The sequence below is a fragment of the Streptomyces jeddahensis genome, from assembly GCF_001642995.1.
Classification (GTDB): domain Bacteria; phylum Actinomycetota; class Actinomycetes; order Streptomycetales; family Streptomycetaceae; genus Streptomyces; species Streptomyces jeddahensis.
In genome coordinates this window covers 1-57,671 of the sequence record NZ_LOHS01000200.1, presented here as the reverse complement: position 1 = coordinate 57,671, position 57,671 = coordinate 1, and the positions used below count along the sequence as shown (strand labels likewise).

At 70.7% G+C, this 57,671-nt stretch carries 46 protein-coding genes and 5 pseudogenes (1 of these 51 running past the window's edge); 23 read left to right on the top strand and 28 right to left on the bottom strand.

What is annotated here, in order from left to right; all coding sequences use genetic code 11:
• The 3 genes in view from STSP_RS35540 to STSP_RS35530 are tightly spaced (at most 58 nt apart) and all read left to right on the top strand, a layout consistent with a single transcriptional unit that may run on beyond the window.
• Positions 1–1,078: the 3' portion of an MCE family protein gene (locus STSP_RS35540; protein WP_067285284.1), read on the top strand. The gene continues 197 nt to the left of window position 1, outside the view; the window shows 1,078 of its 1,275 coding nt (coding positions 198–1,275); its start codon lies off the left edge, out of view; the stop codon is at positions 1,076–1,078.
• Positions 1,075–1,626 (top strand): hypothetical protein, encoded by a 552-nt coding sequence (locus tag STSP_RS35535; RefSeq protein ID WP_232789931.1) that lies wholly within the window; start codon positions 1,075–1,077, stop codon positions 1,624–1,626. The genes STSP_RS35540 and STSP_RS35535 overlap by 4 nt, the downstream gene beginning before the upstream one ends.
• A 58-nt stretch (positions 1,627–1,684) precedes the next feature.
• Positions 1,685–2,509: a hypothetical protein gene (locus tag STSP_RS35530; protein WP_067285282.1), complete on the top strand. Its 825-nt coding sequence runs from the start codon at positions 1,685–1,687 to the stop codon at positions 2,507–2,509.
• A gap of 28 nt (positions 2,510–2,537) precedes the next feature.
• Here the strand turns inward: STSP_RS35530 and STSP_RS35525 are convergent.
• Positions 2,538–3,071 (bottom strand): annotated as a pseudogene (locus tag STSP_RS35525) (LuxR C-terminal-related transcriptional regulator); the annotation flags it as partial.
• Between STSP_RS35525 and STSP_RS35520 the strand changes: the two are divergent.
• The 3 genes and pseudogenes from STSP_RS35520 to STSP_RS35510 all read left to right on the top strand — a co-directional run.
• Positions 3,071–3,730 (top strand): annotated as a pseudogene (locus tag STSP_RS35520) (FtsX-like permease family protein); the annotation flags it as partial. The pseudogenes STSP_RS35525 and STSP_RS35520 overlap by 1 nt on opposite strands.
• A gap of 100 nt (positions 3,731–3,830) precedes the next feature.
• A complete protein-coding gene (locus STSP_RS35515; RefSeq protein ID WP_067285278.1) occupies positions 3,831–4,688 on the top strand; it encodes a TIM barrel protein in 858 nt (285 codons plus the stop codon).
• A gap of 66 nt (positions 4,689–4,754) precedes the next feature.
• Positions 4,755–5,660, top strand: coding sequence for a 2-hydroxy-3-oxopropionate reductase (locus STSP_RS35510; RefSeq protein ID WP_067285276.1), 906 nt, complete (start codon positions 4,755–4,757; stop codon positions 5,658–5,660).
• Between the two features lie 430 nt (positions 5,661–6,090).
• On the opposite strand, the gene gcl is transcribed toward STSP_RS35510, so the two are convergent.
• A complete protein-coding gene (gcl, locus tag STSP_RS35505; RefSeq protein WP_107441495.1) occupies positions 6,091–7,860 on the bottom strand; it encodes a glyoxylate carboligase in 1,770 nt (589 codons plus the stop codon).
• A gap of 321 nt (positions 7,861–8,181) precedes the next feature.
• Here gcl and STSP_RS35500 point away from each other — a divergent pair, with 321 nt between their 5' ends.
• The gene (locus tag STSP_RS35500) at positions 8,182–8,892 is read left to right on the top strand and encodes a hypothetical protein (RefSeq protein WP_067285272.1); all 711 of its coding nucleotides are present in this window, start codon (positions 8,182–8,184) and stop codon (positions 8,890–8,892) included.
• A 175-nt stretch (positions 8,893–9,067) separates the two neighbouring features.
• Positions 9,068–9,580, top strand: a complete 513-nt coding sequence (locus STSP_RS35495; RefSeq protein WP_067285270.1) for a GNAT family N-acetyltransferase — start codon at positions 9,068–9,070, stop codon at positions 9,578–9,580.
• Between the two features lie 14 nt (positions 9,581–9,594).
• On the opposite strand, the gene STSP_RS35490 is transcribed toward STSP_RS35495, so the two are convergent.
• On the bottom strand, positions 9,595–11,202 hold the full coding sequence (locus STSP_RS35490; protein WP_067285268.1) for an AMP-binding protein: 1,608 nt from the start codon (positions 11,200–11,202) through the stop codon (positions 9,595–9,597).
• On the bottom strand, positions 11,199–12,878 hold the full coding sequence (locus STSP_RS35485; RefSeq protein WP_067285264.1) for an AMP-binding protein: 1,680 nt from the start codon (positions 12,876–12,878) through the stop codon (positions 11,199–11,201). The genes STSP_RS35490 and STSP_RS35485 overlap by 4 nt, the downstream gene beginning before the upstream one ends.
• Positions 12,879–12,988: 110 nt before the next feature.
• On the opposite strand from STSP_RS35485, the gene STSP_RS35480 reads away from it, so the two are divergent.
• The 3 genes from STSP_RS35480 (at position 12,989) to STSP_RS35470 (ending at position 18,158) form a co-directional block, all read left to right on the top strand.
• Complete coding sequence (locus tag STSP_RS35480) at positions 12,989–13,927, top strand: helix-turn-helix transcriptional regulator (RefSeq protein WP_067285262.1); 939 nt, start codon at positions 12,989–12,991, stop codon at positions 13,925–13,927.
• Positions 13,928–14,172: 245 nt separating this feature from the next.
• Positions 14,173–17,112: an AAA family ATPase gene (locus STSP_RS35475; RefSeq protein ID WP_067285418.1), complete on the top strand. Its 2,940-nt coding sequence runs from the start codon at positions 14,173–14,175 to the stop codon at positions 17,110–17,112.
• A 254-nt stretch (positions 17,113–17,366) separates the two neighbouring features.
• Complete coding sequence (locus STSP_RS35470) at positions 17,367–18,158, top strand: S1 family peptidase (RefSeq protein ID WP_067285260.1); 792 nt, start codon at positions 17,367–17,369, stop codon at positions 18,156–18,158.
• Between the two features lie 148 nt (positions 18,159–18,306).
• Here STSP_RS35470 and add read toward each other — a convergent pair whose 3' ends face one another.
• The 5 genes from add to STSP_RS35445 all read right to left on the bottom strand — a co-directional run bounded on the left by add (position 18,307) and on the right by STSP_RS35445 (position 22,989).
• A complete protein-coding gene (gene add / locus STSP_RS35465) occupies positions 18,307–19,440 on the bottom strand; it encodes an adenosine deaminase (RefSeq protein WP_232789930.1) in 1,134 nt (377 codons plus the stop codon).
• Complete coding sequence (locus STSP_RS35460; RefSeq protein ID WP_067285258.1) at positions 19,437–20,525, bottom strand: ABC transporter substrate-binding protein; 1,089 nt, start codon at positions 20,523–20,525, stop codon at positions 19,437–19,439. The genes add and STSP_RS35460 overlap by 4 nt, the downstream gene beginning before the upstream one ends.
• 123 nt (positions 20,526–20,648) lie before the next feature.
• Positions 20,649–21,431 carry an ABC transporter permease gene (locus STSP_RS35455; RefSeq protein ID WP_067285256.1) on the bottom strand — a complete coding sequence of 261 codons (783 nt, stop codon included), beginning with the start codon at positions 21,429–21,431 and terminating at the stop codon, positions 20,649–20,651.
• Positions 21,428–22,174 (bottom strand): ABC transporter permease subunit, encoded by a 747-nt coding sequence (locus tag STSP_RS35450; RefSeq protein WP_067285254.1) that lies wholly within the window; start codon positions 22,172–22,174, stop codon positions 21,428–21,430. The genes STSP_RS35455 and STSP_RS35450 overlap by 4 nt, the downstream gene beginning before the upstream one ends.
• Entirely contained in the window at positions 22,171–22,989 is an 819-nt protein-coding gene (locus tag STSP_RS35445) for an ABC transporter ATP-binding protein (protein WP_067285252.1), read from the bottom strand. The genes STSP_RS35450 and STSP_RS35445 overlap by 4 nt, the downstream gene beginning before the upstream one ends.
• A 216-nt stretch (positions 22,990–23,205) precedes the next feature.
• Here STSP_RS35445 and STSP_RS35440 point away from each other — a divergent pair, with 216 nt between their 5' ends.
• A complete protein-coding gene (locus STSP_RS35440; RefSeq protein ID WP_067285249.1) occupies positions 23,206–23,820 on the top strand; it encodes a TetR/AcrR family transcriptional regulator in 615 nt (204 codons plus the stop codon).
• Positions 23,821–23,955: 135 nt separating this feature from the next.
• Here STSP_RS35440 and STSP_RS35435 read toward each other — a convergent pair whose 3' ends face one another.
• Positions 23,956–24,789, bottom strand: a complete 834-nt coding sequence (locus tag STSP_RS35435; protein WP_067285247.1) for a TauD/TfdA family dioxygenase — start codon at positions 24,787–24,789, stop codon at positions 23,956–23,958.
• A gap of 280 nt (positions 24,790–25,069) precedes the next feature.
• Between STSP_RS35435 and STSP_RS38965 the strand changes: the two are divergent.
• Positions 25,070–25,159, top strand: a pseudogene (locus tag STSP_RS38965) (LysE family translocator); the annotation flags it as partial.
• Positions 25,160–25,231: 72 nt separating this feature from the next.
• Here the strand turns inward: STSP_RS38965 and STSP_RS35430 are convergent.
• Positions 25,232–26,353, bottom strand: coding sequence for a winged helix DNA-binding domain-containing protein (locus STSP_RS35430; protein WP_067285245.1), 1,122 nt, complete (start codon positions 26,351–26,353; stop codon positions 25,232–25,234).
• A gap of 128 nt (positions 26,354–26,481) precedes the next feature.
• Between STSP_RS35430 and STSP_RS35425 the strand changes: the two genes are divergently transcribed.
• The 3 genes from STSP_RS35425 to STSP_RS35415 all read left to right on the top strand — a co-directional run bounded on the left by STSP_RS35425 (position 26,482) and on the right by STSP_RS35415 (position 29,068).
• Positions 26,482–27,654 carry a magnesium and cobalt transport protein CorA gene (locus STSP_RS35425; RefSeq protein ID WP_232789929.1) on the top strand — a complete coding sequence of 391 codons (1,173 nt, stop codon included), beginning with the start codon at positions 26,482–26,484 and terminating at the stop codon, positions 27,652–27,654.
• Positions 27,655–27,948: 294 nt separating this feature from the next.
• The gene (locus STSP_RS35420; RefSeq protein ID WP_067285243.1) at positions 27,949–28,542 is read left to right on the top strand and encodes an aldehyde dehydrogenase family protein; all 594 of its coding nucleotides are present in this window, start codon (positions 27,949–27,951) and stop codon (positions 28,540–28,542) included.
• A 331-nt stretch (positions 28,543–28,873) separates the two neighbouring features.
• Entirely contained in the window at positions 28,874–29,068 is a 195-nt protein-coding gene (locus STSP_RS35415; RefSeq protein WP_067285241.1) for a hypothetical protein, read from the top strand.
• A gap of 139 nt (positions 29,069–29,207) precedes the next feature.
• Here the strand turns inward: STSP_RS35415 and STSP_RS35410 are convergent, their stop codons facing one another.
• From STSP_RS35410 to STSP_RS35400, 3 genes are all read right to left on the bottom strand, one after another.
• Entirely contained in the window at positions 29,208–30,251 is a 1,044-nt protein-coding gene (locus STSP_RS35410) for an ABC transporter ATP-binding protein (RefSeq protein WP_067285239.1), read from the bottom strand.
• Entirely contained in the window at positions 30,248–31,714 is a 1,467-nt protein-coding gene (locus tag STSP_RS35405) for an ABC transporter permease (RefSeq protein ID WP_232789928.1), read from the bottom strand. Before STSP_RS35405 ends, STSP_RS35410 begins: the two co-directional genes overlap by 4 nt.
• 165 nt (positions 31,715–31,879) lie before the next feature.
• Positions 31,880–32,926, bottom strand: a complete 1,047-nt coding sequence (locus STSP_RS35400) for an iron ABC transporter substrate-binding protein (protein ID WP_067285237.1) — start codon at positions 32,924–32,926, stop codon at positions 31,880–31,882.
• A 305-nt stretch (positions 32,927–33,231) separates the two neighbouring features.
• Here STSP_RS35400 and STSP_RS35395 point away from each other — a divergent pair, with 305 nt between their 5' ends.
• A complete protein-coding gene (locus STSP_RS35395) occupies positions 33,232–35,802 on the top strand; it encodes an AMP-binding protein (protein ID WP_232789926.1) in 2,571 nt (856 codons plus the stop codon).
• Between the two features lie 314 nt (positions 35,803–36,116).
• Positions 36,117–36,359: a 2Fe-2S iron-sulfur cluster-binding protein gene (locus STSP_RS35390; protein ID WP_067285234.1), complete on the top strand. Its 243-nt coding sequence runs from the start codon at positions 36,117–36,119 to the stop codon at positions 36,357–36,359.
• Positions 36,360–36,500: 141 nt separating this feature from the next.
• Here STSP_RS35390 and STSP_RS37995 read toward each other — a convergent pair whose 3' ends face one another.
• On the bottom strand, positions 36,501–36,629 hold the full coding sequence (locus STSP_RS37995; protein WP_269801072.1) for a helix-turn-helix domain-containing protein: 129 nt from the start codon (positions 36,627–36,629) through the stop codon (positions 36,501–36,503).
• A 449-nt stretch (positions 36,630–37,078) separates the two neighbouring features.
• Here STSP_RS37995 and STSP_RS35385 point away from each other — a divergent pair, with 449 nt between their 5' ends.
• Positions 37,079–39,388, top strand: coding sequence for a beta-L-arabinofuranosidase domain-containing protein (locus tag STSP_RS35385; protein ID WP_067285232.1), 2,310 nt, complete (start codon positions 37,079–37,081; stop codon positions 39,386–39,388).
• A 53-nt stretch (positions 39,389–39,441) separates the two neighbouring features.
• Here STSP_RS35385 and STSP_RS35380 read toward each other — a convergent pair.
• A pseudogene (locus tag STSP_RS35380) lies at positions 39,442–39,807 on the bottom strand (AbfB domain-containing protein); the annotation flags it as partial.
• Between the two features lie 370 nt (positions 39,808–40,177).
• Between STSP_RS35380 and STSP_RS35375 the strand changes: the two are divergent.
• A complete protein-coding gene (locus STSP_RS35375; protein ID WP_067285408.1) occupies positions 40,178–41,602 on the top strand; it encodes a family 43 glycosylhydrolase in 1,425 nt (474 codons plus the stop codon).
• Positions 41,603–41,784: 182 nt separating this feature from the next.
• Here the strand turns inward: STSP_RS35375 and STSP_RS35370 are convergent, their stop codons facing one another.
• The 12 genes from STSP_RS35370 to STSP_RS35320 all read right to left on the bottom strand — a co-directional run bounded on the left by STSP_RS35370 (position 41,785) and on the right by STSP_RS35320 (position 52,422).
• Positions 41,785–42,507, bottom strand: a complete 723-nt coding sequence (locus tag STSP_RS35370) for a FadR/GntR family transcriptional regulator (protein WP_067285228.1) — start codon at positions 42,505–42,507, stop codon at positions 41,785–41,787.
• A complete protein-coding gene (locus STSP_RS35365; RefSeq protein ID WP_067285227.1) occupies positions 42,498–43,511 on the bottom strand; it encodes an aldo/keto reductase in 1,014 nt (337 codons plus the stop codon). The genes STSP_RS35370 and STSP_RS35365 overlap by 10 nt, the downstream gene beginning before the upstream one ends.
• A 36-nt stretch (positions 43,512–43,547) precedes the next feature.
• Positions 43,548–44,585 carry a sugar kinase gene (locus STSP_RS35360; RefSeq protein ID WP_067285225.1) on the bottom strand — a complete coding sequence of 346 codons (1,038 nt, stop codon included), beginning with the start codon at positions 44,583–44,585 and terminating at the stop codon, positions 43,548–43,550.
• On the bottom strand, positions 44,582–44,878 hold the full coding sequence (locus STSP_RS35355; RefSeq protein ID WP_078067769.1) for a beta/alpha barrel domain-containing protein: 297 nt from the start codon (positions 44,876–44,878) through the stop codon (positions 44,582–44,584). The genes STSP_RS35360 and STSP_RS35355 overlap by 4 nt, the downstream gene beginning before the upstream one ends.
• A complete protein-coding gene (locus tag STSP_RS35350) occupies positions 44,875–45,636 on the bottom strand; it encodes an SDR family oxidoreductase (protein WP_067285224.1) in 762 nt (253 codons plus the stop codon). The genes STSP_RS35355 and STSP_RS35350 overlap by 4 nt, the downstream gene beginning before the upstream one ends.
• The gene (locus STSP_RS35345) at positions 45,633–46,676 is read right to left on the bottom strand and encodes a zinc-dependent alcohol dehydrogenase (RefSeq protein WP_067285222.1); all 1,044 of its coding nucleotides are present in this window, start codon (positions 46,674–46,676) and stop codon (positions 45,633–45,635) included. The genes STSP_RS35350 and STSP_RS35345 overlap by 4 nt, the downstream gene beginning before the upstream one ends.
• Positions 46,673–47,110, bottom strand: coding sequence for an RbsD/FucU domain-containing protein (locus tag STSP_RS35340; RefSeq protein WP_067285220.1), 438 nt, complete (start codon positions 47,108–47,110; stop codon positions 46,673–46,675). The genes STSP_RS35345 and STSP_RS35340 overlap by 4 nt, the downstream gene beginning before the upstream one ends.
• Positions 47,101–47,292, bottom strand: a complete 192-nt coding sequence (locus tag STSP_RS37990) for a hypothetical protein (RefSeq protein ID WP_232789925.1) — start codon at positions 47,290–47,292, stop codon at positions 47,101–47,103. Before STSP_RS37990 ends, STSP_RS35340 begins: the two co-directional genes overlap by 10 nt.
• Positions 47,285–48,619, bottom strand: coding sequence for an L-fuconate dehydratase (locus tag STSP_RS35335; RefSeq protein WP_078067768.1), 1,335 nt, complete (start codon positions 48,617–48,619; stop codon positions 47,285–47,287). Before STSP_RS35335 ends, STSP_RS37990 begins: the two co-directional genes overlap by 8 nt.
• A gap of 94 nt (positions 48,620–48,713) precedes the next feature.
• Positions 48,714–49,757, bottom strand: a complete 1,044-nt coding sequence (locus tag STSP_RS35330; RefSeq protein WP_067285219.1) for an ABC transporter permease — start codon at positions 49,755–49,757, stop codon at positions 48,714–48,716.
• Complete coding sequence (locus STSP_RS35325) at positions 49,750–51,312, bottom strand: sugar ABC transporter ATP-binding protein (protein ID WP_067285217.1); 1,563 nt, start codon at positions 51,310–51,312, stop codon at positions 49,750–49,752. The genes STSP_RS35330 and STSP_RS35325 overlap by 8 nt, the downstream gene beginning before the upstream one ends.
• Before the next feature lie 45 nt (positions 51,313–51,357).
• Positions 51,358–52,422 carry a sugar ABC transporter substrate-binding protein gene (locus STSP_RS35320; protein WP_067285215.1) on the bottom strand — a complete coding sequence of 355 codons (1,065 nt, stop codon included), beginning with the start codon at positions 52,420–52,422 and terminating at the stop codon, positions 51,358–51,360.
• Between the two features lie 463 nt (positions 52,423–52,885).
• On the opposite strand from STSP_RS35320, the gene STSP_RS35315 reads away from it, so the two are divergent.
• From STSP_RS35315 to STSP_RS39855, 3 genes and pseudogenes are all read left to right on the top strand, one after another.
• On the top strand, positions 52,886–55,117 hold the full coding sequence (locus tag STSP_RS35315; RefSeq protein ID WP_067285214.1) for an alpha-L-fucosidase: 2,232 nt from the start codon (positions 52,886–52,888) through the stop codon (positions 55,115–55,117).
• Between the two features lie 308 nt (positions 55,118–55,425).
• Positions 55,426–56,379, top strand: a complete 954-nt coding sequence (locus STSP_RS35310) for an expansin EXLX1 family cellulose-binding protein (protein ID WP_067285212.1) — start codon at positions 55,426–55,428, stop codon at positions 56,377–56,379.
• A gap of 749 nt (positions 56,380–57,128) precedes the next feature.
• Positions 57,129–57,254 (top strand): annotated as a pseudogene (locus STSP_RS39855) (beta-galactosidase); the annotation flags it as partial.
• Between the last annotated feature and the right edge of the window lie 417 nt (positions 57,255–57,671).

Sequence of the window (57,671 nt, the reverse complement as noted above, 5' to 3'; positions counted from 1 at the left end):
CCGCGTCGGCGATCTGCGGCTGAGCGGCGACAACGGGGTCTCCGTCGGTCTCGACATCGAGGACGGCACGCGGATCCCCGCGGACACGCTGGCAGTCGTCGCGAACCGTTCCGCGGTGGGCGAGCAGTACGTCGACCTGCAGCCGCGCGGCGACTCGGGTCCCTATCTGCTGAACGGCAGCACCATCGCGCGGGACAACACCCGGGTGCCGCTGCCCAACACGGATCTCGTGCTCAGCCTGGACCGGCTGGTCAACTCGGTGGGCAAGGACGACCTGAAGGTCACGGTCGACGAGCTGGGCAAGGCCTTCGCGGGCACGGGACCGCAGCTGAGCCGGCTTGTGGACTCCGGAAACGCGCTCGTCGAGTCGGCCTCCGACTCCCTCCCGGAGACGATCTCGCTGATCGAGGACTCGCGGAAGGTCCTCAAGACGCAGACCGACCAGGGCTCGGCCATCAAGTCGTTCTCCCGCGACCTGGCCACGTTCACCGCACAGCTGAAGGCGAGCGACGGCGACCTGCGCAAGCTGATCGGCAACAGCGCGCCCGCCGCGCAGGAGGTCAACTCGCTGCTGAAGTCGACCCGGACGGACCTGCCCGTGCTGCTGGCGAACCTGATCAGCGGCGGCCAGGTGACGGTGGCGCGGCTGCCCGGAGTGGAGCAGGCCCTGGTGACCTTCCCGGTGGTGGTCGCGGACAGTTACACCGTCATCCCCGGCGACGGCACCACGCACTTCGGACTGGTGCTCAATGCCGACGACCCGCCCGCCTGCACCCAGGGATACGGCACCCAGCGCCGCGCCCCCTCGGACACGAGCACCCGCAAGGCGAACACCAAGGCCCGCTGCACGGCCCCGCGCGGCAGCAAGACGTCGGTACGCGGCGCACAGAACGCGCCCGGCGCGTCGGCCGGTTCGTCCGGCACCAACCAGGCGGCGTACGTGACGCCGTACGACCCGGAGACCAACACCGCGGTCGGCCCGGACGGAACGGCCGTCCAGATCGGCTCGACGGGCGGCGAACAGAGCATGTTCGGAAAGGAGTCGTGGCAATGGCTGCTCGTCGGACCGATGGCATGACAGACAACTTCTTCGTACGGGCGATACGTCCCCTCCGGCGGCTGGCAGCCGGACCCGTGGACGGCACCGGCCGCGGCCGGGCGTGGTCCGCGGGACTCGCCGCGGCGACCGTGGCGACGACGGCGCTCACCGGCTGGCTGAGCGTCCAGCTGTACGAGCAGCACGAGGACGGGCAGCGGCGCCAGGACATCCTGGCCGCGGCCCGCCAGTCGGCGCTGAACTTCACCTCGATCGACTACCGGCACTACGACCGGGACAGCCGGAACGTGCTGAAGAGCGCGACGGGTGACTTCAAGGAGCAGTTCGCGGCGCAGACCGAGGAGCTGACCAAGCTGGTCGCCCAGAACAAGTCGGTGTCCGAGGGCCAGGTCCTCGAAGCCGGCATCACGCGCTCCGACGAGCGCTCGGCCCGGGTCCTGGTGGTCGCCGACAGCAAGGTGACCAACGCGTCGGTGCCGAGCGGCGAATCGCGCACCTACCGGCTGCAGCTCGACCTCAAGCTGGTGGACGGCCGCTGGCTGACGTCCGGCGTGGAGTTCGTCGGCTGACCGCGATCCCGTCCGGCCCCCGGCCGCCCGCCCCGTACGACCTGTGAGGAGAACAACCGTGGCGAATCCGACCACCCGAAGCCGCACCGGCACCACCGCCCGCCGGAGCCTGACCGCGGCCGCCCGTGCGGCCGCCAAGCGCGCGGAGCGCATCGGCCACGATCCCGTGGACAAGGCCGAGGCGCCCACGGCCGCGGACCTGGTGGAGGACGCCTCCGACGCACCCCCTCGGCGGCCGGAGGGACAGCAGGCCGGCCGCACCCTGCTCATCGAGCCTCCGGACGGCTGGGACGATCCGCCGGAGCCGCGCCTGGAGTCCGAGGACGCCGACGACGCCGAAGACGCCGAGACCGCGGACCCCGGCGCCGAGCGCACGGCGCGGCGGCGGAGCCTGCTCACCGCGGTGGTCGCCGTCCTCCTCGTGGCGGGTCTCGTCGCGGTCGGCGTGCTCGGGTGGCAGTACCGCGAGGGACGGCAGGCCGAGCAGGCGCGCACGCAGGCGCTCGCGGCCGCCCGGAAGGCGGCGCCGGTCGTGCTGTCGTACGACTACCGGCATCTGGACCGGGACTTCGCTGCGGCGCGGAAGCATCTGACCGGGGCCTTCCTCGACCAGTACGCGAAGACCACCAGGACGGTGGTGGGACCGACCGCGAAGAAGTACAAGGGCGTGGTGAAGGCGACGGTCGCCAAGCCCGCGGGCGGCGGGGACCCGGCGGCCTCCGTGGTGTCCGCCTCACCGGACAAGGCCGTGGTCCTGCTCTTCGTCAACCAGGTCACGCAGAGCACGCAGGTCTCCGGATCCCGCGTGGACCTGAACCGGGTGCGGATGACTCTGACCCGTACGTCCGACGGCTGGAAGGTGAGCGCCGTCGACGCGCTCTGACGGTCCTCTCGGGTGGGTGAGGGCGGGGTCACGCCCGCAGGTAGGCGAGCACGGCCAGGACCCTGCGATGGGTCGCGTCCGTCGGCGGCAGGTCGAGCTTGGTGAAGATGCTGCTGATGTGCTTGCCGACCGCGGCCTCGGAGACGACCAGCTCGCGGGCGATCGCGCCGTTCGACTTTCCCTCGGCGATCAGCGCCAGGACCTCGCGCTCGCGCGGGGTGAGCCGCTCCAGCGGGTCGCGGCGGCGGCGCAGCAGTTGACGCACCACCTCGGGGTCGACGACGGTCCCGCCGTCGGCGACCTCGTGCAGCGCGTCCACGAACTCCTCGACCTGGCCCACGCGGTCCTTCAGCAGATAGCCGACGCCGGATCCGTCGCCGGAGTCGAGGAGTTCGGCGGCGTACGTCCGCTGCACGTACTGGCTGGGGACCAGGACGGGCAGCGTGGGCCGCTTCTCGCGCAGACGCACCGCCGCGTGCAGTCCCTAGTCCTGGAACCCGGGCGGCATGCGCACGTCCGTCACGGCGATGTCGGGTGTGTGCGCCTCGACCGCGTCGGCCAGTGTGGCTCGGCGACGGCACGAGGAAGTCGCTGCGGATCGCCGCCGTGATGACCGTGGGCACCGGCGGCAACGGCGTCTACGTCACCCCGCGCAACGCCCCGGGCGCAACGGTCGACCGGGTCGACGTCAGCCTCGCGGTCGGTGCCGACGCGACCGCCGTGGCCGCCGGGCTGCGCGACGCGGTGCGCGCCTCCGGCGGGCACGTCCTCACCAAGGACCAGTGGACCGAAGCGAGTTACCCCGAGACGAACCGGACGACCCGGCTCGGTCTCCTGCTGGTCCTCGGCATCGCCCTCCTGTACACGGGCATCTCGCTGGCCAACACGATGGTCATGGCGACGTCCGACCGGGTCCGCGACCTGGCCGTACTGCGCTTGGCAGGAGCCACCAGCCGGCAGGTACTGCGCCTGGTCGGTGGCGAGGCTCTGATGGTGGTGGCCGTGGGCGGGGTGCTGGGACTCCTGGTCGCCGCCCTCAACCTCCTTGGCATGTGGAGCGCTCTGGGCTTCCTCTCGGTGTGGACCTCGATCCAGATGCCGTGGGCAGCCATCGGCACGGTCCTGGGTGCCTGCGCGGTCCTCGCCGTGGTCTCGGCAGTCGCCCCCGCCGGGCTCGCCCTGCGCCGGGGGGCGGTGGGGTCGGCGGGCGCCCGGGAGTGAACCGCATACCGGCCGGCGCCTTGACAGTCACACCGACCACAGGCAGCCTTCCATTAGACAGAATAAGACTTCCGCAATACGGAAGGAAACTCGACCGCTCATGCCTGGTTCTGAGACAGCCGCCGCCACCGACCAGCGCTTCGACGTCAACCTGTCGATCCTCTTCACCGAACTCCCGCTCCTGGAACGCCCGGCGGCCGCCGCGGCGGCGGGCTTCACAGCGGTCGAGCTGTGGTGGCCCTGGACCCACGCCCCCGTGCCCGATCAGTCCGAACTCGACGCCCTGAAGAAGGCGATCGAGGGCGCGGGTGTGCACCTGGTCGGCCTGAACTTCTACGCCGGGCAGCTGCCCGGCCCCGACCGCGGCGCGCTGTCGATCCCCGGCGAGGAGTCGGAGAGGTTCCGCGCCAACATCGACGTGGCGGCCGCCTTCGCCGAGTCGCTGGGCTGCAGGGCCCTCAACGCCCTCTACGGCAACCGGGTCGAGGGACTGGACCCGGCCGTCCAGGACGAACTCGCCCTCAAAAACCTGGCGCTGGCCGCCCGCGCCGCCGACCGGATCGGCGCGATCCTGCTGATCGAGACCCTCAACAAGCCGGAGTCACCCCACTATCCGCTGGTGAGCGCCCCGGCCGCCGTCGAGGTCGTCGACAGGGTCAACGAGGCGACCGGCCTCGGCAACGCCCGCTTCCTCATGGACCTGTACCACCTGTCCATGAACGGCGAGGACCTGCCCTCGGTCATCGAGCAGTACACGGCGAAGACCGGCCACGTGCAGATCGCCGACAACCCGGGCCGCGGCGCCCCCGGTACCGGTTCGCTGCCGCTGGAGGAGCTCATCGGAGGGCTCCGGAAGGCGGGGTACGACGGCTGGATCGGCCTGGAGTACAAGCCGGGCGACCGCCCGAGCGCCGAGGCGTTCGACTGGCTGCCCGCCGAGGCGCGTGCCGCGCGCTGACTGCTCTGCGCGCGACGCCCTTCGGCAACTCATCGACCTAGCACGGCTCTCAGAGGAGGCACCCTCATGAGCGACAACCTCCCCGGCAAGCTGCCCAACGTGGCATGGATCGGCCTCGGCATCATGGGCTCCCCCATGTCCGAGAACCTGATCAAGGCCGGATACCCGGTCACCGGCTACACGCTGGAGCAGGAGAAGCTCGACCGGCTCACCGCCGCGGGCGGCACCGCGGCCGGCTCGATCGCCGAGGCCGTCCGGGACGCCGATGTCGTGATCACGATGGTGCCCGCCTCGCCGCAGGTCGAAGCCGTCGCCTACGGCCAGGGCGGCATCCTGGAGAACGCACGGCCCGGCACCCTCCTGATCGACATGTCCTCGATCACCCCCGGGACGTCCATCGACCTCGCCAAGGCCGCGGCGGACAAGGGCATCCGCGTACTGGACGCCCCCGTCTCCGGCGGCGAGGCGGGCGCGGTAGAGGCCGTACTGTCCATCATGGTCGGCGGTGAGCAGGCCGACTTCGAGGAGGCCAGGCCCATCTTCGAGACCCTCGGAAAGACGGTCGTGCTGTGCGGCCCGCACGGCTCCGGCCAGACGGTGAAGGCCGCGAACCAGCTGATCGTCGCCGTCAACATCCAGGCCTGCGCTGAGGCCGTGGTCTTCCTGGAGAAGTCCGGCGTGGACCTCAAGGCGGCGCTCGAGGTCCTGAACGGGGGCCTGGCCGGCTCGACGGTCCTGACCCGTAAGAAGGACAACTTCCTGAACCGGGACTTCAGGCCCGGCTTCCGCATCGACCTGCACCACAAGGACATGGGCATCGTCACCGACGCGGCCCGTGCCGTCGGTGCAGCGCTGCCCGCCGCGGCACTGGTCGCCCAGCTCGTCGCCGCGCTGCGCGCGCAGGGCGACGGCGGCCTCGACCACTCGGCGCTGCTGCGCGGCGTCGAGCGCCTTTCGGGCGCCGAGGTCTGAGCCGCCCCGAGGTCTGAGCCACCCCGAGTCTCCGGGCCGTGGCCGGCGCCGACAACTGTCCCGTCGCGCCCAGGCGCCGCCGCGGCCCGGATCCCATCGCTCGCTCTACACTCTCAACTTGCCTTATACGGCGCCGGGTTCGGGCCATCAACCGGACTCGGCGTCCGCGCGCGTACGCCGGCACGCGTAGGTGGCCGACGTACTCCGACTACGGAAACCTCAAGTCTTCCTCTGAACTCGGCCCCGGGGGCTTCGCATCCGGCCACCGTTGGGCAGAACCTGAGCACACGAGGCCCGCCGGCACGGGGGCGGCGGGCCTCGACTCCCCCTCTTCGCCTATCGGCTCTCGGCCTCGACGCTCGGCGTCGGCTCCTCCGGCACTCGACCTCGGCACTCGACCTCGGCACTCGGCCTCGGCACTCGGCCTCGGTCAGACCGAAGTGGGCGCATGCCACGGCTCCGTGGCGATCTCCTCGAACTCGACCACATCGCTGATGTCCGCGGTCGTGGACATCGAGATGTCGGTGACCCGCTCCAGGATCGCCTCGACGACGACCGGCACCCGGTGCTCGGCCGCGAGCTTCCTGGCCTCCTCGAAGGCGGCGCCCAGCTCGTTCGGGTCGGTGACCCGGATCGCCTTGCAGCCGAGCCCCTCGGCGACCTTCACATGGTCGACGCCGTAGACGCCGAGCTCGGGAGAGTTGAGGTTCTCGAACTCCAGGTTCACCTGGAAGTCGATGCCGAGGCCGCGCTGCGCCTGGCGGATCAGCCCGAGGTAGGAGTTGTTCACCAGGACGTGGACGTACGGGATCCGGTGCTGCGCGCCGACCGCCAGCTCCTCGATCATGAACTGGAAGTCGTAGTCGCCGGAGAGCGCGACGACCTGGGCGTCCGGGTCGGCGGTGGCCACGCCGAGCGCCGCCGGGACCGTCCAGCCGAGCGGGCCCGCCTGGCCGCAGTTGATCCAGTGCCGCGGCCGGTAGACGTGCAGCATCTGGGCGCCCGCGATCTGCGAGAGACCGATGCTGGTGACGTACCGGGCCTCGGGCCCGAACGCCCTGTTCATCTCCTCGTAGACGCGCTGCGGCTTGATCGGGATGTCGTCGAAGTGCGTACGGCGCCGGAGGGTGGCCTTCTGCCCCCGCACGGAATCCGCCCAGGCGGAGTAGTCGGGCAGCCTGCCCGCCGCCTTCGACTCCCGGGCCGCCTCCACGAACAGCTCCAGTGCGGCCCCGGCATCGGAGGCGATGCCGTAGTCCGGGGCGAAGATCCTGCCGATCTGGGTGGGCTCGATGTCGACGTGTACGAACGTGCGGCCGCGCGTGTAGACGTCCAGCCTGCCGGTGTGGCGGTTGGCCCAGCGGTTGCCGATGCCGAGCACGAAGTCGGACTCCAGGAAGCTCGCGTTGCCGTAGCGATGCGAGGTCTGCAGGCCGACCATGCCGGCGTTGAGTTCGTGGTCGTCGGGGATGGCACCCCAGCCCATGAGCGTGGGGACGACGGGGATGCCCGTCAACTCAGCGAATTCCACGAGCAGTTCGCAGGCGTCAGCGTTGATGACACCCCCGCCCGCGACGATGAGCGGGCGCTCCGATGCGCTCAGCAGCGTGAGCGCCTTCTCGATCTGGGCGCGGGTCGCGGACGGCTTGTAGACCGGCAGCGGCTCGTACGTGTCCGGGTCGAACTCGATCTCCGTCAGCTGGACATCGATGGGCAGATCGATGAGGACCGGACCGGGACGGCCGGAGCGCATCAGATGGAAGGCCTGCTGGAAGACGCCGGGGACCTGCCCGGCCTCGAGGACGGTGACGGCCGTCTTGGTGACCGGCGTGGCGATCGCGGCGATGTCGACGGCCTGGAAGTCCTCCTTGTGGATCACGGCCGTCGGCGCCTGGCCGGTGATGCACAGGATCGGGATCGAGTCACCGGTGGCGGAGTAGAGACCGGTGATCATGTCGGTGCCCGCCGGACCCGACGTACCGATGCACACGCCGATGTTGCCGGGGCGGGTACGGGTGTATCCCTCCGCCATGTGCGACGCGCCCTCGACATGGCGGGCGAGGGTGTGGTGGATGCCGCCGGCCTCCTTCAGCGCCTTGTAGAAGGGGTTGATGGCGGCACCCGGCACGCCGAACGCATGGGTCACGCTCTCGCGCTTGAGGATCTCAACTGCCGCGCGGGCAGCGGTCATTCGAGCCATTGAGTACTCCTGATCCGGCTGTGGGATTCGGACTCCCGTCGCGCCCAGCGAAGAGTGGCCTGAAGAGTGGCCTGAAGAGTGTTCTTCCGCGGCCACTGACGCCGTCTACGCTCCTATTCCACATAGCGGAAATAATATTCTGTTATGTGGAATGCAATGTAGGTGGCAGTGCCGGGAGCGTCAAGAGACGGCTCCAGGGCGGCATCCAGCGGGGTACTGCATGGCGCGAACTCGTCCGACCGGCTGTCACAGCGGGGGTGGTTGGAGGACCATGGGAGGGCGTTCCTGCGTTCCGTCGCGAGTTCTGTTCTGGAGTGGGTCATGGCCGAGAGCGTGCCGGTGCGGTGCCCCGTCTGCCGCCGCGAGCAGCTCTACGCACCGCCGTCGTATCCGTGCACATGCGGCGCGCCCGTCCAGCCGCCCATGGCGCGCTCGGCCCCACAGCCCGTCACCCACCGGACCTGGGCCGACGACTGGGTGAGCGTGCAGTGCGAGGCGTGCGGCCGCAAGGACGAATGGCCGCAGCCGGAGCTGGGATGCGCGTGCGGGACGGTGCTCAGGATCCCCGTGGCGGAAGGGGCCACGACGCACGGCCGGCCGGCGCCGTCGCTCCCCGTCCACATCCCGCTGCCGCGCACCTCCTCGTCACCGCGCCCGGCGTTCCAGCCGGTCACGATCCGCTCCGCACGCGACGCGATCACCGCCGTCGCCCTGTATCTGCGCTGGCTCGGCTACCGCGACATCCGCAGCGCCGAGCATCGCACCTCGTCCGGGATCGGGCTCGTCGCCACGGGACTCGTCGCCCAGGTGGAGCCGTCCCTGCGGCCTGCGACGCTGCGCGACGTGGAGTGCCTCTGGCTCACGGGTACGGCCGAGTCCGCACTGTCCGTCTACTTCTCACTGTCGGGTTACGTGGCCGACGCCCGAGTCCGCGCCGACGAACTGGGCGTCCCCCTGTTCGTCGTCGACCTCACGGGGACCCCGCAGCCGGTCAACAGCCGGGCGGACGAGCTGTATTCGGCGGGGGCGTAGCCCGAGCGGTACGCGGCGGCAGGCGGAGCCGCCGTGACCAGCGCCACGGCCCGAGGCCGCTGCACCGGTACCCCGCGGCCCGAGGACCAGCCCGCCCGCTGAGTCCGTCCTCCGGGTCCGCCGGAAAGCCGCCGATGCGGGGGCGCGGATTCCCGGGCACCCGCATACTCGTCCCATGCGCATCCGCCTCGCCGCACCCGCCGAGCTGCCCCTCCTCCAGGACATCGAGCGCGCCGCCGGCGAACCCTTCCGTGCGCTGGACATGGCCGCCGTCGCCGACGACGAGCCGCCCGCCGTGGAAATGCTGGAACGTTTCCGGCGGGCCGGGCGCGCCTGGGTGGCCGTCGACGGCGAGGGCGACGGCGACCCCGTCGCGTATCTGCTCAGCGCGACCGTCGACGGCGCCGAGTACATCGAGCAGGTCTCCGTGCATCCCCGCGCGGCACGCCGCGGGATCGGCCGGCTGCTCATCGAGCACACCGCCGAACGGGCCCGCACCGAAGGCCTGCCGGCCCTCACCCTCAGCACCTTCGCCGACGTCCCCTGGAACGCGCCCTACTACGCACGCCTGGGCTTCCGGATCCTCGAGGAGGCCGAACTCACCCCGGGCTTACGGAAGATCCGCGCCGCGGAGGCCGAGTACGGCCTCGACCGGTGGCCGCGGGTGTGCATGCGCAGGCCCGTCTGACGGCAGGCCGGACACTACGCGCCGTACCCCTCCCTCAGCTCGATCTTCCGCACCTTCCCGCTCACCGTCATGGGGAAGGATTCGAGGATGCGGAGGCGGCTGGGGATCTTGTAGTGGGCGAGCTGTTCGTGGCAGTACGCGCGGAGTTCGTCGAGCGTGAGCGGGTCGGCGGGGTCGCGGGGGATGACGCAGGCCAGGACCTCCTCGCCGTACCGCTCGTCGGGGACGCCCACCACCTGGACGTCGGCGATCTTGGGGTGGCCGTAGAGGAACTCCTCGATCTCACGTGGGTAGATGTTCTCGCCACCCCGGATGATCATGTCCTTGATGCGCCCGACGATCTGGACGTAGCCGTCGTCGCGCATCACCGCGAGGTCCCCGGTGTGCATCCAGCGGCCGGAGTCGACGGCCTCCGCCGTCCGCTCGGGCTCGTTCCAGTAGCCGAGCATCACGCTGTAGCCGCGGGTGCACAGCTCGCCCGGCTCACCGCGCGGCAGCGTCACTCCGCTCACCGGATCGATGATCTTGACCTCGATGTACGGCAGCGGCCTGCCGACCGTGCCGGTGCGGCGCTCGAGGTCGTCGTCGCGGCGGGTCTGCGTGGACACCGGTGAGGTCTCGGTCATGCCGTAGCAGATGGAGACCTCCTCCATGTGCATTTCGGCCACCACCCGCTTCAACACCTCGACGGGACAGGGCGAGCCCGCCATGATCCCGGTCCGGAGCGAACTCAGGTCGTACGTCGCGAAGTCGGCGTGGTTGAGCTCGGCGATGAACATCGTCGGGACGCCGTACAGCGAGGTGCAGCGCTCCTGCTCGACGGCGTGGAGGGTGGCCGCGGGGTCGAAGGACGGCGCCGGGATCACGATGCAGGCGCCGTGGGATGTGGCCGCCAGGTTTCCCATGACCATGCCAAAACAGTGGTAGAAGGGCACGGGCAGGCACACGCGGTCCTGTTCGGTGTAGCCGATGGTGCGGCCCACCCAGTGGCCGTTGTTGAGGATGTTGTGATGGGAGAGCGTGGCACCCTTCGGGAAGCCGGTGGTGCCCGAGGTGTACTGGATGTTGACGGGATCGTCACAGCTCAACTCGGCGGCGTGCTCGGCGAGTTGCTGGTCGGTCACCGAGGCGGCGGCCGCCGTGAGCGCGTCCCAGGTCGGGTCGCCGATGTAGACCGTCTCGTGGAGGGCGGGGCAGTTCTCGCGGACCTGGTCGACGAGGGCGCGGTAGTCGCTGGTCTTGTGGCCGGTCGAGGCGATGAGGAGGGAGATCCCGGCCTGCCTGAGCACGTACTCCAGCTCGTGGGCCCGGTAGGCCGGGTTGATGTTCACCATGATCGCGCCGATGCGGGCGGTGGCGTACTGGACGAGCACCCACTCCGGGCAGTTGACCGCCCAGATGCCCACCCGGTCGCCTTTCGCCACGCTCTTCGCGAGCAGTCCGCGGGCCACCTCGTCGACCGCGGCGCCGAACTCGGCATACGTCCAGCGGCGTCCCGAGGGGACGTCCACCAGCGCGTCCCGGTCGGGGTACGCGGCGATCGCGCGGTCGAGGTTGGCGCCGATGGTGTCGCCGAGGAGCGGTGTCGTGCTCGTGCCGTGCGCGTACGACAGTCCGGTCACCGGAAGTCCTCCTCGCGGTACTCGTCGGCGGAGCCGGCCGCGGTGCGTTCGCGCAGTTCGATGCGGCGGATCTTGCCCGACACCGTCTTGGGGAGGTCCGCGAACTCCAGGCGGCGGATGCGCTTGTAGGGCGCGAGGACGGTGCGCGAGTGCTCGAAGAGCAGCTTCGCGGTGTCCGGTCCCGGCGTGTATCCGTCGGCGAGGACGACGTACGCCTTCGGTACGGCCAGCCGCAGCGGGTCGGGGGCGGGCACGACGGCCGCCTCGACGACCGCCTCGTGCTCGAGGAGCGCGCTCTCCAGCTCGAACGGGGAGATCTTGTAGTCGGACGCCTTGAAGACGTCGTCGGCCCGTCCGACGTAGGTGATGTAGCCGTCGGCGTCGCGGGAGCCGATGTCGCCGGTGCGGTAGTAGCCGCCGCCCATGGCCTCGGCGGTGCGCTCAGGGTCGCCGTGGTAGCCGGTCATGAGGCCCACAGGGCGGGCCGACAGGTCGAGTGCGATCTCGCCCTCGTCGGCACCTGGCGCGCCGGTGACGGGGTCGAGCAGCTCGACCTTGAAGCCGGGGCTCGGCCGTCCCATGGAGCCCGTCTTCAGCGGCTGCCCCGGGCTGTTGGACACCTGCACGGCCGTCTCGGTCTGTCCGAATCCGTCGCGGATGGTGACGCCCCACTCGCGCCGCACCTGCTCGATGACCTCGGGGTTGAGCGGCTCTCCGGCGGCGACGGCCTCGCGCGGCGGCGTACGCAGCTGCCCGAGGTCGGCCTGGATGAGCATGCGCCACACGGTGGGCGGCGCGCAGAAGCTGGTGACGCCGGCCTCGTCCATCTCGGCCATCAGTCGGCCCGCGTCGAAGCGCGTGTAGTTGTGGATGAAGACGGTAGCCTCCGCGTTCCACGGGGCGAAGAGGTTGGACCAGGCGTGCTTGGCCCAGCCGGGCGAGGAGATGTTGAGGTGGACGTCGCCCGGCTTCAGCCCGATCCAGTACATGGTCGCCAGGTGGCCGACCGGGTACGACACGTGGGTGTGCTCGACCAGTTTGGGGCGGGCGGTCGTGCCGGAGGTGAAGTACAGCATGAGGGTGTCGTCGGCGCGGGTGACGCCGTCGGGCTCGAAGGACGCGGAGGCGTCGTAGGCGTCCTCGTACGAGACCCAGCCGGAGGCGCCGCCGCCGACGGCGATCCGCGTGTAGTCCCCCGGCACGTCGTCGAACTTCGCCGTGTCCCCGGCCCGGACGATGACGTGCCGCACGGTGCCGCGGTCGACGCGGTCCCGCAGGTCGGCAGGGCCGAGGAGGGGTGTGGCGGGGATGACGACGGCCCGCAGCTTCATCGCGGCGAGGGCCGTCTCCCACAGCTCCACCTGGTTGCCGAGCATGACGAGGATGCGGTCGCCGGGGCCTACGCCCTGGGCGCGCAGCCAGTTGGCGGCCTGGTTGGAGCGGGCCGACAGCTCCGCGAACGTGAGGCGGGTGCGCTGCCCGTCCTCCTCGACGATGTGCAGCGCGATCCTGTCATTGCCGCGCGCGATGACGTCGAACCAGTCGAGCGCCCAGTTGAAGAACTCCGGCCGGGGCCAGACGAAGCCCTCGTACGCGGTGGCGTAGTCCTCCCGGTGCGTGAGCAGGAAGTCCCGGGCGGTGCGGAACTGCTCCGTGGCGCTCGTCGTCGCCGTCATGCGTCCTCCTCGTTGCGGACCATTGCCGGACAGCTGCCTGACATCGTCTAATCCGTGACGCGGGTCTCACCACCCCCGAACGGGGGGTGGGGTCGTGAAGGGACGAGCGCGTGGCGTCTGACGGAGTCGGGAGCGTGGAGATGCGCGCCGCGCTGCTGCGGCTGCGGCGCGCGACGGGGTTGCCCGTCGCGTTCGGCGGGCTGGTCGAGTCCGGTGGGCGGCACATGCGGATCAGTGAGCTGAGCGGCACGGCGACCGGTGCGCTGCGCGCGCTCGCGGTCTCGTCGGGCAACGGCCTGGGCGGGAAGACGCTGGCGCTGTCCCGCCCGTGCGCGGTCACGGACTACAGCGTCTCGCGGCAGATCAGCCATGAGTACGACGTGGCCGTGGAGACGGAGGGCCTGCGCTCGGTCCTGGCCGTGCCCGTCGTCGTACGCCGCCGGATGCGGGGTGTTCTGTACGGGGCGCTGCGCTCGGCCCAGCCGCTCGGGGACCGGATGCTGGGCGCTGCGGTGGCCGCGGCGCGGGACGTGGAGCAGGCGCTGGTCGTCCGTGAGGAGGCGCACGCGCTGCTCGCGGCGGCGGGGGCGGCCGACGTGGGGCAGGAATCCGGGGCGGGTGCGGCCGCGTGGGAACAGGTACGCGAGGCGCACGCCGAGCTGCGGGCCCTCGCCCCGCGTGTCGCCGACCCTGCGCTGCGGACCGAACTCCTGGCGGCCTGCGCCCGCCTGGCGACGGCGGCCACGAGACCGCGGGAGCGCGGGGCCGCCGTCGTGCCCGGGGCAGGCGCCTCAAACGCCTCATCGGCCGGGCCCGGTGGCCGCGGTGCCCCATGGCCCCCGCGTGGCGCCCCGGTCTCCCTGGCGCCGCGGGAGATCGATGTCCTCGCCTGCGTGGCGACGGGCGCGACGAACGCCACGGCAGCGGACCATCTCGGCGTCCGCCCGGAGACGGTGAAGGGCTACCTGCGTTCGGCCATGCGCAAGCTCGGTGCGCACACGCGCCTGGAGGCGGTGGTGGCGGCACGGCGGGCGGGGTTGCTGCCGTAGGGCGGCGAGGGTTTGGGTGTCATGCGGGGCGGAGGTTCGGTGTCGTGCGGGCGGGGGTTCGGCGTCGTGCAGGGCCGGAGATCCGCCACACGGCGGCCACGCGCAACACTTTGTTATTCATGCGGCAACATCGTGAAATCGCTTATGCCGAAGGGTTGTTATTCCGCTCACGCCCGCAACATCCCGAGTTCTCGAACCTTTTTGCTTAATATTGTCCCGGACACGATATGAGGGGAGCGGTGGTCATGCGACGGGATCCCGAGGAGCCTGCCAGATCCCGTCCCGAGCAGGTCACGGGCCGGTTCGGCGGCCTGGTCGCCGACCGGGTCACCGGACGGGACGACCTGCTCGCCCGGGCACGGGGACAGCTCTCCCGCGGCGGCAGCGTGCTGTTGCACGGCCCGGCCGGAATTGGAAAGTCGACCGTGTTGCGGACACTGGCCGCGGAATACGCCGGCACGGCACGGACCGTGCTGCGGTGTGCGGCCACCGAATCCGAATCCCATCTGCCGTTCCTCACGCTGGTCGACCTCCTGGGCCTCGTCGTGGACGAGGTGTCCGGCCAGCTGCCCGCGCCGCAGCGGGCGGCCCTCGAGGCGGCGCTCACTGGCCGGGGCGACTCGTCGCTGCACCACGACGGACTCGCGCTGCGGCTCGCGGTGCTGTCGGTGCTGCGGGCGCTGGCGGCCCGGGGCCCGGTGCTGCTCGTGGCCGACGACCTGCAGTGGCTGGACGCGGCGAGCGCCGAACTGCTGGGCTTCGCGGCCCGCCGCCTGGGCGGCATGCCGGTACGCATGCTCTGCGCGGCACGGACGGGCACGGAACCCCAGGGGCAGTCGTACGACCGGTATCTACGCGCGTCCCTCCCGGAGACGCTGACACTCCGCGTGCCACCGCTCTCCCGCACCGGAATCTCCGAACTCCTCACCCGGCGCGGGTATACGGGGCTGCCCCGCTCGACCGTCCGGGACATCCACCGCACCAGCGGCGGCAACCCGCTGTTCGCGCTCGAACTGGGCCGGGCCCTGGCCGAGAGCCCGACCCCGCCGCGCCCGGGCGAGCCCCTGCCCGTACCGACCTCGCTGCGCGCCCTCGTCCTCAGCCGGCTCGGCATGCTGTCCACCGAGGCCCGCAGAACACTCCTCGTCGCCAGCGCGGGTGCGCGCCCCACGCTGCAGCTGCTGCACGCCGCGGGCCGGAATGACGCGGAGGCGGAGACGGCACGCGCGGCGCGGCTCGGCCTGCTGGCGACGGACCGGGAGACATCCGGCGGGCAGGAGGGCGCCATACGGTTCGCGCATCCGCTCATATCGGCGGCGCTCTACGCACAGGCGTCCCCTCAGGAGCGGCGGGCCGCCCATGCGGCGCTGTCCACGGCCGCCTCCGATCCGATCGAGCGGGCCCGCCACCTCGCCCTGGCCACGCCGGGCACCGACCAGCAGGTCGCCGACCGGCTCTCCGAGGCGGCAGCCCTGGCCCGGGACCGCGGCGCCCCCTCGGTCGCCGCGCAGCTCGGGCTGCTCGCCGCCCGGCACACCCCGCCGGACGCCGTGCAGGAGGCGGACGAACGGCGGCTGCGGGCCGCCGAGGACGCGCTCACCTCCGGGGAGCAGGACCTCGCCCGCGAGGTCGCGCGCGAGGTCCTCGACCGCGCGACCGACCCGGAGATCCGCGTGCGCGCCTGGACGGTCGTGATCGACACGGCGGGACACGCCATGGCCGGGATCGACGCCGTGTTCCCCCAGGTGCTGGCGGACGCGGGCGACGACCCGCGGCTGCTGGCCCTCGTGCGCTACCAACTTGCCTGGCGGGCGCTGCTGGTGGAGGGCGCCATGGACAAGGGCCGTGCGGAGGCCGCCCGCGCCGCCCGGCTCGCCGCGCAGGCCGCGGACCGGCGTACGGAACTCATGGCCCTGGCCTTCCAGGCGCAGATGGAGACCCTTATGGGGCACCCGGGCGCCCCGGCGACCCTTGAACGCGCTCTCAGCGAGCCGCAGGACCCGGCCGTGGCGTGCGACCACAACGGCGCGGGCGCGGCCCGATTCCGCTGGCAGATCATGAGCGACCGGCTCACCGAGGCCCGCACCACCATCACCGGGCTGCTCCGCGAGGTGCGCCGCCGCGGCATGGCCGAGAGCGAGGTGCACTTCCTGCGCGGGCTCGCCGAGACCGAGCTGCGCTCTGGGCACTGCGGCCGGGCCCTCGAACTCGCCCACGAGAGCCTGCGGCTGGCGCGGGACACGGGGATCGGCGAGGGGGCCGCCGCCATGTTCGCGTCCCTCGCCGAGGCCGCGGGCGGTGATGCGGAACGGGCGCTGGCCCTGGCCGGGGAGGCGGTGCGGCGCGCCGAGGAGGACGGCGACCTGATGTACCAGTCGCGGGCCCTCGCCGCCCTCGGCCACGCCCACCTCGTGGCCGGGGACGACACAGCGGCGGCCCAGGCGCTGCGCCGCGTAAGGGAGTTGGAGCACCGCCTCGGCGTGTCGGATCCCGCCCGCGGCCGCTGGCACGGCGACCTGGCGGAGGCACTGGCACGGACCGGCGGGCTGGCCGAGGCCCAGGACGTCATCGATGCCACGCGCGTCCACGCGGCCCGGCTCGGGCGTGAGAGCGTGCTCGCCGTCATGGACCGCGCCGAGGCGCTGGTGGTGGCCGCACACGGTGAAGCGGAGGCCGCTGCGCTGCTGCTGGCCGCCGCGGCGGACCGCCTCGGGAGGCTGGGATACGGGCTCGAGGAGGCGCGTGCGGCCCTCGAGCTCGCCCGTCTGCGGGCGGTCGCGCCGGACACGGTGGCGGCGCGGAGCGCGTACGACGAGACGGCGCGGCTGCTGAGGCGCTGCAAGGCGCGGCCCTGGCTACGGCGTCTTGAGGCACTGGAGGGGGTGTCCTCCGCCGCCACCTCACCGGCCGCCCCGTCCCCCACTCTGGTGGGCCCAGCCGTAACGGGCAGGCAGCCTCGGCCGGGCCTCGCCGGGTCCGCTCCCCCGGCGCTCGACACTCTCGCCGCGACGGAACGTCAGGTCGCCGCGCTCGTACTGGAAGGCGCCACCAACCGCGAGATCGCCGCCCGGCTGTTCATCAGCGTCAAGACGGTCGAGGCCACGCTCACGCGGGTCTACCGGAAGCTGGGCATCCGCTCCCGGGTGGACATCGTGCGGCTGGCGGCGGGACAGCGTACGGGGTGACGGCTGCGGGAGCCGGGTCTGCCGCGGGAGCCGGGGGACGGGCGCCGGACCGAAGGTCCCCGAGGTGGCCGAAACATGGTCGAGGGTTTTCCCTGTGCCAACTCCCGCAGGGAGAACCCCTATTGGGCCGTTCCTGCAGCCGCCCCTAGCGTGAGGCGTGCCGCACGCTCGGGCACCGGCGCTCGCCTTCCCGCAGGCCCGGTGCACCACCCCCACCCGCGCATCACCCCCCACCGGCATTCCTGAGGAGATCCATGTTCGGGCTCACCCGTGTCAAGAAGGCCGCCGCCGTCTGCGTCGCGACCGCTGCCGCCGCCGCGACCGTCGCACTGGGCGCTCCCACCGCCGTCGCCGCGCCCCAGCCCATCGTCGGCGGCACGACCACGACGGCGTCCGCCTACCCGTACGTCATGCAGATCACCAACGCCTCGCAGAGCCAGTTCTGCGGCGGCACCCTGGTGTCGGCCACCAAGGTGGTCACCGCCGCGCACTGTGTGGACGGCAGGACGACCAGCAACACCAAGGTCGTCGGCGGCCGCACCTACCGCAACGGCACCAACGGCACCGTCGCGTCGGTCAGCAGAATATGGATCCACCCGGACTACACGTCCGCCGAGCAGGGCGACGACGTCGCCGTCCTGACCCTGTCCACCTCGATGCCGTACACGCCCATCGGGTACGTCTCCTCGTCGGACACCGGCGTGTACGCGGCCGGCACCACCGCCCGCATCCTCGGCTGGGGCACCACCTCCTCGGGTGGCTCGTCCTCCAACCAGCTGCGCACGGCCACCGTCCCGACCGTCTCCAACACCACCTGCTCGTCCGCGTACGGCTCGTCGTACATCGCCTCCGACATGGTCTGCGCGGGCTACGAGGACGGCGGTGTGGACACCTGCCAGGGCGACAGCGGCGGACCGCTCGTCATCGGCGGCAGGCTCGCGGGCATCACGTCCTGGGGCTACGGCTGCGCGGACGCGGAGTACCCCGGCGTCTACACGCGGCTGACCACCTTCTCGTCCCTGGTGACGGCGCAGATCAACTCCTGATCCACTCCTGATCGATCTCTGATCGGCTCGAGACCACTTCCTGATCACTCCTGAGAACCCTCAGGTGCGCCGGGGCGTCGCGAACCGCCACAAGCGGTCCGCGGCGCCCCTCCCTTTTCCGCCGATTGACCGTCGTCCGTCCTCTCGGTCAGTCCAGCCAGGCCCGTAGGCCCTTCAGTGCCTGGGCCACCGTGTCCGCGGGAGCGCCGGACGCCCGCAGGGAGTCTTCGGCGACGGCGGCGAGCTGGCGGTCAGTCAGGGCGAGGGCGGTGCGGGCCGTCTCGTACTCGTCGAGCAGGCCGGGCCCGAAGAGCAGGGAGTCGTCGGCGGCGATGGTGCAGCGCACCCCGGCGGCGAGCAGGTCGGGCAGAGGGTGGGCGGTGAGGGATTCGACGATGCCCAGGCGGGTGTTGGAGGTCGGGCAGACGTCCAGCACGATGCCTTCCGCCGCCAGACGCGCCAGCAGTCCGGGGTCTTCGACCGCCCGTACGCCGTGCTGGATGCGCTGTGCGCCGAGCGCGTCGAGGGCGCCGAGGACGCTGCCGGGACCGGCGAGTTCACCGGCGTGCGGTGCCGCGATCAGCCCACCTGCGCGGGCGAGCGCGAAGGCGTCGGCGAAGGGCTCGGGCGGGTACAGCGACTCGTCCGCGGCCAGCCCGAACGCGACCACCCCGGCATCCGCCCGTCGGGCGGCGAGCCGTGCCAGATCCACGGCCTCGCGCGGATCGAGATGCCGGAGCGCGGTGACGAGGAGCCCGCAGCCGATGCCGAGCCGGTCCGCCGTGCCGAGCGCCTCGTCGAGCATGAGGTCCAGCACGTAGGCCGGGCTGCGGCCGAACAGCGTCGCGTACCCCATCGGATTGACGGCCGGTTCGACCCACACCGCACCGTCCGCGGCCGCGTCCTCCACCACCTCCCGGACGATGCGGCGCAGGCCGTCCTCGTCCCGGACGAGCGACACGGCCTCCTGGTAGCGGAGCCCGAACTGGCCGAAGGTGCCGTACGCGGACACGTCCGGCACCGGCGCGCCCTGGCTCCGGGCGAGATCGGCGAGGGTGGCGGGCCGCATCGAACCCTCGAGGTGCAGGTGGAGATGCGCTTTGGGCAGCGCCCGGAGATCCCGTACCGGGGCCGTCGCGAGATCCCGTACTGGGGCCGTCGTGAGATCCCGTGCCGGGGCCGTCGTGAGATCCCGTGCCGGGGCCGTCGCGCCGTCCGTGACCGCCGCGGCTGCCTTGTCCCCCACACCCTCCGTGACGCCCGTCGCCTCCGGCACGGTCACACCGTCGCCTTCCCGTCGAACACGGCGTCCAGCACCGACTGGTCGACGATCTTCGAGGCGCTGGGCAGCTTCTTGACTCCGGCGGCCCTCAGTCCGTCGTACATGTCGCCGCCGAGCAGCTTGTCATCGATGCGCAGCAGGCCCTTTTCCTTCGTCAACGCGCTCTGGGTGAAGGGGATCTGCAGCTCGTTCTCCCTGATCTGCTGCTTGAGCTCGAGGCCGAGATCGACGCCGTACTTCGTGACGGCGAGCTTCGCCGCCTCCTCCGGGTCCTTCGCGTTGTCCTGCCAGCCGCGGATGGTGGCGCGCAGGAACCGTTCCAGGACGTCGGCCTGCCCGGTCAGCATGGTCCGCTTGCAGAACACGATCGACGAGTACGTGGGCAGGCCGAGGTCCGTGTACGTCACGACCTGGTAGCCCTTGCCCTTCTTCATGCCGTACTTGGTCTCCAGCGTGATCGGCTGGTTGGTGAGGAAGCAGGTGTACGCCTTGCCCTGCTTCTCCACGAGCGGGCTGACGTCGTATCCGACGGGGACGAAGTCGTAGTCCTTCTCCAGTCCGGCGCGGGTGAGGACCGCGTCGATCGTGGGCTGGGTGCCCTGCTGGCCCAGCACCTTGGCGCCCAGCAGGTCCTTCGGCTCGGTCACCGGGTCGGCGGCGAGCGAGAGCAGCCCGCCGGGGCTGGTCTGGAAGACGGCCCCGAGGAGGGAGAAGTCGTTGCCCTTGGGGATCGACTGGAGCAGCGTCTGCATGTTGGCGTGCACGCCGAGGTCCGCCGAGCCCGCCGACACCGACTGGGTGGGGTCGGGGGTGTTGGGGCCCCCGGCCTGGAACTCGACGGTGAGGTTCTCGTCCGCGTAGTACCCCTTGTGGTCGGCCAGCCAGAACCCCGCGAACTCGACGTTCTTGATCCAGCCGAGGGCGACCTTGACGGTGGCGGACTCGGCTCCGGCGGCCCCGGAGGCGCTGCCGGACGAGTCGGCGGAGCCACAGGCGCTGAGCAGCCCGCCGGCGCCGAGGGCGAGTCCGGAGGCGCCCGCGGCGCGCAGGAGGGCTCGGCGGGAGAGATCTTGACGTGGCGACACGGGCGTTCCTTCCACAGGTTCGGAAAGCGGGGGGGGTGGCACGGGGTCAGGCAGGGGGTGGCGCGGGGTCAGGCGGGGAGTGGCACGGGGTCGGGCCGGGGTCGCACCGAGGCAGGCGTGGCGTCAGGTGAAGCGCGCGGTTCCCTGGCGTTCGGCGGCCCGGGCCCCGACGAAGCACAGGACGGACACGACGGTGGCGACCAGGGCCGTGCCCCAGGCACGGGCAGGGTCCATGAACGTGACGGACCGGGCGAAGAGCTGCCCGAGGCCGTGCGTTCCCAGCAGATACTCGGCGAGCATGGCGGCCAGTACGGCGGTGGGCGCGGTCAGCCGGAGGGCGACGAGCAGAGCGGGCACGGCGCCCGGCAGCAGGAGCAGCCGCAGCCGGGTCAGGCCTGAGGCGGCGAGGACGGTGAAGACGTCGCGGGTCGCGGCGGGCGCGGCACGCAGCCCCGAACCGGCCAGGACGAAGACGGGGAAGAACGACACCACGGTGGTGATCGTCAGTACGGCCGCGGTGCCGAAGCCGACGACGCGTGCGATCACGGGAATCATCGCGACCACGGGCACCGAGCGCATGATGAGCGCCATGGGCGTCATCAGCCCGGAAAGGACGGGGGACGTCCACACCAGCAGGGCGCCGGCCAGCCCGAGCAGCATGCCCAGCGCCACGCCCACGGCCGCGTTGAGGAGCGTCCAGCCGAGATCCGGGGCGTAGGCACCGGGGTTGTCGAGCACATCGCCGAACACGGCGGCCGGGGTGGGCGCGACGATCTGGTTGAGGTGCTGCGTCCGCACCCAGGCGCCCCAGGCGGCGACGAGGGCGAGAACGGTCCAGTAGCGGGACAGCAGCCGGCCGGTGGCATGCAGGGCCCTGGTGCCGTGCTGCGGTGCACGTCCGTTCATGCGAACCTCCGGGCTGCCGCCGTGCGCAGGCCGGCCAGCGCTGCGTACGCGAGGAGGGAGATCGCGGCGGCGGACAGGGCAGCCGACCACATGAGCTCCGTCTGGAAGTTCTGCATCGAGCTGACCAGCAGGACACCGAGACCACGCGGCGCGCCGAACCAGTCGCCGACCACGGCGCCCAGCACCGCCGCAGGCGCGGCGAGCGCAAGACCGTCGAGCAGCAGCGGTACGGCGGCGGGGAGCTGAAGGCGTACGAGCGTGCTGCGCCGGGATGCGCCCAGGGCGCGGAACACATCGCGGTGGGCCTCGCTCGCGGCGCCCAGCCCGGAGGTGGCGGCGACGAACACCGCGAAGCCGGCGGCCAGCGCGGCGATCACGGAGGGCGTGCCTTCGCGGCCGACGGTGGTGATCAGCAGCGGTCCGAGCGCGATGAGCGGCACGGCGTGGACGACGGCGGCCAGCCGGTCGAGCCCGGCCTTGAGGACCGGCAGCAGCACTCCCGTCACGGCGACGGCGAGTGCGGCGAGCGCACCGGCGGCGAAGCCGGTGCCCGCCGCGGTCGCCGTGGCGGCGAGCGCGCGGCCCAGCAGATCGCGCGTGACGGGGTCGCCGAGGGCGGCGACGACCTGGCTGAGCGGCGGCCAACTCTCCCCGAGCACACCGAGCCGCCCGGCGGCCTCCATGGCCGCGAGCAGCAGCAGGGTGCCGGCGGCGGTGAGCAGGGCGGTGCGGGCGCGGTTCACTCGGCCCCCTCGTCGAGGAGGGCGGTCAGCCGGTCGACGATGTCATGGAACTCGGCGTTCCGTGCGAGCGCCCGGTCGCGGGGCCTCGGCAGAGTGATCTCCTCGACGTGGCGTACGGTGCCGGGCCGGCCGGTGAGGACGACGACGCGGTCGGCGAGCAGCACGGCCTCGTCGACGTCGTGCGTGACGAGCAGCGTCGTGATGCGCTGATCGGCCCAGATGCGGGCCAGCTCGAAGTTCATCCGCCGCCGGGTGACGGCGTCCAGGGCGCCGAACGGTTCGTCGAGCAGCAGCACTTCGGGGTCCAGGACGAGCGCGCGGGCGATGGCCACCCGCTGCCGCATGCCGCCCGACAGCTGCCGGGGCCGCGCGTCCGCGAACCCCTCGAGTCCGACGAGTTCCAGCAGCTCCGTGACCCGTGCGGCGTCCACGGGTCGGCCCGCGACCCGGAAGGGCAGCGCGATGTTGTCGTACGCGCTCGCCCATGGGAGCAGGGCGTGCTCCTGGAAGGCGATGCCCAGCCGGTGGCGGCGCACGAGGTGAGCGGGCGCACCGCCCTCGACGAGCACCTCGCCGTACGTGGGTTCCTCGAGACCGGCGACCATGCGCAGCACGGTGGACTTGCCGCAGCCCGAGGGCCCGAGCAGGGCGACGAACTCGCCGTGTCCCACCGTGAGGTCGACCGATTCGAGCGCGGTGACGGTACGCGAGCGGCGAAGGCTGAACTCCTTGGTCACCCCGCGCAGTTCCAGCGCGGCGGGGGCGGGCGGTGCTGGTGCGGCGGGAGGAGACTCGCTGATTCCGGTGGTGGCCATGAAGGCCCCTCCTTGCTCGTGAACCAATCGGTTCATGGACGGTAGGACGAACCGGTTTCACGGGCATTGCGACGGCTGAGCCGAACCGTTACGCCCGGGCTGGTGCGGCCACCCCGGCTGGTACGGCCATCCCGGCTGAAGGGTTCGCCCCCACCCCCGGGCGCCCGCGCACGCACCCACGCACCCCCGGTCACCAGCCCGGTTAGAGTGCGAGGCATGTCCCCTACTCCGGATGAGAGCGAGCGCGCACGCCTGCTGCGGCTGAGCGCCGACCACATCCTGGCGCACGGTGTCGCCGGTCTGTCCCTGCGCGGTATCGCTAAGGCCGTCGGCAGCAACAACCGCATGCTGCTGTACTACTTCGGGTCCAAGGAGGAGCTGATCACGGCCGCGCTCACCGAGGCGGGGCGGCGCTTTCCGCTGCTCGAGCCGGTCTTCGAGCTCCTCGAGGACCGGGCACGCCCGCTGCGCGCCCGGCTCGAGGCGGCCTGGGAGACGCTGTCGGCGGACGAGAACCTTCCCTTCCACCGGGTCTTCTTCGAGGTGCTGGGTCTCGCGGGGTACCAGCGCGGCCGCTTCGACGCGTTCCTCGGAGCCGTCGCCAAGGACTGGCGCCAACGGGCGGCGGCCGCGCTGCGCGCCGACGGCGTACCGGCGGCCGCGGCCGACGATCTCGCCCGCGAGCTGGTCTCGCTGTGGCGCGGCCTGCAACTGGACCTGCTCACGGCAGGGGACCGCGCGGCGACCCTCCGCGTGAACGCGGCGGCGGCCGCCTCCTTCGCGGCCAGGGCGAAGAAGGCAAGGACAGCCGCACCGCTCGCCGGACGCTGAGCGCCGGACGGGCGCCGCAGTGCGGTACCGCGCCCCGCAAGGGGCGCGGGGCGGCATCGATATGCGGCTCCGCCGCGTGAGCGCGACCAGCCCCCACCGGCCCGCGGGTTCATCACCGTGCTTCCAGCGGAGCGCTCACGCGCTCATCGGCAGCTTCGGCACCACGATGTCGAGCGGCCCGTCCGGAATCACCACCGCATCCGTTGACCAGCCCCAGATCGAACAGACCCGGCGCCGGGGATCGCTGTGGCCGTCCCGCCCGTGCAGGACGCGGTAGTTGTCGATGCAGATCATCTCGCCCGCCTCGACCCGGAACATGGGGCCCGTGTCGCGCGCCGCGACGACCGCCTCCTCCCACTTGCGTACGAAGGTCCAGTGCTCCTCTTCCGCCAGACCCTCGACCGGTGCGAGATACGGGTGGTACCGACCCTGGAAGCGCCCGGAGGGCACGGTGCGGACGATGGGCGCGTAGACGCTCTGCGGGAAGTTGGGCTCGGAGTGGTCGATGTCGATGCCGCGGCAGAAGTCGGCGACGGCGGCCCACTCCGGGTCGGCGGCGAGCAGATCAAGCAGCCGGGAGGTGTCGATGAGGAAGGAGTCGCCGCCCTTGGCCGCCGGGCGCTCGCACCACAGGAACAGGTGGTCGGGCGCGTGGTCGCCGAAGGCGAATCCGTCGTTGTGCGCGACCATCCGCTCCTCGGTGGGCGCGAAACTGCGCTTGCGGCCACGCGAGTCGGCGGGCTGCATGGCCACCTTCGCCGCCTCCTTCTCACCGTGCGCCTTGGTGGCCTCGAACTGCGTACCGATACGGACGGCCTTGTCCCCCATGACCTCACGGCCGAACGCGACGGCCGACTGCTCGTCGCCGAGTCCCGTCACGATGGCCGCGCCCTCGGCGGCGAACACCTCGCGCGCCTCGGCGGCACCGGACACCCGGCGCGGAATGAAGCTTGCGGAACTGACGTCCATGCGCTGTCTCCCCTTGGCGTAGAACCGTTGAGCCGTTGAACCGATCGGTTCACCCCACGGTAGGGGAGCCGTGTTTCGCTGGCATGTCCCGCGCGGAACGCGCCGAATTCCCCCCTGCTCCCCTCCCCCGACACGCGGCCGGGGAGCCGCACACCGCGACTCGGCCGGTGCCGGTGCGTTGCGGCGTGCGGCCTTCCCCTGAGGCCTCTGGTGCGCTTGCATGGCGGAGTCGGCTGAACGGCAGTCGCCCGTCGAGCGATGGGCATGGGAGATGACGAGCATGGTGTCCACGGATCGGTTCCTGGCCTTCGCGGCGATGTCGCTGCTGGTGATCGTCATCCCGGGGCCGAGCGTGCTGTTCGTCATCGGCAGCACATGACGACCGCGGTGACGCGCCACGCGGAGGACCCGCCCGACCGCCCCCTGCCCGTGGTGGCTCCGCCTACGCGGCCACGGTCCCGAACCGGATGTCGTACGAGGACGCGCCCGTCATCACCTTCAGCATCCGCTCCCCCTCCGCCGCCACCTCGTCCCGCTGCAGCCGTGTCAGGGTGCCGAACGGCTCGATGGTCAGCGTCGCCGCTCCGTCCCTGCTCTCCTCCAGCCGCCATACGCCCGCCAGGAAGCCGTCGACGAGCAGCGTGCAGAAGGCCTGGTTGCCGTTCCAGCTGCGGCCCTTGTACTCGGCGGGGACGACGCGGGTGCGGTCGGCGTGGGAGAGCAGCAGGTTGTCGAACTCGGGCAGGAAGCGGGGCGGCGCCGGGGTGTCGGGCGCGGGCCGTGGTGCGTCGGGCAGGTCGAAGAGTTCGGTCCCGCGCTCGTCGCGGAAGGTGAGCAGCCGGGGCCGCAGCCGCTCGAAGGCGTCCCGCAGCCGGGTGAGGCCCGCCCAGGTCTGCATGTCCTTGACGGAGGCGGGACCGAAGGCGGCGAGATAGCGCAGGACGGTCGCGTCCGGCGCGGGTTCCGGTTCGCTGGGACGCCCCAGCCACTTCTCCACGGTCGTGAGGACGACCTGCCCGCTGTGCCGCCACAGTCCGCGCGGTGTGGTTTGGACGAGCGGCAGCTTGCAGCGGGCCGCGACGGTGAGCGCCTGCGGATCGGCCTGCGGCCATTCGGCGAGCAGCGCCTCACGCAGCTGCTTCACGGTGCGCGGCTCGGCCTCGACCAGCTCGCGGCTGAGCTCCGCGAGCCGCTCCAGGTTGACGCCGGCGAGCCCCTTGCGGAAGGCGTTCAGCTCCCGGTCGCGTGCGGCTTGCACCAGCGGCCGCAGCGTGAGGCAGTCGTCGGCGGTGTGGGTGTGGATGGTGGACCGCATGGTGACGATGCGGACGACATCGCGCGAGGCCATCAGCGCCGAGAGCTCCTCGGGGTCGAAGCCGTCGAGCCGGGCGGCCAGGGCGAAGTACGGCGGCTTGACGTTCTGCGCCTGCAGGCCGACCAGGTGTTCGACGGCGGCGTCCGCGGGCAGGGCCGTCCGGCGCAGGAGCAGCTGACGGTCGAGCGTGGCGCGATTCAGCGCCCGGGTGCCGAGCACAGGCACCGCAGAGGCCGTCGTCTTGGTCATGTTCCGCTCCCTCGTGCTCTGCTTCGTCGTGCTCGGCACGCTAGCCTCGCTTGCGGACAGCGACAGTCCTGTACGGAGGCAGGCGCGAAGCGATACGGATACGGATACGGACCCGGGAGGCTGCCGCGATGCCAGAGCGACGAGCGCGCCCCGTAGCGGCTCGAAGGATCGCGAGGAAGTACGGATGGCGGCGTGCGGCGGCTTCTGCCCCACCGCCGTCCGCCGAGTCCGCGTCCCCGCACCAGCCGCAGGACGCGTCCGCCGACCCGTCCGCGGAGGCCGGCAGCATCGTGCAGGCGGTGCTGTACCGCGACGGCGTACGCGTCTCGGCACCCGCCTCCCTCGCGGAGACCTTCCACGAACTGCGCAAGCAGCAGGACGGCATGGCGTGGATCGGCCTGGCCCGCCCCACCGAGGCCGAGCTGCTCTCCCTGGCGGACGAGTTCGACCTGCACCCGCTCGCCGTCGAGGATGCGATGGAGGCCCACCAGCGCCCGAAGCTGGAGCGCTACGGCGAGACGCTCTTCGTGGTCCTGCGCGCCGCCCGCTATCTCGACGCGCCCGAGGAGGTCGACTTCGGCGAGCTGCACGTGTTCGTGGGCCCCGACTTCGTGATCACGGTCCGGCACGGCGCGGCCCCGGACCTGTCGGCGGTGCGCCGCCGCATGGAGGAGACCCCTGAGCTGCTGAAGCTCGGCCCGGAAGCGGTCTTGTACGCCATCCTCGACGCGGTCGTCGACGGCTACGCACCCGTCGTCGCCGGCGTGCAGAACGACATCGACGAGATCGAGACCGAGGTCTTCCGCGGCGACCCCGAGGTGTCCCGCCGCATCTACGAACTCTCCCGTGAAATGGTCGAGTTCCAGCGCGCCACCCGCCCCCTCGTCGGCATGCTGCACGGCCTGATGGCGGGCTTCACGAAATACGGCACGGACGAGGAACTCCAGCGCTACCTCCGCGACGTTGCCGACCACGTAACCCACACCAGCGAACGCGTCGACGGCTTCCGCCAGGCCCTGACGGACATCCTCACGGTGAACGCGACGCTGGTGACCCAGCAGCAGAACGCGGAGATGCGGGCCCTGGCGGAGGCGGGCTTCGAGCAGAACGAGGAGATCAAGAAGATCTCGTCGTGGGCGGCCATCCTGTTCGCCCCGACACTGGTCGGGACGATCTACGGCATGAACTTCTCACACATGCCGGAATTGCACTGGGTGCTCGGATACCCCTTCGCGATCGGCCTGATGGGGGTGGTTTGCGTGAGTTTGTACGTGATTTTCAAGCGGCGGGACTGGCTCTGAGTCCTCTTGCCGGAGAATCGGCTGACGACACAGGTCCTGCGCCTGCGGCTTCGCCCCTGTCCCGTCCCCCGCTCAGCATCTCGCCAGCCGCCCTTGCCGCACCCGCAACGGACAACAGACAGTGACATTGGCTCCATGAATGGAGCCACAAGCCCCCCGTCCCTGTGCGGCCTCCCGATACCGGCGCCAAGCCGCCCGTCACTCTCCAGCCCGCGAAGGCAGTCGACGTCAGCATGTGCAGGATCGGCCTCCGACGACGCGTACAAGGTCGAGTGCGTAAGCGGCCGGCAGCGCGTGTCCTGCTCGCTCATCACGACCCGCACCGCTTTGGCGGCCGTCATAATTGTCCTGGCCTTCGCGGCGAGCAACTTCCCCTTCGCGTTCGGCGTCGCCGGCGGCGACGCCGCCTCGGCCCTCGCCGCCGGGTGCCCGGTGCTGGTCAAGGCCCACCCCGGCCCCCCCGCCTCTCCGCCAGGACCGCGCACCACATCGCGGCCCTCGCCGGGTGCGGCGCACCGCCGGGTGCGGCGCACCGCCGGGAACGTTCGCGCTCATCAGCGGCCTCGATGCCGGCCGGCGGGCCGTGCAGCACCCGCGGATCAAGGCGCCGCGTTCACCGGATCCACGAGCGCCGGGCGCGCCCTGTTCGACCTCGCCGCCGCCCGTCCCGAACCCATCCCCCTCTTCGGGGAACTGGGCAGCATCAACCCCGTCTTCGTCACGCCGCGGGCGGCGGCCGCCCGCGGGACGCGGATCGCCGAGGACTACGTCGCCTCCTTCACCCTGGGCGTCGGCCAGTTCTGCACCAAACCCGGTCGGCACGTCACGACCAGGAGCTTTCAAGCTCTCTGCCATACCACGGGGCGGCGACACCAACTGCTCGGGTGAACCCGTCGGCGGACGGACGGCTGATCGCGGTGACGACCACGCCAAGTGATCCGGCGCCTGCTGAGGAACGCGGCATTTCCGTTGTCGCCGAGCGCGGCCAGGCGTACGGCAGAGCCTTCTTCGGCCTCGCCACCTGCCCCATCACCATGCAGGCGTCCAAGGCCTTTGCTTGCGCAGGAAACCCCTGGAAGCAGGGCGCGACCCGGCAGGTGGGTAGAGGATCCGTCCGGGTGGTGTGCCGGTAGCAGCTGTCACAGGGCCGGTATACCTCCATGAGGGCGCTCCACCGAGGCGCCTGGAACCGCAACCCGACGCGTGAGGGAGTTGTGCCGTGACGCTGTTCCAAGAAGGCGACAAGGTCATCTTTGACGAGACCGTGAGCCTGACCACCGACGGCCTTTCCCCGAGCCATGAGGGTGTGATCGCGGAGGTGAACATCAGGAACGACGCCGTGTGGTACACGATCGACGTGGACGGACGGATCCATCGGGTCTGGGAGCGCCAGATCACAGGTCAGACAGGGTGAATCCCCTACCCGATGGGGATGCGGTGATGGGTGTTCGTTGCGGCGCAGACACGGACCGGCCAGGCCGATTCGCCCGCTCCAGCTTCCGCTACTGGTGCCGCCCGGCAGCCGACCGGGCCGCCCGCCGGGCGGCGCGTCGCTACGGGTGGAGGCCGGCCTCTCCCACGACGCGAACGCCCGCCTCATCCCCCCGGCAGACCGGCAGGGGGCCCGCCACCCGGATGCCGACCGGGGTGTCGTGGCCCTCGACGGCCACGGTGACCATGGCGTCGTGGCCGTAGTAGCAGACGTCGGTCACCGTGCCCCTGACCACGCCCTCCGAGCCCGCGTCAATCAAGCGGAGTTGTTCCGGGCGGAGCACGACCGTGCCGGCGCGGAGCCCGTTGGGCGGGGTGGCGAGGGGTACGGGGCCCAGGGCGGTCAGGGCCGTGCCATCGCCGTCGACGGTCCCGGGCAGCAGGACGGCGTCGCCGACGAAGTCGGCGATCCAGGGGTTGGCGGGGCGGCGGTAGAGGTCCTGCGGGGTGTCGCACTGGGCGACCCGGCCGTCCCGTACGACGGCGACGAGGTCGGCGGTGGACAGGGCCTCCTGCTGGTCGTGTGTGACGAGGACCGCCGTGGCGCCGGTCGCCCGGAGCGCGGCCCGTACGTCTGACCGCACTCCCGCCCGTAGTGCGCTGTCGAGGGCGTTGAACGGTTCGTCCAGGAGTACGAGTTGGGGTCGGGGCGCGAGTGCGCGGGCCAGGGCGATGCGCTGCTGCTGTCCTCCGGACAGCTCGTGCGGCATGCGGTCGCCGTATCCGGCGAGGCCGACCAGGTCCAGCATCTCCTCGGTGCGGCGCCGCCGTTCGGTCCGTTCGACGCCGGTCAGCCCGAAGGCGACGTTGCGGGCGACGCTCAGGTGCGGGAAGAGGGCGCCCTCCTGGGGGACGATGCCGATGCGGCGGCGTTCCGGCGGGAGGTGGACGCCGGGCCCGCCGAGGATTCGGTCGCCGAGGCGGACGGTGCCCGCGTCGGCGTGCAGGAAGCCGGCGACGATCCGCAGGAAGGTCGTCTTGCCGCAGCCGGAGGGGCCGAGCACGGCGGCCAAGGCGCCCGGCGGAACAGTCAGTTCGAGCCCACGCAGGACCGGCTCCTCGCTCCCGTAGGACTTGGTGAGTCCATCGACGTGCAGTTCGTTCATGTCCGGTGCCTGCCTAGGAGGTACGAGGGGACGGCGGCCAGCAGGATCAGTGCGGCGGCGTAGGGGGCGGCTGCCGCGAAGGATCCCGCGCCGGTCTCGGTCCACAGCCGGGTGGCGAGGGTGTCCATGCCGGTGGGGCGCAGGAGGAGGGTTGCGGGGAGTTCCTTCATGCAGACCACGAAGGTGAGCGCGGCACCGGCGGCCACGCCGGGCGCGGCCAGCGGCACGGTGATCTCGCGTAGCACCTGCCACGGCCGCCGCCCGAGCGAGCGGGCCACGTCCTCCAGGACGGGCGGCGCCTGGAGCACGGCCGCGCGGGTGGCGGCCACCGCGACGGGAAGGAACAGCACGGCGTACGCGCCCACCAGCAACGGGAGTTGCTGGTACAGCGGGTACGCGTAGCGCACGGCGAAGAAGACCAGGGCGAGGGCGACCGTGATGCCGGGCAGGGCGTGCCCCGCGTATGCCGCCTGCTCCAGCAGACGGGTGCCGCGGCCCCGGTGACGGGTGGCGATCACCCCGACCGGCAGGGCGAGGACCGTGGTGAGACCTGCGCCCGCCGCCGCGATCCCGAACGTGACCCAGGCCGTCTCCGTGAGCCCGCCCAGGTCCCAGGTGGCCGAACTGCCGACGGCCAGCCAGTACCCGAGGGTGCCCAGCGGGAAGGCCACCGCGACGGCCGTCACCGCTCCGCACCACAGCACGGCGAGCGGCCGCCACCGGCCCAGGGCGGCCGGAACTGCCGGGCGGGCGGTGCCCGTTCCGGTTCTGGCGTGCCCGGCCCGACCTCGCGTACGGGCCTCGGCGGCGACCAGCGCGATCGTCATGACCACCAGCACCACGCTGAGGGCGGCCGCCGGGGTGCGGTCGAATGAGGCGCGGTAGGAGGTGTGGATGGCCCGGGTGAAGGTGTCGTACCGCATCAGTGAGACAGCGCCGAAGTCGGAGAGCACGTACAGGGCGACGAGCAGCGCCCCTCCCGCGGCGGCCGGTCGCAGCTGCGGCAGCGTCACCTTGGCAAACGTCCGCAGCGGGCCGTGCCCGAGGGAGCGCGCGGCCTCCTCCTGCGCCGGGTCGATGCCCCGCAGCACGGCGGCGACCGGGAGATGGACGTACGGGAAGCTGACCAAGGTCAGGGCGAGGGCGGCTCCGGCGAATCCGGCGAGGTCCGGCTCGGCCGACAGCCAGGCGAACGCGGCCACGTAACTCGGCACGGCCAGCGGCAGCGTGGCCAGGATGGACCAGACGCGGGCCCCGGGCAGGGCGGTGCGTGCGGTCAGCCAGGCCAGCGAGACACCCAGCACCAGGCAGGCCGCCACGACCACGACGGTCAGCCCGAGGCTGCGGCCGAGGAGGGCCAGGGTGCGTTCCTCGGCGACGACGTCCCAGGCGAAGCCCGGGCCACGTTCCAGGGCGCGGACGGCGAGGTAGCCGAGGGGCAGCAGGGCGAAGAGGGCGGCCACGCAGGCGGGGACGAGCAGGACGAGTGGCGGCCTGCGCCCGGCCGTACGGGATCCTCCTGCCGTAGGAGCTCCGCGTGAACAGCCCCGGCCCTCCCCACGTTCGCGCCCGGCCGGGGCGGGGGCTCCGGCAGGGTGTGAGGTGGACGACGATGTGGGCACGGCAGGTCAGACCAGTCCGATGTCCTGCAGCATGGCCAGCGTCTCCTGGAGGGACTCCAGCTTGCCGAGGTCGATGTCGGGGGACTCGAGCGACTCGAACGGCGGCAGGCCCTCCACGGTGCTGGTGACGCCCGCGGCCAGCGGGTACTCCTTGGTGTTGTCCGCGAAGTAGGTCTGTGCCTCCTTCGACAGCAGGTAGTCCACGGCCTTCTGGGCGGTCGCGCTCTGCCCGCTGTCCTTGAGGATGCCGGCGCCGGCGACGTTGATCAGCGCGCCGGGGTCCTTGCCGGGCAGGAAGTGCAGCTTGGAGTCGACCTTGTCCTCGCCCTTCTCGGCAACCCGTTCGTACCAGTAGTAGTGGTTGACCAGGCCGAGGGAGACCTCACCGGACTCGACGGCGTCCAGGGTGGCGAGGTTGTGGGCGTACGTCTTGGCGCCGTTCGCCTTCAGGTCCTCAAGCCACGTGCGGGTGGCGTCGTCGCCCTTCAGGACCCGCATGCCGGTGACGAACGCCTGGAAGGAGGCGTTGGTCGGCGCGAAGCCGACCTTGCCCTTCCACTCCGGCTCGACGACGTCGAAGACACTGTCCGGGACCTCGTCCTCGCCGACCTTGTCCGGGTTGTACGCGATGACGCGGACGCGTCCCGAAAGACCCACCCAGTCGCCACCGGAACCGCGGTACGCCTCGTCGACCTCGTCGAGGGTGCCCTGGGGCAGCTTCTGCAGCATGCCCTCTTTGGACAGCGCGCCCAGCGCGCCGGCGTCCTGGGAGAAGAACAGCCCGGCCTTGGTGCGGTCACCCTCCTCCAGGATCTGGGCGGCGAGCTCCGCGCTGTCGCCGTAGCGCACCTCGACCTCGGTGCCGACGGCCTTCTCCAACTTGTCCAGAAGCGGCTTGACCAGCTTCTCGTTGCGGCCGGAGTAGATGACGAGGGAGGAGCCGCTGTCCTCGCCCCCACTGTTGTTGTCGTCGGAGCCGCACGCCGCGAGGGCGGGGAGCAGCAGACCGGCCGCAACGAGCGCGGTCATCCGGCGAACCGAGGGGCGTCGCATGGTGTTTGTGCCTTCCTACGGGGCTCGCCGCTACGCCGCTGGTCATGTCGGCGGCAGAGCGAGGGGCGAAGCGAACCTGTGGACTTGCTGTGGCTTAATGATGACCATGCTATGAATAAGGTAAAGCTTACCTAATCGTCAAGAGTTCTGTACCAATGCGGACGTTGCCGCGGAAAGGGCGCCCCGTGCTTCACCCGTCCAGGTCCCTCCCGGCTCCGTCCCACTTTCCCGCCTCCGTTCCGACTCCGCGTGCGATGGGCTCACTCCAGGTGCCTGCCGTCCCTGACTCGCCTCCGGTGCCGCAAGTGCGGCCGAACGGCGTGCCGTTCGCACGCCAGCTGGCGGCACACGGCGATCGCGTCGCACTCATCACTCCCGACGGAGAGCTGTCGTACCGCGAGTTGGCCGAGCGGGTTGCTGCCACCGCCGAACGCCTCGGGCCCGTACGGCGGCTGGTGCTGCTGGCCGGGGCCAACCGGCCGGACGCGCTCGTCACATACCTGGCCGCCCTGTCCGCCGATCACCCCGTCCTGCTCGTCCCCGGCGACAGCGAAAGCACGATCCGCTCGCTGACCAAGGCGTATACCCCCGACGTCGTGGCGCGCCCGGGGGCCGACGGAACATGGACCCTCAACGAAAGGCACCGCGAGAGCGCCCACACCTTCCACCCGGACCTCGCCCTGCTGCTGAGCACGTCCGGCTCGACCGGCTCACCCAAGCTGGTGCGGCTCTCCCACGACAACCTCCAGACCAACGCCGAGTCCATCGCCACCTACCTCGGCATCGACGACACCGACCGGGCTGCCACCACGCTGCCCATGCACTACTGCTACGGCCTGTCCGTCATCCACAGCCATTTGCTGCGCGGCGCCGGGATCGTCCTCACCGAACGGTCGGTGTCCGACGCGGGCTTCTGGGAGGAGTTCCGCGCCGCCCGCGGCACCTCGCTGGCAGGAGTGCCGTACACCTTCGACCTGCTCGACCGGGTCGGCTTCGAACGGATGGAGCTGCCGAACCTGCGCCGCGTCACCCAGGCCGGGGGCCGGCTCGCCCCCGAACGCGTTGCCCGCTACGCCCAGTTGGGCCACCGCTCCGGCTGGCAACTGTTCGTGATGTACGGCCAGACCGAGGCCACGGCCCGCATGGCCTACCTCCCGCCACACCTGGCCGCCGAGCGTCCCGAGGCCGTCGGTGTGCCGATACCCGGCGGCTCCTTCCGGCTGCAGCCCGTCGACGGCCACGGCCCGGATGCCGGCGAACTGGTCTACTCCGGGCCGAACGTGATGCTGGGTTACGCCGAGAGCCCGGCCGACCTCGCCCTCGGCCGGACCGTGCGGGAGCTGCACACAGGGGACATAGGGCGGCGCGCGCCCGACGGGCTGTACGAGATCGTGGGCCGCCGCAGCCGCTTCGTGAAGATCCTCGGACTGCGGATCGACCCGCAGCGCGTCGAGACCCTGCTGGAGGAGCACGGGATCACCGCGTACTGCGCGGGGGACGGGGAGGCACTGGCGGTGGCCGCGCTCGGGGGCTCCGGCGAGGAGGCACGCATTCGGCGGCTGATCGCGGAGGAGTGCGGGCTCCCGGCCCGCGCGGTGCGGGTGCGGGTCCACGCCGAACTCCCCCGCCGGGCCTCGGGCAAGCCCGACTACGAGGCCGTACGACGCGTGACGCGCCCGGCTGCGGAGACGGCTTCGGACCGCGGTGAGGACGATCTCCGCCGCCTTTACGCGGAGATTCTCGACCGCGCCGACGTCACCGACGGCAGCAGCTTCGTCAGCCTCGGCGGCGACTCACTGTGCTACGTCGAGATGTCCCTTCGTCTGGAGGAGGCGCTGGGCCGCCTGCCCGCCGACTGGCACATCAGGACGATCAGCGAACTGCGGACCATGGCGGCCCCCTCGGTCGAGGGGCCGGCCAAGCCGCGGCGAACCCAGCCTGCCCCCGGCCTCAGGAGGGCGCTGCGCTCCTGGGCGACGCGGGAGTCCTGGAGGACCCGCCGCACCCTCGAGACCAGCATCGCCCTGCGCGCCGTCGGGATCGTCCTCATCGTCGGCTCGCACATCCAGGTCTTCACCATCAAGGGCGCCGCCCACATCCTCATCGGCATCGCGGGCTACAACTTCGCCCGCTTCCAGCTGACTGACGCCCGACGCCGCGAGCGCGTACGGCACCTGTGGCGCAGCATCGCCCGCATCGCGATACCGAGCATGGTGTGGATCACCGGCGCCGTGGTCCTGACCGACTTCTACGACCCGGCCAACGCCGTGCTGCTCAACAGCCTGCTCGACCCGGGGACCGACCGCTTCGACTGGGCCTACTGGTTCGTCGAGGCCCTGGTCTACTACCTGGTCGTCCTCGCCGTCCTCATGACCGTGCCCCTGCTCGACCGGCTGGAGCGACGGTACGCGTTCGGCGTACCGCTGGCGCTCACGGCCGTAGGCCTGGTCGGCCGCTACGACCTGCTGGACCTGGTGTCCATCCGCCCCCAGCTGAGCCCCACGGTGGTCTTCTGGCTGTTCGCGCTGGGGTGGGCGGCCGCGCGGGCGGGCACCCTGCGGCAACGGGCGCTGCTCACGGCGGTACTGCTGCTCACCGTGCCGGGCCTGTTCCAGGACCAGCCCTTGCGCACGACGATCGTGATCGCCGGGCTGGGGCTGCTGATCTGGGTGCCGACCCTGCCCAGCCTCGCGCCGCTCAGCGCGATCGCAGGTGTCCTGGCGAGCAGTTCCCTGTACATCTACCTGACGCATTACCAGGTCTACCCATACCTCCAGGAGGACTTCCCGCTCACCGCCCTGTTCGCCTCTCTTGTGCTCGGCATCGGGTACGCGGCGGTTGTAACCCGGGCGGCGCGGGCGATCCGGTGGCTGTGATCGCGCCCCTCCGCCACGAGGTGCGGCCCTGCCGAGGGCACCGATGCCGCCCGGTTGGCGATGTTGTGCCATTGCCAGCCGTTGAAGGCGAGGGCGGGGCGACGACCATGGGACCGGTATGCCGTTCGGGCAGTGCCATGGCGTCTTCCGTCGTCGGCGTCGCGGCGCGGTAGACGGGCAGCCAGCGGGCGAAGAGGGTGAAGCCCAGCAGGGCGACGGCTACGAGGACTCCGAAGGACGTCCTGCGCACGAGGCGTCCCTGCGCGTCGCCCGCGAGCGCGGCGAAGCACTCGGCGACGAGGCCCCCGCCGCCGATGCCACCGCGTTCCTGGAGTCCCTCGGCTTCGATCCTCGACGCCGGGCTGCGCGCCGGACTCGACCTGCCGTACTCCTGCCAGGAGCGCATCTGCGGCACCTGCCGCGCCAAATCCACCGGCGGCGCCGTACGACTCGACGAGTGCGACCTCGACCAGGCCGACATCGACGCCGGCTACGTCCTGACCTGCCGCACCCGCCCTCTGAACGACACTGCCGTCATCGATTTCGATCAGGCGTGATCGTCCACCAGACGCGGTGACGTCGTCACGCCCCTGCAGGGCAAGGCCCAGTCGCTCGCGAAACGGCACGATGCGGGGACACGCCACCACGACCAGCACCGTCAGTTCCACGGCCGCCTCCTTAGCGGATGTCTGCCAGAGCTAGCCCGCCGCGTCCTTCAGGCGCTCGGGGTTCAGGACGGTGATGCGGGCCCGGGCCAGACGCAGCAGACCTTGTTCGACGAACTCGTGCAGGACCTTGGTGGTCGTCTCACGGGAGGTGCCGGCCAGGGCAGCCAGCTGCTAAGGACGAGCGGGACCAGACATCTCCTTGCCGGGCGCGAAGTTCATCACCGCCAGAAGTCCCGCGAACTGACCTCCACGACGTATGATCTCGTGGCCGACCGCATCGGCAAGGGGGAGATCAGCCAGGGTGAGGGCCCGGCCGTGTTCAAGTCGAACACGGAGGAGAAGTGGTACATGCTCATGGACGAGTTCGGGGGCGCACCTACGTCCCGTTCGAGACTACCGATCTCGACTCCGGGAAGTGGATCCCGTCGAAGAGCTACCAACTGCCCCCTGAAGCCAAGCACGGCTCGGTGCTTCCCCTCACCCAGGCAGAATACGACCGGCTGTTGAGTGCTTACGGCGGTCAAGAGAGCGATTCCTGATCACGCACGATCCATCGCGATGCTCTCCGCTGCAGGCCCGCAAGGTTCGAACGAAGGAAACGAGCACGTATGCAGTCACTCCCCCGCAGCGCGGTACGCCTTCTTCCCGGCCCGTTCCTGGACGCGCAGGCCACCGCCCTCGACTACCTGCTGTCTCTCGACGCCGACCGGCTCCTCGCGCCCTTGCGGCGCGAGGCCGGCCTACCGCCGGTTGCCGAGTCCTACGGCAACTGGGAGAGCTCCGGTCTCGACGGACACACCATCGGACACGCGCTGTCGGGCGCCGCTCTCATGAGCACGGTGACGGACGATCCCCGGCCGATGGCCATGGTCGATCGTCTGGTTCAGGGCGTCGTCGAGTGCCAGGACGCCCTGGGCACCGGCTACGTCGGGGGCATCCCCGACGGCGTGCGGCTGTGGCAGCGGGTTGCCGCCGGGCAGGTGAAGCGGGACTCGTTCGAGCTCGGTGGTGCCTGGGTACCGTGGTACAACCTGCACAAGCTCTTCGCCGGCCTGCTGGACGCCTACCGGCACGCCGGGTCGGAGCTAGCCCTGACCGCCGTCCGACGGCTGGCCGACTGGTGGGACCAGGTGGCGGCGGGGATGGACGACGACACCCATGAAGCCATGCTCCGCACGGAGTTCGGCGGGATGTGCGAGGTTCTGGCGGACCTCGCGGACGTCACCGGCATGGACCGGTACGCCGCCCTGGCACGGCGGTTCCTCGACCAGTCCCTGCTGCGCCCGTTGCGTGAGCACCGCGACGTCCTCGACGGGATGCACGCCAACACCCAGATCGCCAAGGTCGTCGGATACCAGCGGCTCGGCGAGGTCGCCCGTGACCCCGGCCTGCGGGACGCCGCCCGGTTCTTCTGGCAGACCATGACCAGGCACCGGACGTTCTCCTTCGGCGGCAACTCCGTGCGCGAGCACCTGCACCCCCGCGACGACTTCAGCTCCGCGCTGGAGTCGCCGGAGGGCCCGGAGACCTGCAACACGTACAACATGCTCAAGCTGAGCCGCACGCTGTTCCTCGAACGGCCGGACGCCGAAGTGCTCGACCACTACGAGCGCGCGACGGTCAACCACATCCTGTCGTCCGTGCATCCGAAGGGCGGGCTGGTGTATTTCACGCCGGTGCGGCCGGGCCACTACCGCGTGGTGTCGACGCCCCAGAACTGCTTCTGGTGCTGCGTCGGCACCGGGCTGGAGAACCACGCGAAGTACGGCGAGCTGGTGTACACCACCGAGGGCGACGACGTGTTCGTCAATCTCTTCATCGCCTCCCGGCTGAGCCGGCCGGAACAGAACCTGGTGCTGGAGCAGGCCGGGACGGCCCCCTACGACGACGAGGTGAGACTCGTGGTACGCGGCGCTCCCGCCACCCCGATGGCGATCCACATACGCGTCCCCGGCTGGCACGAGGGGACGCCACACGTCCATATCAACGGTGCGCCGCCCGAGGGAGATCCGGCCCCGCTCACGACGCACGGCGGGGCAGACGGACAGCCCCTGACCTACGTGCGTCTCGAGCGGCAGTGGCGCGAAGGGGACACGGTCACCATGCGCCTTCGCCCGCGCATCAGCGCCGAGCTGCTCCCCGACGGCTCGCCATGGGTGTCGTTCCGCTACGGGCCCAGCGTGCTCGCGGCCGAGGGCGACAGGGCCGACCTGGTCGGGCTCTTCGCCGACGACTCCAGGATGGGTCACGTCGCCAGTGGCCCGTTGCGCCCCCTGGAGCACCTGCCCGTCGTGCTCGCCCGGAGCACCTCCGATGCGGCGGTCGGCGTGCGCCGACTCGCCCCGGACCGGTTGGCGTTCGCCCTGGATCACGTGGACGCACAAGCGGGCGAGTCCATCACCCTCGTCCCGTTCGCCGGCATCCACGACTCCCGCTACCACCTTTACTTCCCCCTGGCGGAACCGGAGCGCCTCCAGGAGCGGCGGGCGGAGCTGCGCGCGGCCGACGAAGCGACACTCACGCTGCACGACCGAACCGTTGACGCCGTTGCCGCCGGCGAGCAACAGCCCGAGACCGACCACAGTTTCGAAGGGCAGGACACATGGTCGGGCCTCACCGACGGGCTGAGGTGGCGAGCCGCCACCGGATGGTGGTCCTACCGCCTGACAGACCCGGACGGCACCGCCACCGGCCTGCAGGTGATCCACCTCTCGGACGGAGGTGCCAGTCCGACCCGAGTGCTGGTCGACGGACACGCGCTGGGCACTCTCACACCCTCGGCCGGCCCCGAGGGCCAGGAACTCTCCCAGGTGTTCCCACTCGACGCGGACCGTCCCGCCGGGCCCGTCGAGGTTCGGTTCGAAGCGGTCGGCCCGGCAACCACCATCCGGCTGCGCGAAGTACGCCTGATGCGTTGACGCGGCTCATGACTGCGCCGCCTGGCCAATCCGGTCACCCTGTCTGCGTCGGGTCAGCTCGTCACACGGAAGGTGGCGTCGCTGCGGGCCGTCGCGGTGGTGATCGGGTCGAGGCGGAGTTGGTAGGCGTAGTGCCGGATGTAGCGGTCGGGGTGGTTGTACGACTGGAAGGACGACCAGCTCGAGTCGGCGAGCCCGGCGACCTGGCAGAAGGTGGTCGTCGGCGGCGAACTGGGTGGTGCCGTCGTTGCCGGAAGCTGGTAGGTGCCGACGTTGAACGGGTTGGCCGTCAGGATCGGCCTGTATTCGCGTACGCCGTTCTGGCTGAGGTGGTCGATGTAGAGGGCCCACTCATCGCGGTCTCTGAACTTCCTCCAAACCGGGCCTTCGACCACATGACTGTTGAGGCCGATGCTGGAGCCGGTGGTCGGCCGGGGGCGCCTCCGCCGCCAACTCGATGTCCGGCCGGGCGAGTTGTTCGGCATATCGCAAGTCGTTCGTAAGGTCGGGCAGACAATAAATGGGCGAAACGGGGTGCGTCAATACATCCGACATGCACATGCCGCTCCTCAGGCTCGCTTTTCGGGAGTGCTCCAAGCGCCCCGGACACCAGGGATTGCTTTTGTGACAGAAGCGTTGACCTGGGCAGGTGCACGACCTATCTTCTGGCCGAGTTTACGAACGGTGTTCGAAATACCGGAAAGGTGTGAAGAGACGGTATCTCCGCACCATCAGCACCAGAGGGAGTCCTCCGTGAGACCTGAGCTCACCCGCCGAACGGTCCTCGGCATGATCGCCGGCTCGGCCGCCGCCACCGTCACCGGCGTCTCGGGCGGCACCGCCCACGCCGCCGTGCCCGCGTCCCCCGGCGTGACGTACACGAACACCATCGCCGAGCAGCGGGCCGACCCGCACATCTTCAAGCACACCGACGGTTTCTACTACTTCACCGCCACGGTCCCGGCGTACGACCGCATCGTGTTGCGCCGGGCCACCACGATCCAGGGACTCACGTCCGCCGCCGAGACGACCATCTGGACCAAGCACGCCACCGGTGAGATGGGCGCCCACATCTGGGCTCCGGAGATCCACTTCATCGACGGCAAGTGGTACATCTACTTCGCCGCCGGCGCCGCGAACGACATCTGGAGGATCCGGCCCTACGTCCTGGAGTGCACGGCCGCGAACCCGATCACGGGCCCCTGGACGGAGAAGGGCCGTATCGCACTGCCGCTGGACACCTTCTCCCTGGACGCGACGACCTTCGCCGTCAACGGCACCCGCTACCTCTCCTGGGCGCAGAACGACCCGGCCGTCGGCCGCGGCACCAACATCTACATAGCGCGGATGTCCAGCCCGTGGACCATCACCGGCACCCCGGTCATGATCAGCCGGCCGACCGCCTCGTGGGAGACCGCCGGCGGCGAGACGGTCAACGAGGGCCCGGCTGTGATCCAGCGGGGCGGCAAGGTCTTCATGACCTTCTCGGCCAGCGCCACGGACGCCAACTACTGCATGGGCCTGCTGACCGCGTCCGCTTCCGCGGACCTGCTGAGCGCGTCGTCGTGGGCCAAGACCGGGAACCCGGTCTTCGCCAGCAACGTCGCGACCAGCCAGTACGGCCCCGGGCACAACCAGTTCACGGTCTCCGAGGACGGCAAGTCGGACATCCTCGTGTACCACGACCGCAGCTACAGGGACATCAGCGGTGCCCCGCTCAACGACCCCAACCGCCGCACCCGCGTCCAGAAGATCTACTGGAAGGCCGACGGCACACCCGACTTCGGCATCCCGGTCGCCGACGGCCTCACCCCGATCCGACTCTCCTCGTACAACTTCCCCGACCGGTTCATCCGGCACTGGGAGTACCGCGCCAGGATCGAGCCGAACGTCTCCCCGCTGGCCGACTCGCAGTTCCGCGTGGTCACCGGTCTCGCCGGCAGCGGCACCGTCTCCCTGGAGTCGGCCAACTTCCCCGGCTACTTCCTGCGCCACAAGAACTACGAGGTGTGGGTGGAGAAGAACGACGGGACGTCGCTGTTCGCCGGTGACGCCTCCTTCACCGCCCGGGCCGGCCTCTCCGACTCCGCCGGCGTCTCGTACGAGTCGTACAACCTCCCGGGCCGCTACATCCGCCACTACGACTACCTACTGCGGGTCCAGGCCCTGAGCACGGCGACCGACCGGGCCGACGCCACCTTCTACACCCAGTGAGCCACAACTGCGGCCTGTTACCCCTCGGGCCGCTTCGACAAGCGGCAAGTTGCTCGCCATCGCGAACAACTCCACCGCCGTCGGCGCGTTCGCAGTCCAGGACTCGGACAACGGCACCGCCGACAACCGATGGCGCATCTTGAGGGACTAGGTGTTTTGATCTGGGCCGGCGGCGCCGCCCCTCACTTCCGCCCTGTCGTCCCGAAGGGCAGGGGTTCGCCCGAGCGCAGGTGCTCCCTCAGCCACTGCTCGGTGTTGCTCACGTGCAGCAGTGCGGCGGCCTGGCTGAGGGCGGCGTCACGGGTGGACAGCGCGTTGAAGATCGCCTCGTGCTCGGCGAGGGTGCGGCCCGCGGCCTTGTCGTCGACCAGACCACGCCAGATGCGGGCGCGCAGGGTGCGGCCGGAGATCCCCTCCAGGAGGGTGAGGAGGGTCTCGTTGCCCGTGGCCGAGACGACGGCACGGTGGAAGGCGGCGTCGTGGATGTTGAGCCGTTCGACGTCGTCGCGGGCCTCGCGCATGGCGTCCAAGTGCCGCTTCACCTCGGCCAACTGCTCATCAGAAATCCGCGTGGCGGCAAGGGCCGTGGCCATCGGTTCGAGGAGCCGCCGTACCTCCATGAGGTCCTGCAGGGCGACCGAGTCGCCCTGCAGCAGCTCCACCGCGCCGCCGAGCCCCTCCAGGAGCAGACTCGGCTGCAGGCTGGTCACATAGGTGCCGTCACCCCGCCGGACCTCCAGAACCCGCGCGACGGCCAGTGCCTTGACCGCTTCCCGGGCGAGGTTGCGGGACAGTCCCAGCTGGGCGGCCAGGTCCGGCTCCGGCGGTAGCTTCGAGCCCGGAGGCAGCGCACCGGTCCGGATCAGCTCACGGATCTGCTCGATGGCCTTGTCCGTCAGAGACATCGCGCATCCCTCCCCCCACCGTGCTCCGGGAGCACGTCCGACCTGATCAGCCCCTGAGTGCGGAGATTGTCCCAGAGGCCGTCGGGTACGCGCTGATCATGGAGTTCCACGTTTCGTCTGACCTGTTCCGGAGTCCGCATGCCGAGAGTGACGTTGATGATACTGGGATGCGTGCGCGGGAAGGCGATCGCGGCGGCGGGCAGGGTGGTGCCGTGCGCCTCGCAGACCTCGGCGATCTCCCGGGCGCGGGCGACCAGAGCCGGCGGGGCGTCCTGGTAGTCGTACTTCATGCCCTCGGCGGGCCGGTCGCGGGAGAGCAGTCCGGAGTTGAACACGCCCACCGCCACCACGCTCTTGCCGAGTTCCCGCGCGGCGGGCAGGACGTCGTCCAGCGCCGACTGGTCCAGGAGCGTGTAGCGACCGGCCAGCATCACCACGTCGGCGGCCGTCTCGCGCAGGAAGCGGGTGAGCATCGCCGACTGGTTCATGCCGGCGCCGATCGCGCCGATCACGCCCTGGTCGCGCAACTCCGCGAGCGTGGGCATGGCCTCCTCGGCCGCCTGCCGCCAGTGGTCGTCCGGATCGTGCAGGTAGACGATGTCGAGGCGGTCCAGGCCGGTGCGCTCCAGCGTGTCCTCGATGGAGCGGAGCACGCCGTCCCGGCTGAAGTCCCACTGCCGGCGCAGGTCGTCCCGTACGACGAAGCCCCAGGTGTCGACGCCGCGTGGCTCTTCGTTGGGCACGAGCAGCCTGCCCACCTTGGAGGAGATGACGTACTCCTCGCGCGGGCGGCCTTGCAGGGCGGCGCCCAGGCGGCGTTCGGAGAGGCCGAGGCCGTAGTGCGGTGCTGTGTCGAAGTACCGTATGCCGGCCTCCCAGGCCGTATCGACGGCGGCCGTCGCCTCCTCCACCGGAGTGACGCGGTACAGGTTGCCGATCACTGACGCCCCGAAGCCGAGCTCGGTGACGGAGACGGACGTGTTCTGGATCTTCCGCTGGTGCAAGACGTGCTCCTGGGATACGGGCGATGGGGGCACCGGTCAGCGTCTGACGTGGGCCGAGGCGCCCGCGATGAGCGCCTCGACCTCGGCGAGCGAGGCCATGGAGACGTCTCCGGGCGTGGTCATGGTGAGCGCGCCGTGGGCGGTGCCGTAGGCCAGGGCGCGCTCCAGGCCGACGTCGCTGAGCAGTCCGTGGATCAGGCCGGCGGCGAATCCGTCGCCGGAGCCGATGCGGTCCAGGACCTGCAGGCCGGGCATCCGTGGGCCGGTGACGAAGCCGGTTTCGGCGGACCAGGCGGCCGAGGACCAGTCGTTGACGCCGGCCGAGGGGACCTCGCGCAGGGTCGTCGCCAATACCTTCGCGTCGGGCAGGAGGACGGCGACGGAGGCGAGTGCGTCGGGCACCTCGTCGGCACTGACCCGCACGTCGCCCGGGTACGTCCCGGCCAGGCCCAGGGCGCCCACCACGACGTCGGCGTGCCGCGCGAGGCGCAGGTCGACCCCGCGGGCGGCGTCGGCGCCGCCCCGGCCGGCCCACAGGCTGGGGCGGTAGTTGGGATCGTACGAGACGGTGACACCATGGCGGCGGGCCGCGGCCATGGCCTCATCCGCGACGTCCACCGTGGTGTCGGACAGACCGGCGAAGACACCGCCGGTGTGGAACCAGCGCACCCCGGCCGAGAACACGGCGTCCCAGTCGACATCCCCTTTGCGCAGCTGGGAGACGGCGGTGTGCGCGCGGTCGCTGACGCCCAGCGCGCCACGGATGCCGTAGCCGCGTTCGACGAAGTTGAGGCCGTTGCGGGCGGTGCGGCCGATGCCGTCGTCGGACGCCCAGCGGATCAGCGACGTGTCGACGCCGCCCTGCAGGATCAGGTCCTCCACCAGTCGGCCCACCGCGTTGTCGACGAGAGCGGTCACGACGGCTGTCCGCATGCCGAAGCAGCGGCGCAGTCCGCGGACGACGTTGTACTCGCCGCCGCCCTCCCAGACCTGGAAGGAACGGGCGGTGCGGATCCGACCCTCGCCCGGGTCGAAGCGCAGCATCACCTCGCCGAGGGCCACCACGTCGATCACGTCATGCTCCTCTCCACCGCCTCGGCGGTCAGTCGGCGGATGTCCTCGTAGTCGCCCCGCCGAAGGTGGTCGGTGGTGGCCATCCAACTGCTGCCGAGGGCCAGGCCGCCGTGGGCGGCCATCTCTTTGAGCACCCGCTCGGCGACCGGGGTGCGGAAGGTGACCTCGGCGCACCGGGCACCGCCCGCCGCGACGGCGTCGGCCAGGAGGCCGGCGGTCGCCGTGGACGGCACGGTCAGCACGGGCAGGAGACGGGCTCCGGCCAGTACGGCGGCCAGGTCGGTGCCGGTCATCGGCCGAGCCATCCCCCGTCGACGGGCAGGACGACGCCGTGGACGTAGGCGGCGGCGTCCGAGGCGAGGAACACCGTGGCGCCCGCCAGGTCGTCGGCGTCGCCCCAGCGGCCGGCCGGGATGCGGTCCAGGATCGCTTTGCTGCGCACCGGGTCGTCCTGCAGTGCCTGGGTGTTGTCGGTGGCGATGTAGCCGGGCGCGATGGCGTTGACATTCACGCCGTGCGGGGCCCACTCGTTGGCCAGCGCCTTGGTCAGTCCGGCGATGCCGTGCTTGGCGGCGGTGTAGCCGGGGACCGTGATGCCGCCCTGGAAGCTGAGCAGCGACGCCGTGAAGATGACCTTCCCCTGGCCGCGGGCCACCATCGCCGCGCCGACCGCACGGCTCAGCGCGAACTGCGCGTTGAGGTTGACCTGGAGCACCAACTCCCAGTCCGCGTCACTGTGTTCGGCGGCCGGAGTGCGGCGGATCGTCCCCGCGTTGTTGACCAGGATGTCCACCGGCCGCTCCCGCCCGGCTAGATCCGAGCCCAGGGCCCGTACGGCCTCCGGATCGGCGAAGTCGGTCCGGATCGCCTCGAACGTACGCCCCGCGGCGCGGACGTCCTTCTCCACCGCGCTGCCGGACTCCTCCAGCGAGGCGCTGACGCCGATGATGTCTGCGCCGGCCCCGGCGAGAGCGCGGGCCATGGCTCGGCCGATGCCGCGCCGGGCTCCGGTGACGACGGCGAGCTTTCCGATGAGGTCGAAGGCGGTCATACGGCGGCTCCCTGGGCGTCGTCGGTGCACTCCACGAGGATCTTCATCACGTCACCGCCGCCCTCCAGGGCCTCGAAGGCGGCGGGCGCCTGCGTGAGCGGCACGACCTTGCTGATCAGCCGCTCGGCCGGAATGGTCCCGTCGGCGACCAGGGTCACCGCCTTCTCGAAGTCGGAGCGGTCGTACAGCCGGGCGCCCACGAGGGTGAGTTCGCGCCAGAAGAAGCGGTGCAGGTTGACCTCGCGGGGACGGGGGTGGATGGCGACGAGGCAGAGACGACCGCGCACCCCCAGCACGTCCACCGCCGTGTCCACGCCGCCCGCCGCGCCGGACACCTCGAAGGCGACGTCCGCGCCCGCGTCCCCGGTCCACTGCCGCACCAGCTCCGGCACGTCGTCGTCGACCGGATTCCACGCCGTCAGCCCCAACTCCTCGGCGAGCAGCCGACGGTGGGCGCTCAGCTCCACCACCCGCACCTCGGCACCCGCGGCCCGCGCGACCAGCGCGATGAGGATGCCGACGGGGCCGCCGCCGACCACCACGACCTTCTCGCCATCTCGCAACCCGGCCCGGCCCACGTCGTGCACGGCGACCGCCGTCGGCTCGACCAGCGCGGCCCGGTCCAGGGGAAGGGAGCCGGGCAGCCGGATGAGCGTCGAGGCGGGCACGACCCAGCGCTGCTGCATCGCACCCGGGGAATCGATGCCGATGAAGTCCAGGTGCTGGCAGATGTGTTGATGGCCCGCACGGCAGGCCGGGCAGGTGTCGTCCCAGCGCAGCGGCATCACGGTGACCGCGTCACCGGGCCGCCAGCCCTCCACGCCCGGGCCGACGCGTACGACGCGGCCGGACATCTCGTGTCCCAGGACGGCGGGCGCGGACACCCGGGCGTCCATGTCACCGTGGAAGATGTGCAGATCGGTGCCGCAGATACCGACGTACGCGGGGGCCAGCTCCACCTCGCCGGGTCCGGGAGCGGAGGTCTCGGCGGGAGCGGTGTCCAGGGTGCGGGCGGCGGTGTAGCGGACTGCGAGTGTCATCGTGGGGTCAGGGTCCCTTCAGCGCGGACGCCGATGGTCAGCAGCAGGTTGGCGTACGTACGGATGTCGGCGGTGACGATCGCCAGCGCCAGGTCGGATGATCGTGCGGCGTCGTAGAACTCGAACCGGCCCAGCGTCTCCACCGGGGCGGGCGCCAGCCGGGCGCGGTACTCGGCGATGGCCGGCGGTTCCGGTTCGCCCTCGGGCGGCACCATCACCTGTGCCGACTCCACGGGGATCGCCCGCAGGAGGACGTCGAGCACGGTGGTGACGTCCAGTACGCCCGGCCTCAGGTTGAGGTGCACGGTTCTGGCCCACTCGCCGGTGGCCGTACTGGCGGGGTAGTGGCCGTCGGCGAGCAGGACGCGGGCGCCGTGGCCGGACCCGGCCAGGGCTTCGAGGATTCCGGGGTGCAGCAGTTCCGTCAGGAGCACGGAGTCCCCTCCTTCATCGGGGCAGGCGTCAGGTGGTGGAAGGCCGTCGCGGTGCCGGCGAGCACCGCATGGATCTCGGGGCCGGAGCAGCCGTCCAGGAGTTCCTCCACGGTGGCGGCAGCGGTTCCATCGGCCGGCGAGGACGCAGACCAGGGCGTCGATGAGGGCTGGGCGTCAGCCACGGGCGGTCCAGACGGGTCCGTCGGGGTAGGCGTACTCCTTGAGGGTCTCGGGATGCATCTGCGCGCTCAGCCCGGCACGCTCCGGCGCCAGGTAGTGGCCGTCGGCGATGCGCACCGGGTCGACGAAGTGCTCGTGCAGGTGGTCGACGTACTCGATCACCCGGTCCTCGAGGGTGCCGGAGACGGCGACGTAGTCGAACATCGACAGGTGCTGGACCATCTCGCACAGGCCCACGCCGCCCGCGTGCGGGCAGACCGGCACTCCGAACTTCGCGGCGAGCAGAAGGATCGCGATGTTCTCGTTGACGCCGCCGACTCTCGCGGAGTCGATCTGCACGATGTCCACCGCGCCGGCCTGAAGGAGCTGCTTGAAGACGACCCGGTTGGCGATGTGCTCGCCGGTGGCGACCTTGATGGGCCTGACGGCCTGGCGGACGGCGGCGTGGCCGAGGATGTCGTCGGGTGAGGTGGGCTCCTCGATCCAGTACGGCTGGTAGGGGGCCAGCGCGCTCATCCAGTCGATCGCGGGCTGGACGTCCCATCTCTGGTTGGCGTCCACCGCGATGCGGATGCCGTCGCCGACCGTCTCGCGGGCGGTGCGCATGCGCCGTACGTCGTCCTCCAGGGACGCTCCGACCTTCAGCTTGATCTGCGTGAAGCCGTCGGCGACGGCCTCGCGGGCGAGGCGGGCCAGCTTCTCGTCGGAGTAGCCGAGCCAGCCGGGCGTGGTGGTGTAGGCGGGGTAGCCCCGGTCGAGCAGGTGACCGATGCGCTGTTCGCGGCCGGGCTCGGCGCGGCGCAGGATCTCCAGGGCCTCCTCGGGGGTGAGGGCGTCACTGAGCCAGCGGAAGTCGACTTGTGCGACCAGTTCCTCCGGGGACATCTCGCCGAGGAAGCGCCATACGGGCTTTCCAGCCCGCTTGGCCGCCAGGTCCCAGGCGGCGTTGACGACCGCGCCGGTGGCCATGTGGATGGCGCCCTTCTCCGGTCCGAGCCAGCGCAGTTGGGGGTCGTGGACGAGGGAGCGGGAGAACGCGCCGAGGTCGGCGCAGACTTCTTCGACCGAGAGGCCCACCACGTGCGGGGCGAGGGCCGCGATGGCGGCGGCCTGCACGTCGTTGCCGCGGCCGGTGGTGAAGGCCAGGGCGTGGCCCTCCAGTCCGTCGCCGGCGTCGGTGCGCAGGACGACATAGGCGGCGGAGTAGTCGGGTTCGGGGTTCATCGCGTCCGACCCGTCCAGGTGCTCGGACGTCGGGAAACGCACGTCCAGCACGTCCAGGGCGGTGATGCGGGCAGAGGCCGGGGAAGCGGACAGGGCGGATGACATGGCGGCAACTCCTGTGACGGCAGGGGCGGTACGGCCCCTTGCGACGAGACGTGGGGCGGCAGAGGGTGACGGGCGGCCTGGACGGCCGCCCGGTTCAGTCTTGGACCTTGCCGCCCGTGATGCGCGAGATGGTCAGGGCGACCAGAATGATCAGGCCGTTGAGGGCGCCGATCCACTGCGCGGGGACGCCAGCGAGGGTGAGCACGTTCTGGATCATGAACAGCAGCAGGATGCCGCTGAACGCCCCGAACATGGTGCCCTTGCCGCCGTTGAGGCTGATCCCGCCGATGACGGCGGCGGCGAAGACGGTGAAGATGTAGCCGTTGCCCTGCGCCGAGGCGACCGAAGCCAGGCGTCCGGAGAGCATCAGCCCGGCGAGGGCGGCGAGCACGCTGCCGGTGACGATGACGATCCACAGCACCCGGTCGGTGCGGATGCCGGCCGCCTTCGCGGCGTCGACGTTGCCGCCGATGGCGTACAGCGAGCGCCCGAAGCTGGTCCAGCCGAGCACCACGATCGCGACGGCGAACAGCACCAGGCAGATCCAGATGGACGCGGGCATCCCGAACCATTCCGCCGTGCCGAGGTAGAGCATCGACGGCGGCAGCTGGAAGAAGGTCTGGCCGCCGGAGATGCCCGTGAGGACACCGCGCAGCACGATCAGCATGCCAAGGGTGACGATGAAGCCGTTGAGGCCGAAGCGGATGATCAGCAGGGCGTTGAGCACGCCGACCAGCAGCCCCACGGCGAGCGTGACGGGGACGGCCCACGCGCCGGGGAGCAGTCCGAGTCCGTGGCCCGCGCCGGCCGGCACCACCAGCCAGGCCGCGACGCCGGGCGCGAGGCCCATGGTGGACTCCAGCGACAGATCCATCTTCTTGACGATCAGGACCATCGTCTGGGCGAGGACCAGCAGGGCGATCTCGGACATGGTCTGCAGGACGTTGATGAGGTTGTCGGCCTGCAGGAAGACCGGGTTGACGATCTGTCCGACGATCGCGATGACGACGATGGCCGGGACGAGCGCCAGGTCGCGCAGGCGGGCCAGGGGTATCCGGCCGCCGAGCAGTGCGGTCCGCCTGGGCTCCGGCTCCGCGCCCTTGGCCGCGGCGGTGTCCGCGAGGACGGTTTCAGGCATGGAGGTCCACTCCTTCCATCGCGGCCACGAGGTCGTGGTCGTGCCAGCCGCGGGCGATCTCTGAGGTCACACGGCCCTGGAACATCACCAGGATCCGGTCGCACATGCGCAGGTCGTCGAGTTCGTCGGAGGCGATGAGCACTCCGGTGCCGGTCTCCGCGGTCTCCTCGACCTTGCTCAGGAGGAACTCCTTGGAGCGCACGTCCACGCCCGCGGTCGGGCTGATCAGGACCAGCAGTCTCGGGTCGTCGGCCAGGGCGCGGGCCATGACGACCTTCTGCTGGTTGCCTCCGGACAGGGAGGAGACGGGCAGTTCGGGACCGGGAGTCTTGATCGCGAGGTTGTCGATCAGGCCCTCGGCCAGCCGGTCCCGGCGGCTGCGGTTCAGGAACCCCTTGGGGCCCAGCCGCTTCGGAATGGACAGTGTGGCGTTGTCCGCGATCGACATGTCGGGAACGAAGCCCTGGTGGTGCCGGTCCTGGGGGACGAACCCGGCGCCGGCGGCGAGCGCCGCTGGCACACTGCCCGGCCGGGGACGGTTCCCGGCGATCTCCACCTCGCCCGCCGCTGCCGTACGCAGCCCTACGACGGTCTCGGCGACCTCGGTGCGCCCGCTGCCGGCGGCGCCTGCAAGGCCGACGATCTCGCCGGCCCCGACCTGGAAGCTGACGTCGTCATACCCGTCACCGCGCAGCGCGCGGACACTCAGTGCGGCCGTGGCGCCGGGGTCGAGGGTGCTCGCACGTTCCTCGCGCCGGTCGGCCGCCGCCTCGCCGGTCATGGCGGCGACGAGGTCGGCGTGGCCCAGTTCCGCGACCGGCGCGGTCACGATGTGCCGGGCGTCGCGGAACACCGTCACCATGTCGCAGATCTCGTATATCTCCTGGAGATGGTGGCTGATGAACAGGAAGGTGACGCCCTGGCGTTGCAGGTCGCGAATGCGGCCGAAGAGGCGGCTGATGGCAGCCCCGTCGAGCTGGGCGGTCGGCTCGTCGAGGATGATGAACCGCGCCCCGAAGGACAGCGCCCGGGCGATCTCGACGAACTGCCGCTGCTCGACGCTCAGGTCACCGGCCGGGGTCTGCGGGTCGACGTCCACCGACCAGGTCGACAGCAGGTCCTGTGCGCGGCGACGGGTGGCCTGCCAGCTGATGAGCCGGTGGCGTCCGTGGTCGTGCCGGTTCAGGAAGAGGTTCTCGGCGACGGTCAGCGTGGGGATGATCGTCGACTTCTGGTAGACGCAGGCCACACGTTGCCGCCAGGCGTCCCGGTCACTGAGCCGGGGGGCCGGCTCGCCGCCGAAGGTCACCGTTCCCTCGTCGGGGGCCTGAAGGCCGGTGAGGACCGACACCAGGGTCGACTTGCCGGCTCCGTTGCGGCCGACGAGCGCGTGGGTCTCGCCGGGCCTGATGGTGATCCGGGCGCCGTTCAGCGCGACCGTCGGACCGAATCGTTTGACTATGCCCATCGCCTCGACGACGGGCGGGTCCGAGGGGACCCGCCCGTCGTCCGCCGGGGCGGGCGCGGGAGTGACTGCTCGCTCCCCGTCGCTCATCTCAACCGCCTTGTTTTCGTGAACCGTTGCTTTCCGGGCGAGGGATCAGCCGAGGTTGTTGCCCCACAGCGACTTGTCGTCGCTCTTCACGCTCGGCACGCCGCCGTAGGTGCCGCCGTCGGCGGTGACGAGCGGGGCGGAGAGCTGGTCCTCGAGAAGGCCGTCGCGGACCTGGATGATGGTGCTGTCGTGGTCGGTCTTGCCGGGCTTGAACGTCTTTCCGTCGATCGCGGCCTTGAGGTAGTACAGGGCGTACTTGGCGTAGAGGTCGGCCGGCTGCGAGACCGTGGCGTCGATCTTGCCCTCGGCGATGGACTTGAGCTCCTCGGGGATGCCGTCGTTGGACACCACGAACACGTGCTTCTTGTCCTTCGGGTCCACCAACAGGCCCCTCTGCTTGAGGACCTGGAGCGTGCCGGACAGGGCGAAGCTGGACTGCATGTAGACGCCCTTGATGTCCGGGTGCTGGGTCAGGCGCGTCTGGAGTTTCTGCGCGGCGACGGCGCCGTCCCAGTTGGTGGCTTCCCCGAACACCTTGATGTCCGGGTAGTTCTTCTTCATGCAGTCGTTGAACGCCTCGGTGCGGTCACGGCCGTTGATGGAGGACAGGTCACCCTGGAGCATGACGACCTTGCCCTTGCCGCCGAGCTTGGTGCCGAGGTACTGGCAGGCCTTCTCGCCGTAGGCGCGGTTGTCGGCGCGTACGACCATGAACACCTTGCCGGTGTCGGGGCGGGTGTCGACGGTGACGACGGGGATCTTCTTCGCCTCCAGTTGCGCGAGGGTCGGGGCGATGGCGGCGGTGTCCTGCGGGGCCATCGCGAGGCCCTTGACGCCCTGGCTGATGAAGGTCTGCGCGTTGGCGGTGAGCTTGGCGACGTCATTCTGGGAGTTGGTGGTCTTCAGGTCCAGGCCCAGCTCCTTGGCGTACTGGGGCGTGTACTTGATGTAGGAGTTCCAGAAGTCGGTGTCGGAGCGCGGGTAGTCGACGCCGACCAGCGGCGTGTCACTCGCCGACGGCGAGGTGGTGGAGCCGCTGCCGCACGCACTGAGCAGCGCCAGTGCGGACAGGGTGGAGACGACGGAACAGAGGGCGGTTCTGAGTCTCATCGGTGCTTCCTCGCGCCGGTCCCGTAGCGGGAGATGTTTCGCCTCGACGACATCTGCGTATCGCCACTCAGCAGAGATGGGATGTTTATAGAGGCGCTCTTGATGTGCTGTCTAGTCCTCGTTCAGTCATCGAAGAAAACCACCAGTTCACAGTCAACCCAAGAGCGAGGAGAGTACCTCGGATGCAAGATCCATCCCATCAATCTTCGGTGCTCGATGGCTCGAATCAGCCACTGAGACCTTCCAGACATGCCATGTTTGGCAGGTCGCAATACGCATCAAATGTGCTGCAAGTTGGGCAAGATGCCTGGCCGTCCCGTGCTTTTCATCCCTGCACGCCCGTTGACATCCCAGGGAGACATGGCGGACCTTCATGCGTAACAAGGCGCGCCCCAGACACAGCAGTTACACCGACTCGTACCCCTCCATACCCCTTGTCCCCTTCCGCACCAGGGATGTGTCCATGTCGAGTTCGATCAACAGACGCCAGTTCGTGGCCGGCGCCACCTGCGTGGCCGCGGCGGCCGCCGCCGGAGGTGGGTTCAGCGCCGGCGTGGCCCAGGCGGCGCCCAGTACGTACACGCCGGACTGGAATTCGGTCGACCAGCACCCGCCCGCCCCGGAGTGGTTCCAGGACGCGAAGTTCGGGATCTACTTCCACTGGGGTGCCTTCAGCGTCCCCGCCTTCGACAACGAGTGGTACCCGCGCAACATGTACCAGGCGGGCAGCAACGCCAACCAGCACCACATCGCGACCTACGGCCAGCCATCGGCCTGGCCGTACCACAACTTCATCAACGGGGCTCAGGACCTGGCGGGCAACTTCGTGGAGTTCGCGCCGAAGCTGAAGTCGGCCGGCGGGAAGTTCGACCCCGATGAGTGGGTGCAGCTGTTCGTCGACGCCGGCGCCAGGTTCGCCGGCCCGGTCGCCGAGCACCATGACGGTTTCTCCATGTGGGACAGCCAGGTCAACGAGTGGAACTCGGTGGACAAGGGCCCGGGTCTTGACCTGCTGCGGCTCTTCTCCACGGCCATCCGCGCCAAGGGCCTGAAGCTGCTGGTGGCCATGCACCACGCGTACAACTTCACCGGCTTCTACGAGCATGTCCCCGCCCAGGCGGACCCCAGCCTCAAGAAGCTCTACGGGCAGCTGGAGCCGGCCGCGGCGAACCAGCTCTGGTTCGACAAGCTCAAGGAGGTCATCGACCGCGCCCAGCCCGACATCCTGTGGCAGGACTTCAACCTGGACGCCGTCGACGAGCAACAGCGCCTCAACTTCCTGGCGTACTACTACAACCAGGCGAACAGCTGGGGCCGTGAGGTCGTCGCCACGTACAAGGACGGCATGAACGGCAAGGGCGAGGTCTTCGACTACGAGCGCGGCGGCCCGGCCGACCTCACCACCCCGTACTGGCTGACCGACGACAGCATCTCCAGCAGCAGCTGGTGCTACACGCAGGGCATCGGCTACTACACCATCCAGCAGATGCTGCATTCGTTCATCGACCGGGTCAGCAAGAACGGCAACGTACTGCTGAACATCGCGCCGATGGCCGACGGCACCATCCCCCAGGCGCAGAAGGACATCCTGCTCGGTATCGGAGACCACCTGAAGCGCTTCGGCGAGTCGGTGTACGCGACCCGCGCCTGGACTGCGTACGGCGAGGGCCCGACGAAGATGGGCGGCGGCTCGTTCACCACCCCGCATGCCGGTACGGCACAGGACATCCGCTTCACCCGCAACAAGGCCAACAACGTCCTGTACGCCACCGTCCTGGGCTGGCCCGGCAGCTCGCTGACGATCAAGACCCTCAGCTCGGACCGGATCAACCTCTCGTCGATGTCCTCGGTGAAGCTCCTCGGCTCCACCGCCGGCACCTACATCGACCTGCCCACGCCGAACCAGAACGCCTCCGGCCTCACGGTCACCCTCCCCTCGTCGGCGCCGTACAGTGCGGGCGCCTACGTCCTGAAGCTCGCTTTCTCCGGCACGATCCCAGCGCTTCGGCCACTCGCCGGCGCTGTCGCCTTCACGGACGTCAACTACACCGGTAACGCCGCCGTGTTCACCGTCGGCGACTACACCGCCGCCGACCTGACCGCGGCCGGACTGGGCGCGCGCACCCTCTCCTCCCTCCGGCCGGCCCCCGGTTACCGGGTGATCGGCTACTCCGGAGACAACTTCACCGGCACTTCCTGGACGTTCACCGCCGAGAACCCCGACCTGCGGGTCACCGGCAACAACGACCAGATCACCTCGCTGAGGGTCCAGTTCAACCCGGCGACGTACTTCCGGATCACCAACGCCACCAACGGCCTTGCCCTGGACAGCGGCGGCAACGTGGCCTCCGGGTCCAACCTCAAGCAGTGGACCTGGGACGGCAGTCCCAACCTGCAGTGGCAGGCGGAGGCGGTGGGAGGCGGCTACTACCGGCTGGTCAACCGCACCAACGGCATGGTCGCCGACGGCTGGGGTGCCACCACCGACGGCTCTCCGGCTCGACAGGCCGCCTGGAACGGCGGCACCAACCAGCAGTGGAAGATCACCCACCGGGGCGGCGACAGCTACTCGATCGCCAACCGCACCACCGGTCTGGTCCTCGACGGCGGCGGCAACGTCGACTCGGGCTCCGTCACCAAGCAGTGGACCTACGGCAGCAGCACTAACCTGCTGTGGACCTTCATGGCCCTCTGATTCTCGGGACGTGCGGGCGGCTGCGGTGGCGTGATTCTCGTACGCTTCCGCAGCCGCCGTCACGCTGTCGCCCGCATCAGGACGGCGCTCGACGAGGGCAACACGGCTCGACACCGCATGGGGTGAACGGTGGCGGGCCCAGATCGTGGTGCTCCCCACTGCCTCAAGGGCCGGGGAGGCACGAACCCGCCCGTATCCGCCCTCCTGGGAACTCGGCCACTCCCCCGTGACAAATCGCCGGCAACCTTTTCGCTTCGTGCGGTCACTGAGCAGTGCACCAACGGCTCGATCTTGCGAACGGACAGGCAATGAAGACAGCGAGGCAGGCCGCGCGGCAGCGCAGACACAGGCGCAGGCTCATGCTGGGCGCCACCGTGGCACTGACCGCCGCGGGCGTTCTCGCCTACCTGGTCATGGGGTTGCTCCCCGACCGCACGGCGGATGCAGGGCGGGGCGCGGCCACGCCCGTCGCCACCACCCAGGTGAAAGCCACCACCGCGACCGAGACGGGCACCCCGACCGCGTCGGGGACGTCCACCGCGACCGGCACCCCGACGCCGACGGCCGCTGCGACCACCGCGGCAGCACGACCGTCGGCCACAGCCACCCCGCGGCCCCCGCGAACGGCGTCCACCACGGCATCGCTGGCGGGGCGGATTCGGCCCGAGACGACCTACCGTGGGGTCGCCACCGCCTACGAGGCCGGTAACGGAGACGGCGCCTGCCTGTTCGGCCCGAGCGACGACCTCATGATCGCGGCGATGAACACCACTGACTACGAGACGTCCAAGGCGTGCGGCGCGTACGTGCTCGTCCGCGCGGCGAACGGCAAGTCGATCACGGTGCGGATCACCAACGAATGCCCTCTGCCCTGCGCACCCGGGCAACTCGACCTCAGCCAACAGGCCTTCGCGAAACTCGCCGACCTCAAGGCCGGCCGGATCCCGATCACCTGGGAGCTGCTGAGCCCCGGCACGTCCGACACGATGTCCATCCGGTACAAGACCGGGTCCAGCCGCTATTGGTGCGGCATCCAGGCGATCGGCCACCGGAATCCGGTCGCACGACTGGAGGTCCGCACCACCGACGGCTGGCGGCGGCTGCCCCGCACCGACTACAACTACTTCATTTCCGCCGACGGCAGCGGGTGCGGCAGCTCGATCAGAATCACGGACATTTACGGAGAACGGCTGACCATCACCGGGATCGCGCTGCGGCCCAACGTCGTGCAACCGACCCAGGTCCAGTTCGCCCGGCACTGACCCCGCCGCCCACGCAGGCATCTCTTGTCAGAAAGTTTCGTGAGCCTCCCACACCTTCAATAGGTTCCGATTCAGGAACGGAGTTGCGACCTGGCGCAGCAGCGCGAGCCGCTCGTCGTGCGTGAGCCGCTCGAGCAGCTCGTCGATGCGCCTGCGCAACAACAACTCGCGGCCGCAGAACGGAGCCGGTCGGCGGTGGAGCGGGACGCAGAGCCCACGGCACAACCCCCTCGGCGGGCGGGCGCGGTCTGTCGGGATGGTTTGAAGCACATTGTCGAAGCGCCTCGACGGTGTCACCCGCCTGACGGGCTGTCAATGGGCCAAACAGAGAAAGCTTCTCGCTTTACGCCTCTTGTTTCGCGAGAAACACGTCTATTACCTTTCACACCGCCTAGTGAAGCGCTTCGACGCTCGCCCAGGGAAGGGCCGCCGCCATGAGTCATGAGTTGAACCGCAGAACCTTCGTCAGCGCAGCCGACTCGGTCGCGGGAGCCGCCACACTGGCCCCGCTGCTGTCCGCCTGCGGAGGCGGCGGACAGCGGCGCACGGGCGCGAACACGAAAGAGGGCCGCCGCGGCACGGCAACGATGGCCGTCCCGGAAACGACGCGGGCACAGCGGCCGTCCTGCGAGGAGCCCCGACCCCGGTGGGGCAGGCCGCCAAGGGAGTGACCCTGGGCGCCTTCTGCCCAGACCAATTCTGACGGCCCGTCAGAGCACCGCGCGCCTCTCCGTACCCAAGGAACCGTCATGACGGCACGCAGCATCACCGACCGCCTGGGCGGCCTCGCCTTCGGCGGGGACTACAACCCCGAGCAGTGGGACGAGCCGGTCTGGAAGGAGGACGACGAGCTCATGCGCCAGGCCAGGATCAACCGGGCCCGCCAGGCCGCCCGTGCGGCCAACCCCGTGATCCCCGGCTTGCGTCCCACCTCCCCGTCACCGACCGCGACCTGCTCATGGACGAACCGATCGGCCGGCACGGGCTGACGCTCCCCCTGGGCGCGGCGGTGCTGCGCCACCGCCGACACCTTCCGCTCCTCTCCGGCTAACTCCCCCAGAGCCGCTGGGACCGCTGACCCTGCACAGGACCCACACCAGAAAGGTAAGACCCTCTATGTCTTCTGTCCCGCACCTCTCCCGGCGAGGACTGCTTGCCGCAGGCGCGGCCTCGGCCGCACTCCCCCTGCTCGCCCCCTCCGCTGCCTCCGCCCTCACGGCCGGGAAGGTCCGGCGCGCGCCCTACACCTTCCGCAACGCGGAGATAGTCGGCGGCGGCTTCGTCACCGGCAT

Bases quoted from the DNA above. Each gene is read 5' to 3' on its own strand.
- STSP_RS35535 (WP_232789931.1), top strand. From the start codon at position 1,075: ATGACAGACAACTTCTTCGTACGGGCGATACGTCCCCTCCGGCGGCTG.
- STSP_RS35515 (WP_067285278.1), top strand. From the start codon at position 3,831: ATGCCTGGTTCTGAGACAGCCGCCGCCACCGACCAGCGCTTCGACGTC.
- STSP_RS35510 (WP_067285276.1), top strand. From the start codon at position 4,755: ATGAGCGACAACCTCCCCGGCAAGCTGCCCAACGTGGCATGGATCGGC.
- gcl (WP_107441495.1), bottom strand. From the start codon at position 7,860: ATGGCTCGAATGACCGCTGCCCGCGCGGCAGTTGAGATCCTCAAGCGC.
- STSP_RS35500 (WP_067285272.1), top strand. From the start codon at position 8,182: ATGGCCGAGAGCGTGCCGGTGCGGTGCCCCGTCTGCCGCCGCGAGCAG.
- STSP_RS35495 (WP_067285270.1), top strand. From the start codon at position 9,068: ATGCGCATCCGCCTCGCCGCACCCGCCGAGCTGCCCCTCCTCCAGGAC.
- STSP_RS35485 (WP_067285264.1), bottom strand. From the start codon at position 12,878: ATGACGGCGACGACGAGCGCCACGGAGCAGTTCCGCACCGCCCGGGAC.
- STSP_RS35475 (WP_067285418.1), top strand. From the start codon at position 14,173: ATGCGACGGGATCCCGAGGAGCCTGCCAGATCCCGTCCCGAGCAGGTC.
- STSP_RS35470 (WP_067285260.1), top strand. From the start codon at position 17,367: ATGTTCGGGCTCACCCGTGTCAAGAAGGCCGCCGCCGTCTGCGTCGCG.
- STSP_RS35455 (WP_067285256.1), bottom strand. From the start codon at position 21,431: ATGAACGGACGTGCACCGCAGCACGGCACCAGGGCCCTGCATGCCACC.
- STSP_RS35445 (WP_067285252.1), bottom strand. From the start codon at position 22,989: ATGGCCACCACCGGAATCAGCGAGTCTCCTCCCGCCGCACCAGCACCG.
- STSP_RS35440 (WP_067285249.1), top strand. From the start codon at position 23,206: ATGTCCCCTACTCCGGATGAGAGCGAGCGCGCACGCCTGCTGCGGCTG.
- STSP_RS35435 (WP_067285247.1), bottom strand. From the start codon at position 24,789: ATGGACGTCAGTTCCGCAAGCTTCATTCCGCGCCGGGTGTCCGGTGCC.
- STSP_RS35430 (WP_067285245.1), bottom strand. From the start codon at position 26,353: ATGACCAAGACGACGGCCTCTGCGGTGCCTGTGCTCGGCACCCGGGCG.
- STSP_RS35425 (WP_232789929.1), top strand. From the start codon at position 26,482: ATGCCAGAGCGACGAGCGCGCCCCGTAGCGGCTCGAAGGATCGCGAGG.
- STSP_RS35410 (WP_067285239.1), bottom strand. From the start codon at position 30,251: ATGAACGAACTGCACGTCGATGGACTCACCAAGTCCTACGGGAGCGAG.
- STSP_RS35400 (WP_067285237.1), bottom strand. From the start codon at position 32,926: ATGCGACGCCCCTCGGTTCGCCGGATGACCGCGCTCGTTGCGGCCGGT.
- STSP_RS35390 (WP_067285234.1), top strand. From the start codon at position 36,117: ATGCCACCGCGTTCCTGGAGTCCCTCGGCTTCGATCCTCGACGCCGGG.
- STSP_RS35385 (WP_067285232.1), top strand. From the start codon at position 37,079: ATGCAGTCACTCCCCCGCAGCGCGGTACGCCTTCTTCCCGGCCCGTTC.
- STSP_RS35375 (WP_067285408.1), top strand. From the start codon at position 40,178: ATGATCGCCGGCTCGGCCGCCGCCACCGTCACCGGCGTCTCGGGCGGC.
- STSP_RS35370 (WP_067285228.1), bottom strand. From the start codon at position 42,507: ATGTCTCTGACGGACAAGGCCATCGAGCAGATCCGTGAGCTGATCCGG.
- STSP_RS35355 (WP_078067769.1), bottom strand. From the start codon at position 44,878: ATGACCGGCACCGACCTGGCCGCCGTACTGGCCGGAGCCCGTCTCCTG.
- STSP_RS35350 (WP_067285224.1), bottom strand. From the start codon at position 45,636: ATGACCGCCTTCGACCTCATCGGAAAGCTCGCCGTCGTCACCGGAGCC.
- STSP_RS35345 (WP_067285222.1), bottom strand. From the start codon at position 46,676: ATGACACTCGCAGTCCGCTACACCGCCGCCCGCACCCTGGACACCGCT.
- STSP_RS35335 (WP_078067768.1), bottom strand. From the start codon at position 48,619: ATGTCATCCGCCCTGTCCGCTTCCCCGGCCTCTGCCCGCATCACCGCC.
- STSP_RS35330 (WP_067285219.1), bottom strand. From the start codon at position 49,757: ATGCCTGAAACCGTCCTCGCGGACACCGCCGCGGCCAAGGGCGCGGAG.
- STSP_RS35325 (WP_067285217.1), bottom strand. From the start codon at position 51,312: ATGAGCGACGGGGAGCGAGCAGTCACTCCCGCGCCCGCCCCGGCGGAC.
- STSP_RS35320 (WP_067285215.1), bottom strand. From the start codon at position 52,422: ATGAGACTCAGAACCGCCCTCTGTTCCGTCGTCTCCACCCTGTCCGCA.
- STSP_RS35315 (WP_067285214.1), top strand. From the start codon at position 52,886: ATGTCGAGTTCGATCAACAGACGCCAGTTCGTGGCCGGCGCCACCTGC.
- STSP_RS35310 (WP_067285212.1), top strand. From the start codon at position 55,426: ATGAAGACAGCGAGGCAGGCCGCGCGGCAGCGCAGACACAGGCGCAGG.